Below are 57,671 nucleotides of genomic sequence, written 5' to 3' on the forward strand. Positions count from 1 at the left end.
TTTGTACTAATGCAATTGTTTTTCCTTTATGCAACTTTATGATTGTATTATATGCTCCTACATCGAAAAAGTAAACGAATTTCCTGCTAAACGCAAAAAAAACCTGAATACGAAAGATGCGGTTAGTGCATCTCTCATATCCAGGTATTTGAACTCGAAACCCGTCGGCTAAACGCCGATTTCCTCTTTTCATGTATGTAAATACATTGAATTTAAAAAGGTAAATCATCGCCTGCACGGCAACATGATTACAGAAAATGAGCGAATCATTTGTAGTTCATTTTATATAAATGCGGCATCCATCACATGAATATCTTTTTCCTGCATTTGCTTCCGTCTGCAGTTCCCATTGCGCCGATGCCAAACGGAATACGGGCAGTGCGCCGGATAAGACGCTGATCTCATCCACGCCCATTGCATATATTGCAGACAGATCCGCAGCATTTTGCAAACCCGATGCACGCAGAGGGATATGCCTGCTTGCGTTACGAATACATCCCGCCAGCGCTTCCATACGTCGGAGATTCGCCCGTGTCCAGGGATGCTCCGGATGGCTCATGCCGCTACAGTTCAGCACGAGCAACTTCGCGCACCGCGCCAGATCCGCAGCGAGCTCCAAATCGACATCCATACCGATCAAAGCCCCGATACTGTAGGCAACCGCACGTCGCTGGTGGCATAATGTTTCTTCAGCAACCCTCTCGATCAGCTCATGTAAATAAGTCCATTCTTCCATATCGGCAGGGTTGGAAACGAGAATTTCCAGCCTGTGCTCCATCCCCTGACGGTAACAGGCAAGCGAAGCACGAAATAAGGCTTCCAGTTGAATATCCCTCAGATCGGCAAGATACGCTGCATTCTCTGGATATTTCCCCCTTATATCCGCCCCGGACACCAACGCAACACTCAGAACCCCTTCATCAAGATGATGAAGCATCCTTTCCATATGCCCTTTCCACCGGTATAACAGCCGCTCCCTCAGTACAATGCTTGGATGATGCGCTTCATGGCGATCAGCAGCGTACTGCATAGCCCATTCTTCAAAAATCTCTTTCAAGTGGCCGCTACCAAGCCAAGAATCTTCCCGCAGGAGCATCAGGCCGGACAATCCGGACATAGGATCTGCCCGTTCCGGAGGATACGCAACATCTTCGGCAAAAATCGTCAGACTGCGTAACCTGTCGCTCCATTCCAACAGAAGTTCAGGCGCATCAGGATCTTTGGAATCATGCGAAAAGGAATCCGATTCCCGTATAATCGCATCGATCGAATACGGATCAACCGCCAGAACGGCTTCCTCTCTCGTCATTGATCCAATCAGGGACAATTCCACCAGTGAGGCAATTTCCGGCAAGGAGCATGCCCGGGCCTGACCTTCATTCTCCGGCGGAATCCTATCATTTTGCTTGTTAGCCTGATAAAGCGTTTCCACAAAAGAAGACATAGAGCAGGAGCCGCTTTGGCAGCAGTTGTTCTGACACCGATCACTCTTCATTTTTGGCTGTCGACCCTCTTTTCCCGGAAAAATGAGCCCGTTTGCAGTGAGCCCTACCCTAAAGAATATTAGCTCTAAGGAGGAAATATACAGCTTTTGCATGCTTCACCGCCGTTTTCTCATGAAATCGGGACAGAATTTTCGAAAACCAAACCTGACAGCCATGTGGAAGATAACCAACTTAAACAGAGCTGCTCGCAACGCATCCTGCCTTCCTTAACAAAAATAAAGAAGCCGCTCCGAAGAGCGGCTTTCCTATATTAGTGCTGGCTGGCCGTAATTGCCTGTTCCAGATCATATAAAATATCGTCGATGGATTCCGTGCCGATGGACAAGCGCAGCATTTCCGGATTCACTCCGGCTGCGATTTGCTCATCTTCGGACAATTGTTGGTGCGTTGTGCTTGCCGGATGAATGATCAACGACTTGGAATCGCCCACGTTCGCGAGATGGGAGAACAGCTTCACATTCTCGATCACCTTGCGTCCGGCTTCCTTTCCGCCCTTAATGCCAAAAGTCAGAATCGCTCCCTGCCCCTTCGGCAAGTACTTCTGTGCCAGCTCATAGGAAGGATGACTTGGAAGTCCGGCATAACTTACCCACTCCACCGCGTCATGGTTCTCAAGGAACTGTGCTACTTTGAGAGCATTCTGGCTGTGACGCTCCATGCGAAGATGCAGGGTTTCAAGGCCTTGCAGCAGCATCCAGGAGTTGAATGGCGAAATCGTCGCACCCATGTCACGGAGAAGCTGCACGCGGGCTTTGATAATATAAGCCAGTGGTCCAACGGCTTCCGTATAGACGACGCCATGGTAACTTGGATCCGGCTGCGTCAGCCCAGGGAATTTGTCGTTGGCTGCCCAGTCGAATTTGCCGCTGTCCACGATAATGCCGCCGATGGATGTACCGTGGCCGCCGATGAATTTGGTTGCCGAGTGTACAACCACATCTGCTCCATGTTCAATTGGGCGAAGCAGATATGGGCTTGGGAATGTGTTGTCCAAGATCAGCGGAATGCCGTTCTCATGGGCAATGTTGGCGACAGCTTCGATATCAAGGACGTCCCCTTTCGGATTGCCGATCGTTTCCGCATAAAGCGCCTTCGTCTTGTCGTTGATGGCAGCGCGGAAGTTCTCCGGATCGCTTGCATCCACGAAATGAACCTTAATGCCGAGTTTAGCCAGTGTCGTCGAGAATAAATTATACGTTCCGCCATACAGTGTGGAGGAAGATACGATCTCATCACCTGCGCCAGCGATATTCAGTACGGAGAAGGTGATTGCTGCCTGTCCGGATGAAGTCGCTAATGCTCCAACCCCGCCTTCCAGTGCAGCCACGCGCTGCTCAAACACATCGGTTGTCGGATTCATCAAGCGTGTGTATATATTGCCGAATTCCTTCAGCGCAAACAAGTTGGCTGCATGATCACTGTCTTTGAAGCCATATGAAGTCGTCTGATACAGCGGTACTGCGCGGGAAAGCGTCGTTGGATCAATTTCCTGGCCTGCATGCACGGCTAAGGTTTCAAATGATAATGGGCGTTCGTTGGACATGGGTAAATCCTCCCTTTTCTCGCATGTAAAAATAGTCGCTAGCGTGCGATTTTTTCATATTTTCTCATACTTCCCAGCGTTTGAAAAGGTAAAAAATGATAATTCCAATTAAATTAATAAGAATTATTGGATTACGGATTCATCAAACCAATATTCCAAGTAGGGCCTTCCTTCCTTATCTAAAAAACGAAAAAAAACAGCCGCATTATAGCGGCTGCCATCAAAATAAGAATCCTGAGAGTATTGAGAGAGTTGCCTATACAGAATTAAGCAAATATTTGCATAATTCTATCGTTTGATTAGTAAGAGCTTATTTTATATAAGCTTACCTTTCATAAGTGCAGAGAACAGCATAGCGCTTTCCAGAACTGCTTGTCAAGTACAGCTCTGACGCGCAAGGAGGTTCAAGTTATTTTCCCCCTACCCGCAACGAATTTGCCCGTTTTTCGTATACTATTATTGACGTTCAATTGTTTACCAACTACGATGACAATATACAAAGTTGATAAGAATTAACGGATTTGCACTTCAGATTAACCATTATTCCGTTATATGCAGGAGGGTGATCTAGCTTGCATTCATCATCTAAAGAATTGGCTAACCGATATTGTGAACTTATGGACAGATTGCCGCGTCTTATTGACTACACAGGCATTGTCCGGCAGATGAAGCTCAGCACCACGGAGGCATTTATTCTGCAATACTTGCAAAATAACGGCAGCCAGCGAGGTACGGATATCGTTAAAGTGACCGGTTTAACGACAAGCGCCATTACCCAAATTTGCGACAAGCTGGTACAAGAAGAGCTGATTGATCGCAACCGTTCTGACAAAGACCGCCGTTACGTGAATATCACAATTACAAACAAGGGTTCAAATGTTCTGAAGCAATTGTCCGATATGAGCTCTGAGCGCATTGTTGAAACGGTAGAGAATTTCACAAAAGAAGAATCGGACGAGCTGCTCGACACGATTCGCCAACTCGGTGAGTTGATCGAATATCAGCGAACTCGCCACAATTAACTACGTCCACACTCATCCGATCTACGGACATAAATCTCCGGATATAGGGCTTCCCGGGCAGCGGGAGCGCCACAGCACGAAAAACACCATTGAAGCGATGATGAATGCGGCTTCGATGGTGTTTTTGTCGTTACAGGATCCGGCTGCCGAACAAGGACCCGATCAGCTCCACAGCCAGCTTCGATGTCTGATTGTTGCGGTCCAGAAGCGGATTCACCTCTACAAAATCGGCGGAAGTAATCAATCCCGATTCACTCATGAGCTCCAAGGAAAGATGAGCCTCCCGATAACTGAGCCCTCCGCGTACGGGCGTTCCCGTTCCCGGAGCCTCTATGGGATCCACGCTGTCGATATCGAAACTCAGATGGACCCCATCGGTGCCGTTGCCTGCGATTTGAAGCGCCTTCTGAACGACCTTCTCAATACCGAGCCGATCAATTTCATGCATTGTGAAGCAGGTCAGTCCGCAGGAGCGGATCAGTGCCTTCTCTTCCCGGTCCAGATCACGCGCTCCAATGATAACGCAGTTCTCCGGCTTCAGGGCTACTGCGCCTTCGGAGATCTGCCTCAGCTTAATATGAGAGAGTCCCAGACCCACCGCAAGCGATATGCCGTGCATATTCCCCGAAGGGCTCGTTGATTCCGTGTTCAGGTCCGAATGCGCGTCAACCCAGATCACGCCCATGTTGCGGTAATGTCCTGTTAATCCGGCCAGCGACCCCATCGCTATGCTGTGATCCCCGCCCAGAACAAGCGGGATATGCCCGGCCGCTACAGCATCCCCCACTGCCTTTCCAAGAAGACCGGACACGGTCAATACTTCCTGGACGTGCTTCATTGTGGACCCTGCCGGTGAGTGTATCCCTTGAGGAAGTCGAATGCACTGGTCCGCCTGCACATCATATCCAAGGCCCTCGAGCTTCTTCACTAGGCCAAATTTCAGCATGCTTTCCGGGCCGTTCTCGCTGCCTGGCCTGCCCGCCCCAAGACCAAAGGGCACTCTGATTATGGAAATTGATTGTTGAACCATCCTTGTTCAAACCCTCCCTTGACCGGCAAACACCTCTTCGATCCGGCTGAGAGCAAAGTCCAGCTCTTCTTCCGTGATGACCAGGGGCGGTGCCAGCCGAATGGTCGTCTCATGCGTTTCCTTGCATAGCAGTCCAATTCGGGCCAGAGCATCACAATAGGGCCTTGCATGGACAGACAGCTGAATTCCGATCAGCAGTCCGCGCCCGCGAATGGAAACGATGTCCGGATGTTTAATGGATGTAAGCTTTTTCATAAAATAGCGTCCAAGCTCCTCGGATCGCTCTGCCAGTTTTTCCTCTTCCAGAACATCCAGTGCCGCCAGCGCTACCGCGCATGCCAGCGGGTTCCCGCCGAAGGTCGAGCCGTGCGAGCCCGGCTCAAACACATTCATGATTTCCTCGTCCGCAGCGACTGCGGATATCGGTATGACACCGCCTCCCAGCGCTTTGCCCAGAATGTACACATCCGGTACGACTGCCTCCCAGTCGCAAGCGAATTTTTGACCCGTTCGTCCGAATCCCGTCTGAATCTCATCGGCTATAAACAGCACGCGCTGCTGGCGGCAGAGCTCAAGGGCTTCGGATAAAAAATGTGCCGGAGGTACGATAATCCCTGCTTCTCCCTGCAAAGGCTCCACAAGAAAAGCAGCCGTATCCGGTGTAATCGCCGCTTTCAGCGCGTCCAGATCGCCATACGGAATCCTCTTGAAGCCCGGCGTAAAAGGCCCGAAATCCTGTTTGTAGGCTTCGTCTGTCGAAAAAGAAGTTATGGTCAGCGTGCGCCCATGAAAATTGCCGTCGCAAACAATGATTTCCGCACGATTGTCCTCTACCCCTTTGACGCGATAAGCCCAGCGCCTAGCCATTTTAAGCGCGGTTTCCACTGCTTCCGCTCCGGTGTTCATCGCGAGGATCTTGTCTTTTCCGGTAAATTCCGCCAGTCTTCGCACGAACTTCGCCAACGCCTCACTATGAAAGGCTCTTGAGACAAGCGTGACTTTATCCGCCTGCTCCTTCAGCGCCTGTATGATTTTAGGGTGGCGGTGACCATGATTAAGCGCGGAATATGCGCTTAGCATATCAAGGTAACGGCGTCCTGCCGCATCCTCCACCCATACTCCCTCCGCCTTTTCAATGACAACCGGCAGCGGAAAATAGTTGCTTGCGCTGTACTGGTCCATCATATGCAGGACCTGCTCTGTTGTGGCCATAGCTGCACATCCCATCATGTAAACTTTTCGCCTATATAAATTGAAATCAGAAATTGTTCCAATTTATATAGCTGCGTTTTCTATCTTATTGGTGCAATTCACATTTCATGATTTGTGAATTATGGTACATACAAAACAGCAAAAAGCACCGTCCCCTCCACTTGCCGCATGAAGGAGATCGGTGCCTTATTTACTTCGGGATATTGCAGATTCCTATTTCTGTCGCTCATGTGAATTCTGCAGTTCAATGCTGCGAACGGGCTTTAACCCGTCACTTCATTATTTTTTGGATTCCAACGTCTCCAGGTACTCAGAAATCTCAGCCGGCGTTTTCGCGAATTTGCTGTGCAAATGGGCCAGCTTCTCACCGTTCTTGTAAACCAGAAGGCTTGGAATTCCGCGTACATCGTTTTTGTTGGTGATCTCCTCGAACTGCTCCACATCCATGGCATAAAACTCCTTATCCGGATGCTTCGTCATCAGATCAGGCAGAAATTTATCCAGCGTCTTACAATCCGGGCACCATGTAGCGTCATATTTAATAACGGTCAGCCCGTCTCGGTTGATCAAATCCTCGTATTGTTTCTCCGTTTGAATACGTTCCATCTCTGCTATCCCCTTTACCGTGTCTTTGGCGGCTTCATCAGAAGCTCGGGGTTTCGGAAACTGCAATGACTTTAATCACACTTTCCGAACCTGATCTTATTTTAGCCGCTTATGACTTGGTTTGCAAAAGGATTACATCGAATGCATGTCATGACCGGAGGATGGCGGTTCCCCTGCAGTAGGCCCGTGTCCTAGCCAGGCGGCAACGCACAAGATGACGACCGGAACTACAATGTAAATCATCCAAAAGGAAGTTTGCGCTGGTGCCGTCGGCAAAAAACTCTGTTTTTCCTTGACCGCGCTCACAGCAGCGACTGCATCCCCTTCCCGGTGCTTGCGATCATGAATCAGGTAGATGACCATAGCAGTCACCGCGATAAACATGGCATCCATGATGAACAGCATGACATCCCATTGCCGCTTCGGGATCATCTCGCCCAGCATGGCTCCGTGCACTCCGCCCATAATGCCTCCGCCAACCCCTTCGACAACAGCCAAGAGGTTGAGAGGCCTGCCGATCAAATAACCGATCAGGAAGCAAAACAGGATCGAAATCCCGGTAGATACAACGAGGTTCTGTGCGAACAGCATGCCCAGAATGACGCCAATCGTCAAATTCGACATGAGTCCCGTCGTCATCACGACCACCATACCCGTCATGTTCGTCAAAATGTGACGGTTCAACTGAACGTACATGATGCATAACACCGTATAAATGAAGACAATCAATATGCTCATATTCAACAGCATGCGCATGTCCCCTTTCCGCCCAGGTGTTGCTGCGTGAACTTTTCAAGAATGCTTCCCGTTTTTATCGTCCGCAGCTGCGGCACCTTTTCTACCGCTCTCTGAAGCTTATTCAGGCAGCATGCTCTTTATGCTGATAACTCGTAGAAGCAAAAAAGGAGAGCACCGCTATCCATAGCAGAAACTCTCCTTTGAAAAATTGCATTTTTCATGGATAAATCTTTTCTCCATTTTCGAGCATGCGGATGAACTCAGCTGTCTTTTTCAGCCGGGTTTCCTCCTTTTTGGCATTTTGAATTCGAAAGTGAATGGCGAATTTGTTCTGGCTATTCAGCGTCTCATAAAACGCCTTGGCGCGTGGATGCGACTCAAAAGCAGCCCGCAGCTCCTCTGGGGGTGCATTCTTGCTTTGCGGTTCGTAAGCCTTTTCCCAGCGTCCGTTCTTCTTGGCGTTATCAACCGCTGCAATTCCTGCGGGGCGCATCCGTCCTTCTTCCGTCAGCCTCTGGACCTTCTCCCGGTTCACCTGCGACCACATGCTGCTTTTCCCTCTCGGTCCAAAACGCTGTATCCAGCTGCTCTCATCCAAGGTTTCCTTCCGGCTGTCAATCCATCCGTAGCATAAAGCGCTATCCAGCGCTTCAGCATAACTCACGGTGGCCAGTCCCGAATTTTTCTTAGCGATCTGCAGACTGACGCCGTTCGACAGATCGTGGTTCTCTTCCAGCCAAGCTTCCCACTCCTGCTGATCCTTACATAAAAGCAGCGGCCATTCAGCTTTGTTCATCTCGCTCGTCCCCTTCCCTGGTTTGCCCGGTAGTATTCTTCGGCTGCTTGATGTTCCTACATTTATTCCCATTTTACCCGCCGAGCTGAACATTCATCAAGGATTTACCTGGACAAAAGAAAAAAAGAGTCCCACCGATAAATCCGGCAAAAAGGACTCTCTTTGACTTGTTTCGATCATGAACATACATACCGTCTATTTTTCAAAAACGACGCTGTAAAAGGCTTCCGTCCACGGCTGACGGCTTAGCACCTTAAAGCCCATCTCCTCTAAAATGCTTGTCATTTCGCCAGAGGAAATACGGTGGTTCTGCGGCGGTCCGCTTTCGGTTTGCATCCGCTCCCATTCAATGCACAGCGCTTTGCCGCCCTTTTTCAGGACACGCTGGATTTCCCTTAGCCCCTGCTCCGGCGGGTCCACTTCATGAAGCACCATGGAGCAAATGACGGCATCCACCTTCCCATCTTCCATCGGGATCTGCTCTGCTTCACCTTGGATGATCTCAATATGGCCCGTCTTCTGCTCCTCCATGCGGCTTTTTAAATATTCCAGCATGGCGGACTGAGCATCCAGCGCATAGACGATGCCGCTGGTTCTCTCCGCAGCCGGAAACGTAAAGTATCCTCCGCCCGCGCCCACATCCAGAATATCCTCGCTGCCTGTTAAACCAAGCAGATCCAGGAGCTGCTCCGGCGGAAGATTCTTTCTGCGCTCAGGGTTGTCCAGCTTGGCAATCCGTGCCGGGTCAAAACGTTTCTCGTTCATCGATTCTTCCTCCCTATCGGTACATACGGTTAGATTCTTTCATTCTAGCATTCCCGATGAAACAGGGGCAAACCGCTGACATAAACATTTTCAACTTAGAAGCGTTCCGCCAGATTGGCTCTATTCCATAGCTTGGGCAAAGCTGCGAGCGCAGCAACGAGAACAATGATGCCTACGGGAAGTGTGATATAGAGAATCGAGTCCATACTGAATTTGACCACGCTGTAACCCAGCCCTCCCATAGAGCCAAGCATAATCGGCATCATGCAAAGTGCCCCGTACTGCTGGGCGTTGCGGATTTCACGCACTTTGACGGCAACCATAAACCCGATGGAAACCACGAGAAAGTAGTACGCGATACTGGCGGTAAGGAGTACAGCGTAAAATGTCCAGGAGGCCCCGCCGTGAATATCCTGCACCTCGTAGGTCCCGATGTAAAACACGGCCTGCGATAACAAGACAACTACAAAAGCAGGCAGCAAAATGGAAAGCATTTTCCCGGCAAACAAAGAACGGTTGGATACCGGCGTAGCTAGCAGCGGCACGAGTGTCCTCATTTCGAACTCGCCGGCAAGATTGATTGCTGACAGTGCAGCCGGTACAAAGGAGGGCATAAAACACATCACGACCGCGACCACTCGCCACATGTACACCTGCTCGCTCAGTGTTGCATCCGACGATACGGAGCTTCCCAGATACCACGATGCCGCAATCGGCAAAAAAATCCCGAATACGACCATCATGGCAGCCATAGCGCGCTGGGTCCCTAGTCCGGAAAGTTCTCTTTTCAGGATCGTTCCCATCATTGGTGCACAACCTCCTTCACAGCCGACATGTAACGCTCATTCAGGCTGGTACGGCTTTGTTTGGAAAAATCAATCACCTGGATGCCCTCGTCCGACATGGCGCTCAGCACAACCCGCAGTTCATCCGGATTTTCCGCTTCATAGCGAATGAGATACGATTTCGGTTCTCCGGCGGCTTCGCAGGCAACCTTTCGGCCCAATCGTTCCTTCAGCCGTTGAACCGCTTGGGATTCAGCCTGCACCTGGATAACATAACATTCCGCAGCATTCGTCTCCTCGATGCGGATCGAATCAATCAGTTTGCCGAATTTAAGAATGAATACTTGATCGGCTACCTGCTCGACTTCATGCAGATTATGGCTGCACATGATGACTGTTTTTCCTTCTTTTCGAAATTGCCTGATCTGATTCAGTACCGATTCGCGCACCTCTGGGTCGAGGTTGTCCGTCGCTTCGTCCAAAAACAGAATATCCGGTTCATGCACAAGCGCTCTGGCGATATTCACTTTCTGCTTGTTCCCCTTGGAGAGCTTCGCGATTTCGACATTCATATATTTCGTCAGGTCCAATGCTTCGACGACTTTCATAACCTGCGGCGAAAGTTGCGCAAATCCATATAATTTGGAGAAAAAAAGCAGATAGTTGCGCACCTTCATATGCCCGTATGCGCCTTGATCCTCGACAACGATTCCGATTTTTTTGCGTGCTTCCAGAGAATTAGCGTTTATCTCCTTTCCTCCGACCATGACGCTTCCGCTCGTGGCATCAATCAGCCCGAGCATAATTTTGAGTAAAGTCGTTTTGCCTGAGCCGTTCGGCCCGACAATACCTGCGACCTGCCCTCGATGAATCGTAAGCGATATCCGGTCCAAAGCGGTAAGCGTCCCGTATTGTTTGATCACATGCTTGACCTGAATTAGGTTCTCCATCGTCTACCTCCATCCCTTTTATTTACTGATTCCGCCGCACAGCCCAGCCATCTCGGCGGATTTTACGCACAATGACGATGAATAGAACCAGTGCTGCAGCCATGTCGACCCCAATAACGACCTCCTGGCTGACAAGGAAAATCACACTTAGCTTCATCGAAAGCACGGCTACAACCGTGAGAAGGGCCGCAATGGCTACGTATAATGCTTTTCTTCGAATCATGATAACCACATATCTCCTTTCCGTGTCACGAATTTGACCGCAAACACGACAGCATTGCTGAGGAAAAAGAGCAGCGATATCGCCACGCTGATCTCAAGTATGGTCAGGCTAACATTCTGGATGATGGCAAACACGAAGCTTAGTCCCCTGCCCGCTGCATTAAAGAACGCGTTCATATTGATGAACAGATTCGTGACCAAACTGATTGCGCAGTAGATCGAGCTGACAATAAATATCTCCTTTCTCAGCTCGGCCGGCTGATCCTCAAACCATGAATCGATGAAAAGAAATGAAAGCAAGAGTACCATAAGCGCCAACAGGCCCACATAAATATCACCGGCCAGAAATCTCAGTACGGATGCCAGAACGAATATCCCCGTCATCCCCACGCGGTAGGACCAAACGCGCTGCTTATTTACCGGCTCCTCCGCCGGCACCTCATGCGGATTATGGCCGCAAACCCGGCATCGCTCGGCAGCCCGGAGATTAAGCGTGTCCCAGGAATCCGTTTTGGTATTGAATAGATGAAGTTTGTTCTTCAGCTCATCCGTTTTCTTGATCAGGATTTTAAAAGCAAACATGGATACTGTGGATGCGACCATCATCGTGAGGGGACCAAACGTTGGGCCTGTCCCGTGAATGCGCTTGGCGTTCCCAAACCCGAGGCAAGCTGCGCATAAGGACTCGCCCGGAAGATAGATAGGCCCGACCACGCCGATATGATCCAAAAACCCCCCATTGATTAGCGGCACCTGGTGCTTTACGCAAACCTCATTAGCCCACTCCGTGGCTTCCTCCGGCGTATCAATAGCCTTGACGACAAGTGTTTTGCCATCCATATAACGCTCGATATCCGCCGGGGACTCCACCTTCATCCGAACGGGGATGAGTTCCATATCCGGGTTAAAGGCCTTTATTTTACTGCAAAGAACTTCTACCTTGGGCAGGCCAATATCATCCGGCACGTACATCAACTGGCGATTCAAATTGCTTTCTTCAATGACATCAAAATCAATGACCGTGACCTGTCCGACGCCCATAGCCGCCAGATTCCAAAGCACATGGGTGCCGATCGCCCCCGCACCGAGCAACAGTACCCGCGATGACCGGAGGTCCTCCTGATACTGCGTGAAGTCGCTGCCGAGCAGCGTGAAAAATCCCATTTGCCTGGAATATCTGCCTTCGGTGGAGACACCTTCGCCCGGCAGGAAAATCCGCCTAGAGATGTATTCCTCCAGCTCACGCTCATTAAGAAAGCCCTTCACTTCGTCCAGATGAAAATGCGGATGCGTACGGATAAACTGTATGAAGTCCGCCCGCTCTTTTCCCAAAGAAACCTGCATATCATCGGTATTGTAGATCAAATAGCCGGAGTCGATCTCCGCGATAAAAGCAAATGGATTCATCGTATATAGATGATTCATGCCGGCCTCCGATTCTGCATCACCATGACGAGCACGTATGCGACAGGGATCAAAGCGATGCTTACATAATCAACAATGCTGGAATTAAGCAAAGTGGAAACATACGTCCTGAGAACCAAAATAGCCGAAAACAACAACGAAGCAATAAACAAATTGGATAGAATGCCAAAGATCAAATGCTCCGTTTTAGCGCCGCGGGGTCTCATCAGGCTTTGTCTGGATTTCATTTTAAAAGCGGGGTCGTTCACCAAATTCAAGAACAGGTAATACCCGTCATATTCCACAAACGGTACAAGATTGATGAACATAATCGTGACATTGATCATGATGAAATAAATGACGTACAACATGGAGGATTGGCCGAAAAAGAGGTAGAAAAACGGAATGCTCAGAGACACCAACATGCAATTGGACATCACGCCAGCCAATAAAATATTGATGCGCTGCCTTTTGCTTTTCAATAGGTTCAATCCGCTGACATCCGCGAAAAAAGCCGGGTGGAAATAGAACAGCATGAGTCCGATCGAAGGAACATGAATTCCGTAAGACTTGGCAACGATGGAATGAGAGAGCTCGTGAATGAGGCCAATGACCAGGATCGATACGAGGTAAAATAAAACAACGGGCACATTGAGTGTAAAGTTGAGCAAAGAAGCGGCCATGAACTGCCAGTGCATAGTAAGCCACACAATATTGAAGATCAGGGACACAACAAACATAAAATTAAGGGATTTGCGATACAAACGGTTAAAGTTCGGCATAGCCTCCAGCAGACGATTGGGATTGATCAACCTGAATTTTAGTTTAAGTGGATTGATGCGGCGGCGCCTCTGTGACGTGATCACGAGCTGCATGCGTTCAGCCTGCATCAAAAACGTGTCCAGGAACTCCTCAGGTATATGCTGCCCGAGCTCATCCCTTGTTCGGTTGCCATCAAGCAGCTTCAACCATTGCACCTCTCGCGGCCCGATTTTAAAATGTCTCATCGTCCCGGGATCATATACATGAAACAGTCCGCCGTCGACCGGGTAAAACTGGATTTCCTTTTTTAACTGCAAGCTCATGAACGGCACCTCCAATCATGAATATCTACTTCACAACAAGAGAATTTTTATGTCCAGGTGCATAGTATGTATCTGTGAATCTGCTTTAAGGATAAAGCCCTGCCTGATCAGATCAAGCAAGGCTTCATCTGAATATTTCAAGCCGCAGATAACGTAAACCATAAGTTCACACCTGATGTCTATGTTTTCGTTCTAACCATGGAAATGCTGCAAAAAAGAGTATTAAGAACAGAACAGCAGGCCGACTCCAACTACGGCCACCGTTCCGATGGCGGCGCCGCCCCAAAATGTCGCGTCCGAAGGCGCGTCTACTCTTTCAAGTTCTTCCATCAACATTGTCTTCCCCTCCTTTATGGCTATTATTGGAACTGAATCGGTCCTATCAAAACCCCATACCAATTCGCTTTAAGATATTACTGAATTAAATGATTAAAGTCCGAAATTACGAGCAAAACAACAATCCGACTCCAACGACCGCAACGGTTCCGATCGCAGCTCCACCCCAGAATGTTGCATCCGAAGGCGCGTCCACTCTTTCGAGTTCTTCCATCAGCATAGTATTCACCTCCCCGTCATAAGATTTAAAACAGGATTAACAGCCCATCAATCCAAGAATAGCAAGTCCAATGCCGATGCCTGTTGCCAGCCCCGCAGAAAAATCACTGACTGGTGCATCCACCAATTCAAGTTCTTCCATGACCATAAGAGCAGCCTCCTTTTCCTCATTCTCTTCACAAAGGAACTAGCAGCCTACCAGTGCCAAAATGCCGAGTCCAAAACCGATTCCTACAGCCAGTCCCGCAGAAAAGTCACTAACTGGCGCATCCACCAATTCCAACTCTTCCATCAGCATCACGATCACCTCCTTTTACCCATGAAAACAACGAGAATAATAAGTCACCATGTACATATGGGTCGAATTCACTTTGAATATAATTTAATTCCCGTTTTTTTACAATACTTTTTTTATTTTACAATTTTCACTCCTTATTTATTATTTCCACGAAATATTATAGGTCTATGAATCTACATTTTCACGTATAAATCAGTAGATTTTACGTGCTTCTCCTATGAAAGGGTATAGTAAACTAAAACAAAAAATGGTATAATATGGTTATCTAAAATCCATTAAAACTAAAGGATGAAGGTGACTTATGACTAATAATCAACTCGTCCCTATTATTGTCGTTTTTTGTGCCGCAATTTGCTGCTGGGCAGTTATGTTGAAAAAGAGAAAAAAATGAGAAAATGTGCAAATTACGACATTCTCCGAGTAAAAAACGCAGTAAAAAAACCCTTGTCCGTGACAAAGGTTTTTTTACTTGCCTATTTTTCCAAGAGTTCCTGATACATCCTTGTGGTCTGAGATTCCGGGTTGGTGTCGAGTTCATTGCTGATCAGGGAAGCAAAGTCCCGGTAATATTGTACTGCTGCCGGCGTATTTCCGAGTGCCACATAAGCCTTCATTACACTTCGGCATATTTCATCCGAGTAAGGTTCTTTTGTCTTTATGGAGAGCAGCCGCTGCAAGGCTTGATGTTCTCTTCCCGCCTTCAATTCGTAGGCAGCTGCCGCCAGGGAGCCCTGAATATACCTGCGCCGCAATTCTTCCCGGACAGGCTTCGCCCAAAAATAGTCATGCTCCTCCAGATAATCTCCTTGGTAAAGATTCAGTTTCTGTTCCAGCTGCTCCCACTCCTGCTGCGTCGTTACTTCCGCCATCAGGCTGCCGCGCATGAAGAGATCCACATCGGTCAAATATCCATTCCGCATCAAACGATAGCTGTCATGCGAATACTCTATGAAAGCCTGGATACCCCATTGCTTCAGCATTTTTCGGACCTGATACACGGAAGTATGCAGCTGGGTTGTCGCCTTATCCACCTGAAGCTGCGGCCAAAGCGTCTCCAGTATTACGTCCTTGGCTACCCACTGGCCCTGCTCATGAAGCAAAAAGGTGAATAACTCCTGTGCCTTTTGTGTCCTCCATTTCAGCAGACCTCCTGCAGCAGAGCCATCTTCAATCGAAAGCCGCTTGAAGCAAACAATCATGGATGCTGCGGGGGCAGGCTGTTCAGGCACATTCCGGTTCATTCTCAGCCGTGATTCGATTCGGCTCACCGTCTTGGCGAATCGCGTCGGTTCAACCGGCTTGAGCAAATAATCCAGCGCATTCAGTTCAAAAGCCTCTATGGCATAGTGATGATATGCCGTAACAAACACGATCTGAATATCCGGCCTGATCGCAAGCAACTGTTCCCCCGCCTCCAAGCCGTTCGTTCCCGGCATCTCAATGTCCAGGAACACGACATCTACGGGGTTTGCTGCCACATACTCGAGCCCCAGGCTGACCCGGGTAAATTTACCGCCGACCGATAGCCGCCCATCACCGAGGATAAGCCTTTCCAGCTGAAGTAATGCCGGATTCTCATCATCAATCAACACTGCCTTCAATCTTCTTGTTCCCCCTTTCTTGCTGCTTCAAGCTCCCCTTCGGTACTTCAAAGATGACTGTCGTCCCATGGCCAGGAGCGCTCTCGATCTTCAAACCTTTGCCATACTGCGTCAGCAGTCTGGTGTTTATATTACGCAATCCGACGCCGCTATCCGGCGAATCTGCTGTGAGCAGCCGTTCGGCGTATTCTTGTTGCATGCCTACGCCATTATCCGTCACGGAAATGCATAATTTATCGGCATCTTCCCGAACGGATATCCCGACCTTGCCTCCCGCTTCCTGTCGCATAATGCCGTGCCGTACCGCATTCTCCACAATCGGCTGTATGCTCAGCGGAGGAATGAAGCCGGTCGGTTCTGCATCGATGTCATACACAATTTCCAGCCGCTCTTCAAAACGCGCCTTCTCAAGGATCAAGTAAGAGTGAACCAAAGCAAGCTCCTTAGATAAGGTCGTCAACTGTTCCCGGTTCTGGAAGTCAAAGCTGCCCCGCAAATAATGACTGAGTTCCATAAGCAGACCTGTCGTTTTCTCTTGATCGTCCGGAAGCAGGGATATGATCGTATTCAAAGCGTTAAACAAAAAATGCGGTTTGATCTGAGCCTGTAAAAATGCCATTTCGGTCGAAATGGTCCGGCGCACGGATTTCCGAAGCTCAATCAGATTCCGTACTCGGGCCCTTAGTTCGTCAGCATCCACGGGCTTGCGCAGAAAGTCATTGGCCCCCGCCTCAAGACCGATCCTTACATCCTCCGGCAATCCACGCGCCGTAAGCATCAGAACCGGCATCTCAAACGGCGAAAACTGCTGCCTGACGGCTCTGCACAGTTCGATGCCCGACATATCAGGCATCATCCAGTCAGTAATAACCAGATCAATAGACTGGCCGGTACGGATTTGCTCCAGCGCGTCAGCGCCATTGTCCACTAAGATCAGTCTGCAATTTTCTGCCGCCAAAAGCCCCCTCAGTGCCTGGAGATTGACGGGATCATCATCCACCAACAGCAGGGTTGATCTGGTTTCGGTTACCATCGCATCTGTCATTGCATCTTCTTCGTACATGTCATAATCAGATGTTCTCTTTCGAACGCCAACTCTCGAATCCTCTTTGACGGCTTCAGACGACTCAACCGCAGGGAGCGTAAAGTGAAACGATGAGCCTAAACCCGGATCGGATTCCGCCCAGATCTCCCCTCCTCCAAGCTCCACCAGCTTTTTGGATATGCTGAGGCCAAGCCCTGTCCCGTTGGATTCCGCTTCCCCCGTCGCTCCTACCTGCTCGTAGGATTTGAATATATCCTGCAACCGATCATGGGCTATGCCAATACCGGTATCCGACACCGTAAACTGAACCATGTTACCGGTCTCCAGTGTTTTGGCCTCCATACGAATGACGCCTTCGGAAGTAAACTTGACCGCATTGCCCAACAGATTGTACAAAATTTGCCGGAGACGTTCCTCGTCCATGACTAATAAAGGAAGGTGCTCCGGCCAATGCTCCTCGAACCGGATTGGTTTATTTTCGGAAACATGCAGCGTGATTTCCATGACCGAACGGGTAATTGCCCTTAAATCAACCTGCTGGCGGTTTAGCACGATCTCACCGTTTTTCAATTTGCTGAAGTCCAAAATATCATTGATGAGAACAGACAGTCGTTTGCCTGTCGACACAATCATGGACAAGTCCCGCGCCTGCTTCATGTTCAACTTACCGGAGGCGCCTTCGACCAAGGATTGGGCAATATTCACGATTCCATGCAGAGGTGTGCGAAGCTCATGCGAGGTGTTGGCCATGAATTCGTCTTTCAGACCATCCAATGTTTGGAGCTTGAGCGACAATTGTTCCACCTCTGCAAAAGCCCTGGCGAATCGGTGCGAGAGCAGCTGCGCCTGCGTAATGACAAATAGCAGCATTTCGTAGGGAACCAGCTTCAGACTGTTGTAGACACCCATCAGAGTAAGCACATTCGCCACGATAATAATCAAAATACTAAGCATCCCGATGAGCAGCAGCCCAGCATCCTCGGACTGGCGGCGCATCCCCCGGAACATCGCAAAAGCAATGTAGCTCACGGCCGTAAACGAATAGGCAAGCAGGAGCGGCTCCATTTTGGAAAACACGACCGTCGGAAGCATCAGAGCCATCAACACGACAACCACCGTTGCCCCGTCACACAATCTCAGCACAACGCGCGGTATGGATCTTGGAACCACCATGCCAACGTATCTCAGCAAAAAGAAGTAGATCAGGGCGGACGAGAACAACTGAAGCTTGATGAACCATTCATAGTCCATGCCCGGCCATAGATTGCCCAGCAATTTTTCTCCGTGCAGCAGAACATAGATAAGGGATGATAAGCAGAAAAGTCCGAGGTACAGCAGTGAAGGTTCCTTCTTGCGCAATCTATACAGCACCAGAATATACAATGCCGGAATCAGAAACCCTGCCGCAGACATGAAATCGATAAACATGTCCAGTTCCCTGCTCCGCAGGATTGACGTTTTATCCCCAAACAGGATTGGGGAGAATATTCCTCCGGAAGCATATGCATAATTGGATGTTTGGACAATAATCTCCGCTTCATGGCCGGTTATGCTCGCGAATCCGACGTATGGAATATTATCGGGCTGTTCTTCTTCGGCCGATGTTCCAGGTGTCCCGCTTGCCCCCGCCTCCTGCCCATTCACGAATATCCGGTTGGCCGTCCGGATATTTCCCGACCGGATGCCATATATCGCTTCTTCCGTATTCTGCAGATGAACGCGCAGACGGAATGTGGCATATCCTTCGGCCGTCGGCTGATGATCTCCGCCAATGTAGTCATTCCATTTCCCCGGCAGCTTCACCATGCCCGTCAGCTTCGGCTGTTGCCTTCCGGCGGCGCCGGGGGATTGAAAGTCATCCGGAGTCAACAACTGGCTTCTGTAAAATTCCCATTCCCCCGTCAATTGGATCGTTCCATTCCGTGCAAAGTCCCAACTGCTAAGGTCCAATCTTCCTTGGCTTGCGTCCGGTCCATCGTCAGACGAAATGATCAAGCTGGCAATCAGAAAGATCGGCAGAATGACGATCAGGACGATTCCCGCCATAATGATCAGACCTTGTTTTTTCATAAATAAACCCCTTTAATTAAATCTTTTATTACATAAATGGTTAGTGGTATGAATGAGTAAGCAATAGCTGTTATATAATGGAACCGTTTGCTTGTCAATACAAAATCCAGTAATGATTCCGGATTGCTTCAATTCTTCACATAGACTTGATCACCCTGTGGCGGCATCATCCAAAAAAGGCAGCCCCCCGGGCCGCCTTTCCGCCATTCATAATAGATGTTTGTAAAAAAACGTTGAGCCTGCCTCTTCCCCGGCTTATGGCTCTGGATTCTCACGCTGCTCCTGGCATTCAAAGCACTCCAGTGTCTGATCCTCCTGCACCGTACCGTTCAGAAATCCGTTTTCGCAATAGATTGCTTTGCCGCAACTGCGGCAGCGGCCGATAAATTCCTGCAAAGCACTCGCCTCCGTTCATTTAAGAGCTAAACGAATCGTAATGATTTTAGTTATAGGGTATCACGTTGATAGGGAAGCACAAGTAAAAAACGGGCAGCCTCCCAACGTGGGAAACCACCCGTTTTTTTCAGTTCTGTTTTCCGTATGCCTGAGGACTATCGTCTTCTGACACGTCCGAAAATAAGCGATACGATGAACAAAATCAAGAAGATGAAGAACAGCACTTTCGCGATGCCAACCGCAGCGGAGACGATTCCGAAGAATCCGAAAATCCCTGCCACCACAGCAATAATCAGAAATAATATAGCCCAACCTAACATATAAATCACCCTTTTCTTAACGTCGTATTGTTTGATACTTACTTGTAACCGATCTGCCACCGCTTGAACCGGAATTGAAAAAATTGTAAAAAGTTAGCTGGAATGCAGTAAGAACACAACACTGCTCCATATTACATGTTGTAAATTTCTCCCTATCGCCTTATTGTGAACATAAGGAGGGATGCTGCATGAATGAAAGTGCCGGACCTGTCGTCCAAACGGATGAAAGGCTGTATTCTGCCGCGAAGATGGAACATACGGAACTGATGCCGAATTATCGCGTGGATCTCCGCTCACACATTTCCCCGGAATACCAGAAGTTTATATGCTTCAATCCTGTTAATGACTGGTCCCTGTTATCCTGGAAGGATGTCGGTAAGCCTTACGAAGTCAAAAGCGTGGCCCGTGACCGTAAATTATGGGAGCAGGAGCATGGCACCAGCATGGATGCACATACGGCTTGGACCCACTTTAATCAATCATTCCACCAGTGGTTCATCAAGGACGTACCCGCCGAGATTACCAAAGAAAAGGCCGCGTTCTTCAAAGGATTGAAAGCGTTTAACTTTCATCAGGTTCGCGAAGGGATCGGAGACGTGCTCCGCATTCACCTGTGGAATTACGTGCATCGCATTCAGGACGGCGTCTGGGACCCGAGAGGAAAACGAGCTTTATTCGAAGGTCTGGATGTGCAGAAGCCGCGGATTTTGTTTCTTGGCGCAGCAGAAGGCTATGAGGCGATGCAGCTTGCGGCGATGTACCCCGGAGCGGAAGTGGTTATGGTGGATTATGACGAATACTGCCGAAGCACCCGCTTCGCGGAATTCCCGGAATCCTACCCCTTCCTCGGGGATAATCCTCAGACCGGCAGCCCGCAGATATACTACAAAAATGATTTCAACATCGAGTATGTGGTCGATGACATACGTAAGCTGCCCTTTGGCAAGGAATTCGATATGGTTCTGTCTGTCGGGCTGCTGGAGCATTTTCCCGATGAGATCAAACCGGAGGTTGTCGACTGGCATCGGCGTTTTCTGAAGCCCGGAGGTTATGCCATCATGACGACGCCAAGAAATCAGCTCAGATCCCGCCTGTTCTATCAGATCATGGCCGATGTGATGAACCATACGTACCGCGAATTGATGACAGTTCAGCAAATGGGACTGTACATTTACGAGAATGGCTTTGATATTTGCAGACATGGATACATCAAGGTGCATAATGGCGTCGTGGCTCGGGTGCGGTAAGGGTTTGTGGTTAAAAATAAGCCCTGTGAGCAAGTTGTTCATCCCGCTATGTACTAAAAAAAGACCGCATCTGCGGCCTTACATGGATTGTCCGGCATCCACCGTAATAATCTGCCCTGTGAGAGCTTCCTGTTCCAGCACGGCACAGATCATATGGGCGATATCCGCCGGCAATGCGGTTTCACCCAGTAAAAGGCTGCCCGCAAGCTGCTCCATCTGCTTCTCCCGTCCCTCCCACCACCGGGTAAGCACCGCTCCGGGAGCAACGCAATTGACCCGGATATGCGGTGCGAGCGATCTCGCCAAAGAACGGGTAAGCCCGTGGACGGCCGCCTTGGAGACCGCATACGGCAGCGATGAGCCTGATCCCGTGATTCCGGCAATGCTGCCGACGTTGACGATCGCCCCCTTCTTTTGCTTCAGCATATAAGGCGCGACGGCTCTGGCACAATAAAACATGCCCTTCACGTTAATTTGGAATAACTCGTCCCAAGCGTCATCCGTCACCGCATGAAGGTCATTCATCGGAATATGACGGGTTACGCTGGCATTGTTGACCAGCAAGTCGATGCTTCCCCATTCGCGTGCAAGGGTATCTACCATGGCCAGCACCTCCTGCTCGCGCGAGACGTCCGCCTGTACGGCATGCGCATGTCCGCCTTGGCTTTTAATCAGCCGAACCGTTTCCTCAGCTTCTCCCACAGATCTTGAATAGTTCACAGCCACTGCGGCCCCGCGCTCTGCCAGCGCCAGCGATACCGCTCTGCCTATCCCTGTACCTCCGCCCGTGACCAGTACTTTTTTATCAAGCAATTCCATTCGCAATCCTCTCCTTATCTATTATGAATTGGCAAAAGCCTGCGGGTGACCGACGTCATGCCCATGCAAGCAGGCTCATGCATCAGTAGCAAGCTGAGCGATCCCGTTGCCAAACGACCAGTTATCCTGCGTATTTTCCGTTAAAATAATCATGATATCCTGGGGCCGGATACCGGCATTCTTTTCAAGCTGCTCCGCAATCCGGGCGTATAGCGCCCGCTTTTTCCGGGTTGCGCGTCCTTCCTTCATGGTGATCTGAATAAAGATTTGCTGATCCGATCTTGCGATGTTCAAATAGGCTCTATCGTATAAAAGTTCTCCCTGCGCATGCGTCGAGATCACCTGGAAATAATCATCCTCGGGCACATCGATCGTATCCACCATGGACTGGTGAACGGCACGACTGATAACGGACAGCTCTTCCTTCGACTTTCCTGCGTGCAAGTCTATACGTACAAATGGCATAAGTTATACACCTCCTTGTTTTCTTTTGCCGGCAAAGTCATTGTATCTGAATTGAATCTATCTGTATAATTGAACTATATGAACTGTTAATTCATAATTATTGAATCAATAGGAGGAGACATGGATCTTAAAGCGGTCAAAACTTTTCACCGCATCGTTGCCCTTGGGGGCTTCAACCGCGCAGCGGAAGAGCTGAATTATGCGCAGTCTACCGTTACTATGCAGATACAGAAGCTTGAATCCGAGCTCGGTATGCGTCTCATTCAACGGGGTAAATCCTTTGAGCTGACGGAAGCCGGTCGTCTTTTCCTTGAACAAAGCGCACATATCGTCAGGGATATCGAGCAGCTGCAGGACACGATGACGGAGCTTGTAGCCGGCGAAGCCGGACATGTGCGGTTCGGCGTTGTGGAACCGATCGCAAGCTATCGGCTGCCGCATGTACTCGCCGGATTTCTACGGGAATACCCCCATATTCGGGTGTCGATTTCTATCGCCAGTTCCCCGGTTTTAAGCCAACAGCTGCAGCATGGTGAACTTGATCTGGCCATATGCTCTCCGCCGTTGCTGGGAACGGAGTTGTACTTCGAACCACTGCTTACAGAGCATTTCGTTGTTTTGCTGCCCGAACAGCATCCATTGAATAACAAGGAAATAATCACCATGCAGGATTTGCGGGATCACCGGCTGCTCATCACCTCGGCCGACTGTCCGTACCGGCGCAAACTGGAAATGATCTTGCAGGAGCCAGGCGGGCCCCCGCTGAATACGCTGGAGATCGGCAGCATGTCTGCTTTGAAATTCTATGTCCAGAGCGGTATCGGCGCTGCTCTCGTGCCATTGTCGGTGCTTCATCCCGAACCTGCCGGAACGGTGATCCGGCCGCTGCAAGGGAACGAGGTGGATATGACCTGCGGCCTGCTGTGCAAATCGGCTGATTATCCCCCTCGACTGGCCGCCGGCAGGCTGTATGATACGTTAAAAAGAAATCTGCCTCGCAGCAATTCTGGTCCCGCAGGCGGTGTGCAGTACACGCAAACAGCCTTGAGCTAAAAGCCCAAGGCTGTTTTTCATAGAACGTTACATCCTGCTGCTAATTTATGCTTACCTCCACCGTGTCGGAGTTCATGCGGCTGCCAACCGCCCGGATGACGAATTGGTATTTTTCCGAAGCATTGATGTTGTTCACTGTAAAGCTGTAGTCTGTCTTGCCGGATTCAGCAGCTACGTACACATTCCAATACGTTTTGATCTTGCCGTTTTTCTCGTATATCCGGAAGCCTCGAACGGGCTCGCTGCTCGAGGATGGCGTCTTCCAGGATATCACGGCTTTGCCGCTGCTGACCTGAACTTTGGCGTTTTCGACTTTGGCCGGCTTGGTATCCGTCCGCTTGATGCCATATTGATCGTATAGCTTGACGCCGTTATCGCCGGATTTTTCATCCTTTTTGGCGGCGGTGTATGCTTTGATTTGCAGCACATCGCTCGAAACGGAGACGTCTGTAAACATCTTTTTGTTAGGCTGAGTGTCGATCGCTGCGAAATAATCATTGTAACCCGGATATTTGTTGTAGAATTTATCTCCAAACGCGTTCGACATCAGATAAATCGTACCCTTCGGATTAACGGCGTTGCCCTGTCCATCCACTGTAATCTGGCTGGTTGGAATCACCTTGTCGTTCAGCATTTGATAAGATCTCATGTACATATGGTCATGGGCTTCGAAGACCATGTCGATACCCATCTCGTCAAATGCGGGAACGAGTACCTTTTTATAGAATTGAACGCGGTCATCCTCCCATTCGCCCGCATTATCCCCGGCGGAATAAGGCCCTTTGTGGAAAGTGACGAATTTCCATTTGGCATTGCTTTTGGCGACCACGTACTTCATCCACTCCACTTGATCCGCAAATTGCTGATCCTGCTTCTTGATGTCCTTTCCATTGCTGGCGAGTTCCCCCGCATATTGCGAATTGAAAACCAGGAACAGTGCATCTCCATACTCAAAGGAATACACGGAACCGTCATGCGTGCTGGCCACAACTTGCTTCGGCAGATTGAAATGATAGTAGAAATTGGAATTCGGCGTCGTTTCGTCGCCATCGTAATCCTGAACCTCATGTCCGCCGACGACTGGCACGATTGGGACATTCAGCAGCTGATCCTGAGGAAGTCCAAGCAACCACTGCCACTGCTCTTCCAGATCGCCGTTATCGACCAAATCCCCTGCATTGATCAGAAACTTCGGATCGCCGATCGTCTGAATGGCCTTCTTGAACGTATCTGCCCATGGCTCGAAATCCGACTTGCTGGAAGCCTGCGAATCCGATCCCGCGATAAAATGGAACGGCTGGCTGCCCGGCACATCGGTTGTGAAGCTTCCTACCGCGCTCCAGCTGTCCGAGGCTCCGCTGCCGACACGGTATTTGTATGTTGTTCCCGGTGATAACCCGGATGCTGCCGCTTTATGGCTGTAGAATTTCTTCTTCTTCTTGGCTGTCCGGTCTGCTTTGGTCACATAGGTCTGAATTTCTTCCGTTGTTCCTTGGAAGGTCAACGCTTCGCTGTCAGGGAAAGCATTTCCCGTCGCCTTCGACGCTTCCACCACCTGCACGATGGATGCCGCCGTCACATCGGTGTACCACGCGAAGGAACGGGTTGTTTTGGTGTCCCCATTCAGCGTCATATTGATCAGCTTCGGTACGGATGGTGTCCCCTGCGTGTTCTGAATCGTAAAGCTCCAGGAGATGTCCTTGGTCAGCTGGATCTGGTCGTCTCTGCCCTTGATCAGCTCTTTCGGAACCCTGACGGTATAGGACTGCCCATTTACAAAAGAAGGATGCTTGATATTCAGCGTGTTGTTATTGATGATTTCTGCCGTTACAGAACCGAGTGCCGCATTGTTTTTGTCTAGGACGCTGACACTGTAGCCCGCATTCAAAGATACCGGCTTATTGAAAGTTACTGTCACCGGTGCGGATGGCAGCACGCTGCTGTCGCCGGAATTCGGCAATTTCGACAGCTCCGTCGTTGGCGTATCGACCGGTCCTCCTCCCCCTTGCTGAAGAGTACCCGATATGCGAATATCCTTGATCAGACTGGACCCAGTGCTGCCAATCCCTTGTGTCCCCTTCGTGTTGGTATTCGAGCTCACCATCCAGCGGATATACAGCGTATTCTGATTGTTCGCGCTTGCCGGAAGGGAAACGTCTGCCAATTTGCATGTATTGCCCGTGCAGTTAAAGCTGGAGAGTGCCATCTTTAGCGTCGCGCCAGGCACATCGGTCCAGTTCTGGTTGTCGCTGCTGATCTGTACTTTAAAGTCGCGCGGTCCCGTTCCGGATGAGGTCTGCTGGGAAGACAGCGTAATATTTTCATAACCTAGGGTGGTTACGCTGGCTAGCCAGTACTTCTTGCCGCTCCCGTTGTCCCAGCCTTGGTAGCTGATGGAATGCTGACTGCTGTCATAATCCTCGAAATAGCCGCCTACATTCCGGAAGCTGGATGAAGACGGGTTTATACCGTTCGTGGCTGGAAAAACACCGCCGCTGCCCGAGTTTGCAAAAATCCATTCCGCGAGCAAAGCCTTTTCCTGAAGTACATTCGCGCCCAAGGTGGTCGCTTCCACCGTGGCGCCAGGAGCCGATTCATTACCGGCGGCGTCCGATGCCGTCACCGCATACCGGTAAACCGTGTTTGCTGCCAACCCTGAATCCGTATAGGATAAAGCGCTCGTACCGCCGATCTTGGCACCGTCACGGTAAATGTTGTAGCCTGTTACAGCGGTGTTATCCGTTGAAGCGGCCCATGCCAGTTGAACTGCATTCGAAGTAATACCGGTTGCCGTGACAACGCCTGGGATCGCTGGTGCTTCCGTATCGGAAGCCGAAGGTGCCGTTTCTTGGAGCTCCCCCTTCACCGTAATGCTGATCAGCTGGCTTGATCCCCGGTCTCCGATCGCTGAATTACTGGTGCTCTTGTCTGAAATCACAGTCCAGCGGATATATAGCTGCGCCTGGTCGTTGGCCAATGGAGGCAGCGGAACTTGATTCAGAACGGATGACGTATCCGGGTTCAAGACAAGATCAGCCACCGCCGTCCCCTCACCGGTAACGTTCGTCCAGTTCTGCTGATCCGTGCTTACCTGAACCCTGAAATCACGCGGACCTGTGGTTCCCTTTCCCTGCTGTGCCGACGTAAGTGTGATGTTTTGATAATTTTTGGTCGATAGATTCACGAGCCAATATTTTTCTTTGCCAGCTTCTTGTTGCCACTCCTGATAGCGTATCGCTTTATTGTCATTGTTCCAGTCAAAGTACTGCCGCTGCGGTACCGGCTGAAGATTCGAACTGTTCTTATAAACCCCGTCCGTCGCCGGGAATACACCTAAATCTGTAGGGTTAGCGTTGAATTTCCATTCTGCCAACGTTACTGCGGATGCCGTTCCTTCCGCGAAATTCTTGCTCTGAAAAGGGAACAAAAGCACCATGAACGCAAGCAGCAGCGATATCAGCCGCTTACCGGTTTTACCTGAAAATGTACCCATGCACATCTCCTTCCGCTTTCACATAAATTAAAACGCTTTAACTTTTGGGCATTATTCAAATGGACGACAGCCGGCCTGCCATACCCTGTTAAATATACGGAAGCGAATGTGCAAACAGAACTCCAAAAATGGAATGAGCTGGAAAACTTTTAAAGCCCCGGCACGTGACCGGGGCTTTGTCTTTTTTTCGATGGAGACGTAGCAGCCGAGCATGACGACTTCCCGCTTACAGCAGCTCTCCTCTTTTTTTCATAAATCCATACAGCAGCAGGCTCATCAAAGCACAGATGATTGCGCAGAGTCCGATAAAAACATACCCTGCCTGAAGTCCGCGCACCAATCCCAGCTGCGAGTTTGCCTCATAAAATCCCTTGGTACCGTCGATAATTGCACCAATCAAATAATTTCCGATGACACTGCCTATTCCCATCATCGTCACGATAAACGTGATCGCCGTATCACTCTCATTCGGATACCGTTTAGCGATCACAGCCATCACCGTCGGATAAATCGGTGCGATACCAATGCCTGCCAGCGCAAAGAAAATCGCTCCCTGTTCTCCCGATAGAATAGCGGTAAATGTACAGAGTCCCGAAAATCCCGACAAAATGATCAGCGACAGCGTAAAGCCGATTTTATCCGTAACAGGCCCCAGGAGCAGCCTCGCAAGCGAAAAACACAAAAAGAAAATGGACAGCATCCCGGAAGCTGACGCGGTGTTCCAGTGATAGGCCTTTTCCAGAAAGTTAACCAGCCAGCCTCCGACGGACATCTCAGATACGACGCCAAAGGACAAGATCAGCACAATCAGCCATAGACCGCGGTCCCGCATCAGGGAAGTCAGGGGCACGCGATGCTCAGGAGGCGTCTCATCCCCCGCAAAACGGCTGAAAAAGGCCGGAACCATCGGTATGATCGACAATGCCAGCATGATCAGATACATTTCTCGCCAGTCCACGGTATTCCCGAATATCGTCAGACTCATCAGCCCTGAAGCAATGATCGGCGCCACGGTCGAGCTGAGTCCGTAGAAGAAGTGCGCAAGGTTCATCATCGTCCCCGTGTTTCTCACAAAGATCCGCGCCCCCAGAATGGCCAGCGCAATCTCCAGCATTCCATTTCCGATATACATCAAAAAGTAGGAAGATGAGAACAGCGGATAACTCTTAGACAAAAAAATCAGCACGCCGGAGGCCGCCATGCCGCCAAAAGCCGTCAAGCTTACGAACTTAATGCCGAGCTTTCGAGTCAAAAAGGCAGTGAATGAGCAGGCGAGCAGATAACCCAAGGAGTTCAGGGAGAGCAGCGTCCCAAGCTGCATCTCGTCAATGCCAAAATCCGACTGAATTCGCGGAATGGCCGGTCCTTTGATATTTTCAGAGAAGCCGAAGATGATGAATCCGACGAACACCGTCGCCATTTGTAGAGCGTAATTACGATTGAATCTTTTGGACTTCACTTGAGGGTCCATGAGGCAAGCTCCTTATTATGTAAAATATACGGGAAAATAGGTCCCGAGTTGGGGAAGCATGAAGATTCAGTGTTGATCCGAAAAGAAACCCTATGAACGAGAATATGCCGAAGAAGTTGTATAATTCCATCACCTTATAAATGATTTGAGACGGACTATAGTCCGTCTCATGATTAACTGAGCTACTCTCCCCAATCGCTCCGCAAGGTGAACAGATCCTTCAGAGCTTCCGTCGACAGTTCCGTAATCCAGCTCTCCGTGCTGGATATGACATTATCGCTCAGCTGCTGCTTGCTTTCCAGCATTTCGTCAATGCGCTCCTCAAGCGTGCCAAGGGAGATGAATTTATGCACCTGCACGTCCTTGGTCTGACCCATCCGGTAAGCGCGGTCCGTCGCCTGGTTCTCCACGGCCGGGTTCCACCAGCGGTCGAAGTGGAACACATGGTTGGCCGCGGTCAGATTCAAGCCTACACCCCCTGCCTTAATGGACAGGATGAATACGTTAGGCTGTTCGTCGTGCGGCAGGGTCCTGGATTGGAACTGATCGATCATCCGGTCGCGCGCGGATTTGGAGGTGCTTCCGTTCAGGTAGAGTACAGGCTCCTGAAGCTCCTGTTGAAGCACCCGCCGCAGCATATCGCCCATCCCGATGTATTGCGTGAAAATAAGGCAGCGCTCCCCTTCTTCCCGAAGCTCCCGCACCATGTCCAGCAGTCGTTCAAGCTTGGAGGAACGGCTGATCAGCATTGCCGTATCCGTCATTTCATCCCAATCCGGGGATGGTTCAGAACCTTCTCCCGTCAGCAGGATCGGATGGTCGCATAACTGCTTGAGATGGGTCAGTGCAGCCAGAATCGCTCCTTTGCGCTCAATGCCTTCCAGCTTTTGCACCCGATTCATCAGATCACTCACGGTCTGATCGTAAAGAGCCCCCTGCTCGGCTGTCAGGTGAATATATGTTTTCATCTCGTTCTTGTCCGGCAGGTCCAGCTGAATGGCAGGGTCTTTCTTCTTCCGGCGGAGCATAAACGGTTTGACCAACTTCTGCAGCTGCTTCGTGCGCTCTTCATCCTGCTCTTTTTCGATCGGCTGGATAAAGCGAACGTTGAAGGCCCGCAAGCTCCCCAAAAAGCCCGGGTTCATGAAGTCATACAACGACCATAGCTCCGACAACCGGTTTTCGATCGGCGTACCGGTCAGCGCGATCCGGTGTCTTGCCGGAAAACCGCGAACGGCAGCCGATTGCTTCGTCTGGGCATTTTTAATGTTTTGGGCTTCATCCAAACACAGCGATTCCCATGTGAATTCTTTCAACATATCCTGATCCAGCGTCGCTGTTGCGTACGAAGTCAAGACGATATCTGCCTGCCGGATACTCTTGTGGAACGTTTCCCCCCCAGACCGCCTGCTGCCATAATGCAGCATGACGTTCAGAGATGGCGCAAATCGGTTAAGCTCCTTCTGCCAATTGCCCAGCACAGAGGTCGGGCAAATCAGCAGCGAAGGCTGCAGCACATCCGAATCCGCTGCAGTTTCTTTCAGATGCAATAAATACGTAATGAACTGCACGGTCTTCCCGAGCCCCATGTCGTCCGCCAGACAGGCACCAAGCCCGAACTTGCGCAGAAAAGCAAGCCAGGAATAACCATCGTATTGATAGGAACGCAGCTCGGCCTTCAGCCCTGCAGGAACAGGCAGCTTTGGCCATTCCGACTGCGACCCGAGCTGCCCGATCAGCCTCTCGAGATGCGCGTTCAGCTCAACTTCAAGCTCCACCCGCTGCGGAGCTTCCTGCAACTCATCCTCATCTTCCTGCGTTCCCCTGCCAGGCTTCCCTTCGCTGCGCTGAAGATGGAGATGCAGCACATCCTGGAAGGACAGGCCCCGAGAGCTGTCCACTCCGTCCATCATCTGCCCGATTTGTTTCAGCAGTACGGGATCAAGCGTAATCCATTCGCCCCGGAACTTGACCAAGCGCTCATTGCGGGCAACCAGCTCGTTAAACTCATGTTCGGTGAGCTGGGTCTCTCCGATCGCCACGCGCCAGTCGAACTGGATGATGGAATCCAGGCCGAACAATGAACTTCCGCTGCCTTTGGCATTCTCTTCTCCTTCGCCGGAGCGGACCTTGGCTCGAAGCTTCGGTTTTCTGCGGCTTGCTGCCTCCCACCAGGCGGGCAAAAGCACCTGCCATCCCGCTTCAAGCAAACGGCGGCTATCCGTCGTCAGAAACTGCCAGGCCGCCGCGTCGGATAAAGGCTTGCTGAAGATATCATCGCTCTGCCCTGATCGAACCGTTCCCGGAAGGCTCGCGCGAAGATGCTCCATCCAACCGACAGAACGCTCGCGCACATGGGTTGTCCAAGCATCCGGCCAGACGCCGGACGCATATCCGTCCTCCCCAAGCCGGACCTGAGAAAGCACCGAAGGATCCAGCTTGTCCTGAAGCACCAGCTTCAGGCGCCAGACGGGCTCCTGATCATCCGGCTCCAATAATTGCAGGAGCGGCCGAAACGGTGCCGCATCCGCCTTCCATCCGATCGAAATCAACCAGGCCTGTTCATTTATTCCGGCCACCGCGCCGTCCTTGGTGAAGAGCATCGGATATTCCCGCCTTAAATCAGAAGATGCCGTTTCGGTTCCGTAGCATCTGCTGAATACCAAGGACGAAAAGGCAGCCCGCAGCCCTTCTCTAAACTCCGGGCTGCTTCGGACAATCTCCTTCCTCGTTTGAGCATCGAGAGCCGTTTCATCCCAGGTCCAGCGCAATTTCCCTGCCTGAAAGTTTGCGAGGCTTGGAATGAAACGTCTTTCATCGATGCAAGCTTGGAGTGCAGGAGCAAGCCTGATAAGCTCTTGAGCTTCTTCTTCCCAGTTCCAAGTGATATGTTCCAGGAGCCTCCTCTCAGCAAAGAACGGCAGGACCTGTTCTGCAGGCAGCACCACCAGCTCAAGTTCCTGAACCTGCTGAACCTCCAGCTCCGTCCCATAGAAGGAAGCTTCATGCCAAGCGAACAACCGCTGCTTCATGTCTACTCCCGGCACATACCGGTGTCCCTCGGTTGATCCGTATATAAGCGCATCCCCATAAGCACTCAAACGGACATGAACGGTAATGTAATCCGTATATAGGCTCATGATATCAGTTTTCCTTTCCGAAGCTCCTCCTGCAAGGCGCGCAGCCGGCTGTGTCGGTTGGCGAATGCGGTGATAAAATGCTCCCACCGCTCCTGCTGCTTCATTTTTGCGTACAGCTTGGATAGCCGCTTAAGAAGCTTCACGGCCGCTTTATAGCTCGATCTGTTCTTGAGCAGGATATACCGTTCTACAGCTTGATGATAGAAAGGCAGCAGCAGCTCAGGTGCATTCTTCTCCATCGGCTGCAGGACGCTGACGCGAAACTCCAAAGGTTCCTTTCCCGTGCTGAGCTGTATATCCATCCATCGCTGCCATTTTCCATAACTCAGCAACGTTTCTTCATAAATCTCCTTGGAATGCGGCAGCATGTCTGTAAGCGTCTCCCACATCCGCGTCTCGGACTCGGGGTAATGTTGGATGGTCTTAGTCCAATACTCCATATAATCATCCCAGTGTCCCTTGCGGTGACTGCTTAACATCGGGCTGATATGGACAAGCCACTCTTGCAGCCTGGGCCATTCCTCCGCTGCAGCCAGAGCGTTCAAGAATGAAATCAGATACCCCTGCGGGATGATCGCCGCTTTGTCTGCAGCTTGCAGCCATCCCCATGCCTGCTTGTCTTCACCCATGAAAAAGCAGATCCGGCTCTGGGCCAGCATCCATGGAAGCCGGGAAAGGCTATCGCCCAGCTCTTCCTCAGCCGACTGCAGCTTCTGCAGCTCTTCGGAATACATTTCCGTCTCCTCCAGATTCGGGTGAAGCCAGTGCAACCAGAGCTGATCATAGGCTTCGAATAAATAACTGAAGCTTTTGGGTTCCGTCAGCATCTGCCTGCGCAAATACGTCAGCGTCTTTGTGATCCGCGGCCACAGCTCCGGTTCGGTGCTTATATCAAGCCCATCTTCGAATATCCGTTTCATGTCACTCTGCAGTTCATCTGCGGCAACCTGCGTGTGATAACCAATATACGAATGGCTCGAACGTAGAGACTGCTGCGCCGGTTTCACCAGCTTGATGAGCATGAATAAATGGGCATGAAGATCATATAGCCGTTCCATGACAGGTGTAAGATCCGGCTTCATAGCGTATATGGAAGTCATAGCATTCTTGGCATATTCGGCATTAGGACTCCTGAACTCCAGCGGAGTGATGCACAGCTTGAACAAGCCATGCCATTCCGCAATGCTCATTGCCGGAATCTGCGCGGCTTTCTCCTGTAGGGCAGTAACGGCTTTTTCCCTTTGTTCAGCCATCGGAGCCCCAGAGTTCGGCGTCTTCTCCGCCTGTTTAAGCATTAGGGTAGAATGGGCGTTCACTATGGCGTGCACGAATCTCCCCTGCCTGCTGACATAATCCAGAAGGACTGCAATGATATGCTTGCAGTGGCTTGGCACGGGACAGGAGCATCGGCTTGCTGATAATGTATTCAGATCAAGCTCAACCCGATAAACATCACTTCCCTCTACCATCGCCACAATATGACCGGTATCCTTTGCCTTGCCCGGATGTACAAACCCCTGCTTAAAATATTGAAATCCCCGTTTAATCGTCAGATCGCTAAACTGCTCTCCAACGGCTTGGATGAGCATCTGCCACTCTATATCATTAATCGTATCATTTGGATTCATTATTTGATCGTCTCCTAGTGGAGTGTAGTCGGGTATGCATCTAACATCTAATCTATCATATTATAATTTTACGGATAAATCAGAAGAACAACAACATTTTGGGATATCCCTCTCTTCGGCCGTTCAACTTCAGTCATTTTCTGCTCGCTTATGGGCTGCGGATTCAGTCAAAAAAACCGGAAAACCATCAGGAATATCCTGAAGTTCTCCGGCCCTTATGAATCTGAAACGAACAATACTTTTTCTATCATCACAGTCATTTTCCCGCGGACTTTACATCGTACCATGCAGTCTTCGGCCTCGTCTCCGGATACCCGTGCTCCTTGCGATACTCTTTTCGGGCATCGGTAAAATCAAACCAGCATTTCTCGCTGCCTGGATGATTGGCATGATGCACCATGCACCATAGGGCATCCTCCAGGCAGGGGTCTTCCCAGAATCCGAAATGGTTCTCCAACTGCTCAAGCAGATCCGGTCCGTTCAAGGTCTTGAGTTCCTCCAGCGAACCGTAGCCTAAAGCGGCCATCCGCTCCGCAATTCTCGGTCCAATGGAAGGGATTGCTTGAAATTCGGCCAAAGCACGCAAGTACCCCGCCCGTTCCGGCGATGAACCCAATATTACGGCCAAGTCAGAGACATTCATATCCGCAATCGCATTAAGCCTGATTTTGCAAGATCGCATGTTCGTTTTCTCTTCAGAGGTCAGCGGTAACTTAGGTGTCTGGCGTTTATTCATCGTGAATCCCTCCAGCAATTTAATCCTCGACTCTCAGATTTTTATAATACTTGTCTTTATCCTCATCCGTGATGGCCCTCAATACGCGGCATGGGTTGCCGACCGCTACAACATTGGCAGGGATATCCTTCGTGACCACGCTGCCTGATCCAATGACCGTGTTGTCTCCAATCGTCACTCCCGGATTCACCACCGTATTGCCGCCGATCCAGACATTATCACCAATCGTAATCGGAAAGGCATATTCAAGCTCTGCATTCCGCAAGTCGTGATGCAAGGGGTGTCCTGCCGCGAAGAGGCTAACGTTCGGTCCGAACAAAACGTTGCTGCCAATACTCACCCGATTGCAATCCACGATGACGCAGTTATAGTTGGAATAAAAATTCTCGCCGATTTCAATATTGTAGCCGTAATCACAGCGAAAGGGCGGCTCAACGAAAAAATGCTTTCCCGTCTTGCCAAGCAATTGTCTGATGATGTCATTGCGTTTGTCGATTTCACTTGGTCGAAGCTCGTTAAAATCGTATACCAGTTCCTTCGCATGCTGGCGATCGCCTAACAATTCTTCGCCAAAAGCTTTATAAGGTTTGCCTTGAAGCATTTTTTCTTTTTCTGTTAACGGCTTTGTCATGATGTCTTTTCTCCCATTTCATACGTCTTCTTTTTTGAGGATTACAATACTCCCCGTCGGATTGCATGTCAATGTGCAGCCTATCATGTTAACGGAAAAAGCCGGAGAAAAGCACCATGTAACCATGATGTCTATCCTCCAGCTTGACCATACACTCACGTTACATTTATATCTGTTCTGGAACAGAACAGATTACAGCGAGTGCTCCAGCAACCAGTCATACACTTTCTGATTATCGTACGTCTCCGTCCATGAATTATGGTCGGCTTCCGGGTAAATCGTCAGTTTCACGTCGCCCCCGACCGCCTGTACAGCCTGGGTCATCACTTCCGATTCAGACAATGGCACAACATCATCCTTCGCCCCATGAAAAGCCCAGATCGGGGTCTCTTTAAGCGTATCGGCACGGCTTGGGTTTCCGCCCCCGCACACAGGTACTGCTGCCGCAAATCGGCCCGGATGCTCGGCAGCCAGCTGCCAGGTGCCATATCCCCCCATACTTAATCCTGTTAAATATACACGCGTCGGATCGGCTTGATACGTATGCATCACCTCATCCAGCGCTGCCATCACAGCCTCTTTCTCGGCGTTCCAATCCGAGTGGTCCGGACACTGCGGAGAAATGACGATGAACGGAAATGCGGGATCCTGATCCACAATATGCGGAACTCCATGGGCTTTTACCAGTTCTACATTGCTGCCTCGTTCCCCTGATCCGTGAAGAAACAGGATGACAGGCCATGTCTGATCGCCATCCCGATCATATCCTTCCGGTAAATGAAGCAGATAATCCATCGATACCTTTTTCGTGATTTCTTTCTCCAACCTGTAGGCTTGTTGACTCATCGAAACTCCCCGCTTTCTTATTTCGATAAAATAGATAGCTTGCCGTATGCTTTGTTCATACGAACCTCTTCCAACAGATATGTACGCCAATCCATGTCCCATATCCTTCTTGGCGGCCGTTTTTTATTGAGCCAAGCTTAGCAAAGAACAAGCCACCCGTCGATTGGATGGCTTGTTTTACATTCCGTTTATGCTTTCAATTTAAATACGCGTACTTCCTTCTCCAGGTCATCGGCCATCCCTTGGAGCATAGTAGCGGAGCTGGCGATTTCTTGCATGGAAGCCATCTGCTCCTCGGAGGATGCAGCAACGCTCTGCGAATGTCCTGATGCGCTTCGGCCGATCCGAGCGAGCTCATCAAGCGAAGCGGCAACCTGTTCGCTTCCGGCAGACATTTGCTCGGCTGATGCGGATACTTCATGCACCTGCTCATTCACGCTTTGCAGGGAAGTCACGATTTCGTCAAATGCCTCTCCGGCTTTTTGCACCGATTCGGAACCATTCACAACCTGGTTCATGCTCGCATTCATGGCGGTAGAGGCTCTGCTTACGTACGAGGCGATCTCGTTCAGCATGCTGGAGATTCGTTCGGAGGAATCGCCCGACAGCTCGGCAAGTTTCCGTACTTCCTGCGCAACGACTGCAAATCCCTTGCCGTGCTCCCCTACTCTTGCCGCTTCGATGGAAGCATTAAGCGCCAACAGGTTCGTCTGACCTGCAATATTTGAAATAATCGCTACGATCTTCTCGATTTCGTGGGAACGCATTTCGAGTTCCTTCAAAATATCTACGGTTTCGGATACCGTTGCATGGATGCCTTTCATCTCATCTACGGAATGCTGCACAACCTGATTGCCTGTTTCCGCCTTCCGGGCGACTTCCTGGGCATGTTCGGACAGAAGGGAAGAATACTCCGCGATCCGCTGAATGCCGACAGCCATTTCCTCCATCGCCACCTGGCTTTCAATAGCAGACTGCATCTGTGTCTCAGAGCCTCCTGCAACCTCCTGAATGGAACGGGTAATTTCTTCCGTCGCTCTTGAGGTCTGATCTGCGCTCGCTGCCAGTGCCTTGGAAGACTGGGTCACTTTCTCAGAAGTCTGCTGAACGTTCTCGATCAAATGTCGGATATTCCCGATCATCGTATTGAAATTAGCCGACAGAACCCCAACCTCATCCTTGTTTTTAACGGGAGCCTGTACGGACAGGTCTCCGTCCGCAACGCGGATACTGAGTTTAGACAACTCAGAAATCGGACGCAGCGTAATTCTGACCATAAAGATCACGAGCAGAATAAACACGAGTGCGACTACCGAGCCAATGATACTGGTCTTAATCGTGTATGCACTCTGCTGATCCGAGATGATGGAGAAGTTGAAATCGACGCCGAAGATGGCGACTCTTTTGCCGCTGCTGTCCTCCACCGTGTTGACAACGCTGACCCATTTCCCATAATCATCAGAATAGACCTTGGATGTAGCATAGCCGACCTTATCCATTTCTTTTAAAGCATCCTCTAATGCACCCTCGGCTTCATACACATTTCCGGGCTTTAGACCCGAATCATAAAGCTCCTGATTACCGAGAATGAGCTTAAGTTTCGTGGTGTCCCCACTCCCTTCGATGTCCGGCATGTAGATGTAGCTGTTGGAAATCATTTTATGCTTCTTCATGCTGTCCAGTCGTCTCTGTACCTGCTGAATTTGCTCGTCTTTCATCAATGCATCCGAGCCAAGCAGCGTTTTTGCCTTTTCGATATACGGGATATCCTCCGCTATGATGTTATACAGCGCCCATTCCAAATTGGAGAGTTCCGTGAACTGCTGAGTCTTCATCTGCGATTGGGCCAGCATCGTCAATATACTTTCCAGCAAAAAGAACAATACCGACAAGACAATGATCGATTTGAAGACCAGACTGCTTTTTCTTTTCATGATAACCACCTTATATTCTTTGAAGTTCATTGCCGTTAATCCACCAGCGTTTTGCCATTCACAGATTATTACGTTGACAAAAGACTCAAAAACTGGACAACAACATTGTGATGAATTTTATATCGACATTTTAGTCCGTTGTTATGAAGGATTTTTTTGCATAACACATCAAAAAAGCCGAACTTGATGTGCTAGATCACATACAAGTTCAGCTTTTTTGTACAATCATTCCATGTATCGTCCGTTCTCAAAACGAAATACCCTATTCATGCCGGCATGCACAGTACTCTATCATTACGCTTCGGCTAGCTTCCGATACCAAGGCAGCCTGCTGAGCGGCGCATCAACTTCCAGTGTACACGGCCCTTGAACTACGCTGTCATCGTCGCCCTTCCAGGTACCCGGCGGAATTGTGACTTCGCGGCTTACCGATCCTTTAAGCAGAACAGGAGCAACCAGAATATGCTCACCCAGCATGAATTGATCCTTGATCTCCTCATAACCCATGCCCGGATAGGAATATGCCAGATGCCGCATCATCGGCTCTCCATCCTTGGCCGCCTGCTTCGCGAGGTTCAAGATTTCTCCGCCCAAACGGCTGTGCAAACGGGCAGCCTCCACGCAGTAACCCAGATGCTCTGCATCCAGCACACGCCAAGGTGCGGCCGAGAACTGCATCATCGGAAATAATGCCGCACACTGCGCGGAACGGACGAACAGCTCCTGGTCCAGGGAATCGGAATGCCGCTGAAAATGTTCGTACTCCCCGCCCCCGATCATGTCAGGGCATACAAAGGGATGACCAAGCAAGCCTTGCGCAAGGGCATCCGGAATCAGCGCAGACAGGCCATTGCTGTCCCATGCATGCAGCTTGTCCCTGAGCCGCTGCGCCAGCGGCTGCCCGCCCAGCTTCCAGCAGGCCCGGTACTCGTTCAATGCATACCGGAGGCCGATGCGCGCCCATGCCTCGCACTGGTCATGAGGACTGGCGGATGGAGAAGCAGTCTGGTCGCCGTTTTCATAGAATTCAATATCCCCGGCATCCAGCTTGAACCCATCGACGCCATATTCGGTACGTAAGATATCGAGCTGTTGATGAAACCAGAAAACGGCTCCTTCATGAGTACAATCCAGCACTGCGCTGTATCCGTTCCACCAGTGCCGGATCGCCGTATGACCAAGCGAGTCCTTAAGAAGGTATCCCTTGGTTTCCAATTCACGGAAAGTCCTCGAATCCGGGCTGATGAAGGGACATACCCAGAGCATAACCTTGAAGCCCATCTCATGCAGCTGTTCGACCATTCGTTTCGGATCGGGAAACCGTCCGGAATGAAAGCGCCATGTCCCATAAGGCTCATGCCAATTATCATCAATCATGATCACGCCTGGCGGCATGCCCTGATCCAGAACCGCCTTGGCATAGGCGAGCACCTTCTCCTGAGTAGGTTCATACAAGAGCTCAATCCATAAGTTATATTGAGGTGCTGTGAACAGCAGTTCATCCGGGTATGAACCCGCTGCGGGAAAGTGCTTCCCGGCAGCCCCGGCAAAAGCCCCCCTGAGGTCCTCTAATCCTTCCGCCATCGTCATTTCCGATTTGCCCCTGAAAATATGTAATTCTCCCCCAGTGAACGAAAAGGCAAAGGGCTCGTCCGACCATACGTATCTTCCGCAACTGGAAACCAGCAGCGGCGCCGCCTGATTCATGCCCAGAGTCTTTGTCAAATCTCCTTCGAAAAGGGCAGCTCCGTACGGCATGCTCATGCCATCCGAGGCTCGTCCTCCCCACCAACGCTCACCTGGCAGCAGCGGGATCACGGTGTTGTTATTCATGGTTCACTCTCCTTCATCGTCTTAAGCACACCTTATCCTTTGACAGATCCAGCCGCAATACCTTTAATAATATATTTCTGCATGATGATATAGAAAATCAGCAAAGGCGCAACACCCAGCACCATCATCGGAAAAAAGGCTGTCCAGTTCGTGGAAAATTGCCCGATATTCCGGTATACCTCCTGCAAAATAACGGCCTTATCCCTGGTCTGCAAAAACAACAGCGGTCCCATAAAATCGTTCCAAAAAGTCAGCGAATTGAGGATCGCCGCTGAAGCAACAACAGGCTGCATCAGTGGAAGCACGATTCGAAAGAAAGTACCAATGACACCCGAGCCGTCAATGGATGCCGATTCCTCTACCTCCAGCGGCAGCGATTTGACGAAATTAATAAACAGAAAGACGTTAAAGGGAATCGTGACAGATATATTCACAATGATGACCGCCCACAAGGTATTCATCAGATGCAATGTGCTGATAAGTTTGTATAAAGGTATGAGTGCAATCTGAAATGGAACAACCAGACCGGCAATGACCGCCACAAATAAAAGCTTGCCGATTAGGCTCCGGGAACGGGCGAAACCATACGCTGCCATGCAGGGCAGAAGAGTGCATCCGATCAGGGAAAAGAAAGTGATTATAAAATTATTTGTAAATACCCTCGGATAACGCATCATATTCCATGCCTCGGCGTAATTGCCAAACGTCCAGTGATGAGGAAGTCCCAGCGGACTGGCTGCCGCTTCCTCCGGAGTTTTCAGCGTAGTCACCAGCAAGTAATATATGGGCAGCGCCACAATAACAGCCAAAATAATTAGGCTCAGCTCCAGCAAGTAAGGCCTTTGGGCTTTTTTCATACTCACCTTATGACACCTCCCATCGCTTCATCAGCCGCAGTTGCAAAAGCGTCACCACCATGACAAACAGGGAGAACAACACGCCCAGCGCTGATGCATATCCGAGCTGGCTATCCGTAAAAGCCCGCTGAAGCAGTACGGTCACTATGCTTTCCGTTGCATGTCCCGGTCCCCCGGAAGTCATGGAGAAGATAATATCAAATACCTTCAAACCGCCGATCATACTAAGTACCGTATTAATGGTGATAGACGGGACGAGCAAGGGCAGGGTAATATTCCAGAATGTTTTCCAACCATTCGCGCCATCGATATGGGCCGCCTCGAACAGTTCTTTGGAAATACCCTGCAAATTCGCAAGATAAATCACCATAGCCCATCCGGTCCACTGCCATACCTGCGTCAAAATCACGGAGTAAAGCGCAAGCTTCGGCTCTCCAAGCCAGTTAACTGAACCAAGGCCCAAATGGGACAGCATCTGGTTAAGCGGGCCGTAGTCCAGCGAGGACATAATATAGGACCACAAGAATCCAACCACCAGAGGACTAAGAACAGCCGGAGCAAAAAAGACCATCCGCAGCACATTTTTCGACCTCAGGTTTTTATCGAGCGCCACAGCCAGCGGCACGGCCAGTGCATTCTGCACAATCGTCATAATCACCGCATAAACAATGGAATTTTTAATCCCGGTAAGCACCACATCATCATTGAAAAGCTGTCTGTAATTATCCAACCCTATAAAGTGGATACTTCTCTGAAGCAGCGACCAGTCCGTAAAACTGTGTGCGAAGGTGGATATCACCGGATATAGGTAGAAAATAAAGTAAAACAGTAGTGCAGGCACAATCAAAAGCAAAAAGGCAAATTCCCGTTTTCGTGTCATGTTGTTCTCATTCCTTTCTTGGCTAAGAAAAAATCAGGGATATCCGGGGCCGGTTCCCGAGATATCCCCCTACATCGATTTAGTTGCCCTTCAATGACTTTCGTTGCTGCTCTGCTTTGTTATCCAGCACCTGCAGTGCTTCATCCACTTTCTTCGCTCCGGTGAGCACTTCCTGGAGTGCCTTGCCGTAATCCTCTGCAATCGCCCCAAACGGCCAAGTAATCCACGGTGCATAGACATGACCTTCTTTGAAGGCTGCAGCTGAATCCGCATATTCCGAGGGCAGCTCAACCTCAACGCCCTTGAGGAAGGAACTGCCGAAATTGTCCTTAATCAAGGCCTGCTGTGCTTCCTGCGTCGCTGTCAGCTCCATAATCTGCATCGCCACATCCTTGTGCTTGGACTGCTTGTTGACCGCAAAGGCACTTCCCGGCCCGCCGATCAGCCAGCCCGTTCCCGCCGTGAGGCCCGGAATCGGGAACATTCCCATGTTCAGATTCGGGTTCTTCTGCTTCAGCGCTTCCGCCGCCCATGGTCCGGATTCCCACATCGCCGCTTTACCGGTTGCAAATTCATCCTGTGCCTGATCATAATCGACTCCAAGCATATCCTTCGTAATGTTGCCCTTCTGAATGGTCTCCGTCCACTTGGTGACCGCATCGTTCCATTGTCCGCTCACTGCCTTCGTACCATCTGAGAAAGCAGTGTCAAAATCCTTGTTTTCCGGTTTCGAGTAAAATTCGTTCAGCAGCATTCCCATTGACTGCTTCATCATTGGCTCCCAGGATTTCGCACCCATCGCCTGCGGCTTGATACCTTCCTGACGGAGCTTATCGTGAATGTCCATCCACTCATCCCAGGTCTTCGGAGGTGTCAGTCCATATTTTTCGAAAATATCCTTGTTGTACCAGATGCCCTCGAACCAGGATTGAAGCGGAATCGTATATACTTTACTTTGATAGCGCATCAGACCTGTATCATTATATTTACTGGTGAAGGAAGCATCCGTCAGATCTTCGACATAACCCGCATTTGCGTAAACCGCACCGCTTCCGCTCGTTTCAAAAATATCCGGTCCTTCCCCTGCAGCCAACTGCGTACGGAGCATGTTCTCGAAGGACTTCAAATCCACGAACTGGAATTCGATATCCACATTAGGAAGCTTCTCTTTCAGGTAATCCAGATAAGACCTCCGCGTCTCCTCTTTGTTGTAACCCATGATGCGGATTTTGACCTTTTTCTCTGACTGAGACCCGCCCTCTGAATTTTTGTTGGAGCCTGTATCGTCCGATTTCCCGCATCCCGACAGTACCAGAGATGAGAGCATCAGCAAGCTTAAGAACACGGTTACTATTTTTTTCATGATACCCCTCCTACAATCAAGCTATGGTTGTTTACGATATCGCTTACATTACTATCGTACTCCGGCGCAGCCCTCTGCCTGAAGTCTTGAAACTACGGTTTCTGCAACAATACTACGCTTACAAGATGAAAGAAACGATATGTCTATTAAGATCTCCATCGTTTCTAGCCGATCAAGAAAAAAGACCGCGTCGCTCGCGGCCCGTTCCTAACCTATATCGACTTTCAAATCACGGTATTCCTGTGGCATGATCCCTGTCGTTTTTTTGAACACCTTCGTAAAATAGCTTGGATTCTCGTATCCAACTTCAAAGGCGATTTCATAATTTCTCATCGCTGTCGTCCTGAGCAGGCGTTTCGCCTTTTCCATGCGGATATGCGTCACATAATCCCAGATATTTACGCCCGTTTCTTTTTTGAACAAATTCGACAGGTAGTTCTTGCTAATGCATATCTCGGTGCAAATCTCCTCCATTGTCAAATTGCGATTATAATGCATTTCTATGAAATGCTTCACCTTCTGCACATGATAATTCTCCGATCCCTCCAGAGCATATTTACGGTTCACAGCAAAATCAGGGTCTTGGGCTTGCTCCTTCCGGATCTGTTCTGCCGCGCGCCCGACCAACGTCCGCAGCTTCTCGTCATCCAACGGCTTCAGCAAGTAGCCGAACACGCCGCATTCAATGGCCCGCTGGGCATATTCAAATTCACCGTGTGCGCTGAGCAAGATGATCTTCATTCCAGGTATTTCAGTCCGAACTTTCTCAATTAGCTCTAAGCCATCCAGCTCCGGCATGCAAATATCCGTAATCAAAAGCTGCGGTCGCCGCTCCAGAATGAGTTCAAGCGCCTGTTGACCATCGGTCGCCGTTCCCGCAATCGCAATGCCGAACTCCTCCCAATTCAGGATTTTTTCCAGCATGAGCAGTGACAGTATTTCGTCATCTGCCATCACAAGCTCAAGCATGTTCCTCCCCCATCTCTGGTAAATATAATGTAACTTTGGTGCCCAGCCGTTCTTCGGATTCAATGATCAGTCCATAAGCGTCCCCATATTTGTACTTAATACGGTCGTGCACATTTTTAATCCCGATATGTTCCGTCCCAGGCGGTTCCTCCTGATGAAGCAACCCGCGCAGTTCCGTTAGCCGCTCGGTGCTCATCCCCCAGCCAGTGTCTTCGATAACGATTTCCACTCCCCCGGGGAGCCGATGAGCCGTTATCCGAATCGTTCCCTTGCGACTACCACTGAATCCGTGGAGGATTGCATTCTCTACAATAGGCTGAAGGAGCAGCTTGGGCGTCTTCATATGTAAAACCCGCTCGTCTGCGGCAAACTCATATTGAACTTTATCCGGGTAACGGTAATTCTGGATTTGCAGATACGCCTTGACATGATCAAGCTCCCTATACAGCACGACCAGTTCATTGGGCTGGTAAATGGAGTAACGCATCACATCGCCTAACAGCGTGACCATAAGACTGACATCTTCACTGCGGTCACAGATCGCGAGCGACTTGATGGATTGCAGTGTATTATACAGAAAATGCGGATTGATTTGGGATTGCAACGCCGAAATCTCGGCCTCTTTGGTTTTGATGGCATAGGAAAAGACATCATGATTCAGCTGGTTAATCCGTTTGATCATCCGCATAATCCGCGTCGTGAGCTTCTGCATCTCCACCGAACTGTCGTCGTACAGATTTAGATCAAAGTTTCCTTGCTGCACAGCACTCATCTTTCGCATCAAACCAGTAATGGGACGGGTAATCCGGGACGACACGAACACCGATATCATAATAACGCTTAAAATAGTAGCTGCAAGTAGTGCCCATATTAGCTTTTTGACGTTATCGTTATGAGCCAGAATCTCTTGCATCGGAATCATCGCTATAATTTTCCACCCGTTCACCTTGGAGGTTGTATAAACGCCCAGAAATGTGTGCTGGCCGCTCCCCACGTTAAATCTTCCCTCTCCTTTTCCCACATGGGTAGCGATTTCCAATTGCAGCTCTGCACTAATGCTATTCTCCGAAGGCTTGAATACGAATTCATTTGCATCGTCCATGATGAGAAAGAAACCGTTTTGCTCCAGCTTGCTCTCCTTCGTCAATTCCTGAATCTCCTGCAGCTTGAGGTTGAACATGACACTCGTGCCGTCCTTTCTGGACGGGTTCCAAAAGTCGAACACCGGCGCCACAGCCGAAATTACCTTTTCCGATGAATCTGGCGGATTAAAATAGTAATCCTGAGGGTGTATGCCGATAAAATGAACTTTGAAAAAGTACTCATTCTGAAACGTTGGAAACCAGCTTTGGCTATAAAAAGAATAGTCACTCCTTACCGTGCTTCCGGAATATTCATACACAATGCCGGATGGCTTGATTACAGCCACGTCTTTAATGCTTGGATTGTAGCGTAAAATATCTTTCATACGATCCTCAACCAAGCGACGTCGAATCAGCCTTTGCTGATCATCGTCACCATCGTAACCGCTTACAGCATCCTGTATCACAGACTGTCCCGCAGCAATTTGCACAAGCGTCTTGATCTGGTTAAAATAGGAATCCACGTTCAACCTTGCCTCCGTTACGATTTTGGACGTATAGCTGATCACTTCGGAGGTAAGCGTCGTACTGAACATATGATAGGTAATGTAACCCAACATGCCGATGAGAAGGATAAAAATGAGAGAGAAGTAAGTCGTGATTTTTCTTCGGATGGATGTGGGTCTGAATAATATATTGAATCTCATGATAAGGTTCCACTCCTGATTGCCTATTGCTCCTTGCAATTCCTGCCATCTATTGTAACGGGAAAGTGCGGCTAAACCAATCGATTTTATATCGATACCGTAGTATTGGATCAAATATCGTAGTATACTTTCTTTCCTCCAAATTGGAAGCGCTTTATATTGAGATCAGATAAAAATCTTAATTCATTTTGAGGAGGAACATAATGAACTGCAAATGGATCAAACCACTTCTGGGAACGATATGTGCCGCAGGTATGATGTTGGCCATCGAGGCCATGGTCGCTCCTTCCGCAAGCGCTGCTGACTTTCCTGCCAACCCTGTCGGCAAGCCCGGATGGATACTTACCGCAAGCGACGAGTTTAACGGAACCGAATTGAATCAGCAGCTTTGGTTCCCCTACTATCTTCCGCATTGGTCCACCCGCGAACTCACCAAGGCAAATTACGAATTTCAAAATGGCAATCTTGTGCTTAAAATTACCCCAGAAATGCAGCCATGGGACCCGGTAAAAGATGCTGGTACCGTCATATCAGGTATTCAAACCGGTGAAAAGGACTGGCTCCACCGCTGGACCAACTACAGTGCCAATAACCATCATGAGCCCACCGTCCAGAACTTCCTGCAAAAATACGGATATTTCGAAATACGAGCCAAAGTGCAAAAAGGCTCCGGTATTCATTCCGCCTGGTGGATGATTGGTTTCCAGCAGGATCAGGATAACGCGACCGGCAATACCAAAATGAATGCAGAAATAGACATCTTTGAGATCCTGGGAAGAAATCCTTCTTCTGATTTAATCAATCTGCATCCTTGGAGTGACTCCACCCTCTCTTCTTCAAGCAATACGGTTTCCGCGGGGGCAGACTTGTCCCAGGAATATCATGTCTACGGATTCGAATGGGATGAGACGAACATGAAATTTTATCTAGATAATCAGCTGGTGAAGATCATGAATCAAAGTCCCAATTATCCGATGATGACCTTGCTTGGCCTCTATGAAAAACGTAATGGCGGCTGGACAGGCGCTTTGGACCCAAGTGTTCCCTACCCCAAGAAATTTGAGATTGATTATTTCAGAGCTTATCAAAAAGCACCTGACTATCCATTATTCTCAGTCTATCGGGAAGGTGAGGATGCTTATTTATACAGAAACGCCAAGGTTAACGAAACAAATGCTGCCTCAGGCAAACGTGTAGCCGGATATATTGGAAATGGTCCTGAGAATTACGCTGAATTCAAGGATATTTATGCGCCTTCTGCAGGAAACTACCCAATCCAAATTGGCTATATTTCCGGGGAGAATCGGGATTTATTCGTACAAGTTAATAACGGTATACCCATTCAGTTATCCGCTCTGAACAGTGGCTCTTGGAGCAGTAAAGCTTCAGTCTCAGCTTCAGTGAACTTGAATTCCGGTCTTAACACGATCCGCTTCTTTAACGACAGCGCCTCTGCACCTGATATCGACTCATTTACGATCGGTGCAGTCAATAAAGCTTTGACGGCCACCTTGACTGCTTCATCCCAAAACGGCATCTATCCGGTAGCTAATCTGGCTGATGCGAATATGCGGACAACCTATCAAAGCACGAATAACCCTACATTCCCGCAAAGTATAACCCTGAATTGGAGTACACCCCAAGCATTCAGCCAGGTTGCGCTCAACTCCACATTTGGTCAAGGGCAAGGGATCACCGACTTTGAAGTTCAGACCTCCGATGACGGCATAACGGGTTGGACCACGACAGCCACATCCGGCACACTTTTCTGGTCCTCCAATAATGATACAACCGAAAAGAAACGATTGAGCTTCTCTGAAGTGAATGGAAAAAAAGGACTCCGTATTCTTGTAAAGCAGGCTAATTTGCAGTGGAAACATTTTGCAATCAATGAGCTTGAGGTTTACTAATGTTAAAACCAAAAGCCGCCCCATCTGTGGAGGCGGCTTTTCATCCTTGCCCTAAGTGCATTTTCAGCTATCTATTGATCCGGCAGATCATCCGACATGCGTGGAGTCCGCCGTTTCATTATGTAAGTGTGTGTTGGTAACACTTAATAAGTAACACCTGGTCCCGGAGGAAGGGGGGATCTTAAAGGTCGTACTCCGTTTTGCTGGAATAACCCCAAACAATCCACAAAATTGTATATACCGGGGGCAAGAAGATGGAGAATAAAACGTAAGCTCCCGTTTTCCCGAAAGCATTCAACAGCTTAACCTGCCAAATAATCGCAAACACGATATTTACAATTGGAACCAAATAGATCAGAACCCACCATGCACTGATATTAATCAGTTTCAATTGCAAAATATAATTCAGAATCGGAACGAACGCAAACCAGGCAATGTCATTCCTGTCCGCTTTTTTCGCAAGTTGAAAGTAAGCTCCGCAAACCACAAAATACACCACGATGTAAAGTACAATCAAAAATCCTGTCATTGAATCCCCTCCCTTAACATGGAATTAAAGTTAAAAATCCACTTTTCATGATTCGCTATCATTCGAGGAAACCCTTCTTTATTCTTCCTCCTTTCGACCTCAATCTACGTCATGATACCTATGATTGTTATAAGGAGTCCTTTATACCATATTTTCAGGAGTGCTTTTTATGACTAAAAACCGTCCAACGACAGCAAAAAACCCGGCAGCAAAAGCCACCGGGTCCTAAAAGAGCTTCTTTATTTCAAAATAGAAGCCTGCTGGTTGTACCATTTCACGAAATTGTTGATGACAGAATCCAGGAAAAGCACTGTTGCTTCATCTTTGATATCGCCGTTCTCATCCATTTTCTCGTGAACGATGCCTACGTACACTTCGTTGCCCGGAAGCAGCGGAGAATTGACGCCTGGCGAGAACAAGATGTCACGTAGATGCTCTTGAGCGCGTACCGAACCCATAAGCCCCATGGAAGCCCCCATAATGAAAGAAGGCTTGCCAACCATGACGCGGTCGCCGCGGGACAGCCAATCGATGACATTCTTCAGAACGCCTGGAATCGAATAGTTATACTCAGGAGTTACCCATAAAACGGCATCTGCTGCAGCTACTTTTTCACGCAGCTCTCTAACAGGTGCAGGCGGGTCGTTCTCAATGTCCTGATCGTAAAAAGGAACCTCGCGGATGTTCAAAATCTCCACTTCCATCTGTTCCTTGTATTTATTCTTTACATACTCGGCAAGCTTCACGTTGTAAGAATCTTTGCGGATACTCCCTACCAATGCTACAACTTTCATTCTGTCATTCCTCCAATATGTGTTTGTTTAGTATGCTTCCAAAGCCCAAGGTTATACCTGCTGCGCATTATCGCGCACTTTCCCAAGCAGCCTTCTCAGCTCTGAGGTTTCTTCTTCCGTCAACCCTTTGTTTAACAGCTCACGGGTGGCTGTGTTGATGGTATTCACTACTTCTCTAAGCTCTCTGCCCTTATTGGTCAGGTACACTTCCACAGAGCGGCGATCATTCGGACATCCTACCCGCCGGATATATCCTTTGCCTTCAAGGCTAAAAATCATCCGGGTAATGCTGGATTTATCTTTCCCGAGCTTCGCAGCAATGCAGTTCTGCGACATGCCTTCCCCTTCCATAAGGAGAGCCAGAATCAGATGCTGCTCCGGGGCTAATTGATAGGGAGCCAGCTGCTTTTTCAAATATTGCGTGATCTCCAAATCAACGGTATGAATCAAGACCCCTATATTGTCAAATACTCTAGATCCCACCGTATCACCCCGTTAGTTGATATAACAACCGTTGACTAGTCAATTATCTTATGCCAGGACGATTATGTCAAACGCAGTTCATTCCATTCATGAACCAATCCTTCAGTTGCTATCATAAATTGCTGTTGTACAGCAGTATTTTCCCGTGTTCGAAAGCATTTGACTTGGGGAAGCTCAGGAACTTTAAACGTATTTACTCCATCGCCCCCATAAGCTGCACCTATCACGGCATACAAGCTTTGATATTGTTCCACCGAAAGCTCCTGCCCATTACAAAATACCCATCCGGCCGGAGCCGATTCTCCGGTAAACTTTCTGATCTCTCCTAAGTATGGCTTGTTCATCCAACGGCTCCTCTCATTTTCCGAGACATGTATGAAATGATTCATCCCGTGAGTACGATACTCCTATTGTACATACCCGTTCTGAACATTTTCTGAACATCCCCTCATAGTAAGAATGACGAATGAACATTGCACAAAAAAGCCGCCTGGAATCTTTGCCAGCGACTTATTTTGTATCCACATTCTTTTTAATTAACTCCACCATGATGAATGACCCGGAATATGCTCGGGCATCGTTCCAATATGCTTGGCTGAGCGTTCCACGTAAAGGAACTTTTGCGTTCTATTTCATTTGGCCAATGGACAGACTCACCTTATAATTCCCGTAATTTAAAATATCGTCCAGTAGCTCGTTCAGCTCCTGAGGCGAGCCCACCCGGACCCGCATCCAGTAACAGCCGCCTTCTCCGCTAACCCGATGCATTTCGACCACCTCTTGATGTTCCTGTACAAAGGATAGGAAGAGCTGATGGGCGCTGTTCGATTTGAGGAATACGGTAACAAAGGCATGCACCGCCAACCCGATTTTATTCGGATTCCAACGCAGCGTGTAGCCTTCGATCACGCCGGCATCCTGCAGCTTGCGCACGCGCGCCCCGACCGCCTGCCCCGTTAAATGAACGAGCTCGCCAATATCCTTGTAAGAACGGGTTGAATCTTCAATTAAAAGATCCAGAATCCGCAAATCCACTTCATCCAATGCGAAATGATTCACCGTCTCAAATTCCTTTCACCGTGAAAAGCTGGCTCAAACCGGATGCAGTCCTGTTAACACATTTACACCCCGATCATTGGGACCAGGCGGCGGTAGAGGCTTTGGACAAATCACTGCTGATCCTGTGCCAGCCGGGCGAAGAGGCGGCGGTTCGCAAGGTCGGTTTTACTGACGTAACAGAAGTACATGAAAGCTTAACTTACAAGGGAACAATGATTTTCCGCACGACCGGACAACATGGCACAGGCAAAATCGGCCGGCTCATGGGCCAGGTATCCGGCTATGTTTTCAAGGCTGAAGGCGAGCCCGCTCTCTATATCGCCGGGGACACGATCTGGTGCGAAGATGTGAAGCGGGTCCTGGATGAGCATCATCCGGAGTATACATTGGTTAATGCCGGCGGCGCCAAATTCATCGAAGGCGGAACGATCATTATGAATGAGGACGATGTGGTCAGCTTATGCCGGTACGCTCCCTATACGAAAATCGCTGCCATTCACATGGAAGCTATCAATCACTGCTTCACCACGAGAGCAGACCTGAAAGGACGGATCGATGCCGAGCACTTGACTGATCAGGTCCGGATTCCTCTGGATGGTGAATGGTTCTAAACATCAGCATTTTCATACTGATGGTGCTCCAAGCGGCCGACATAACGGGATTATGATTTCCACAAAAAAAAGCTTGCCTCAATGACCTGAGACAAGCTCTTTTTCAATTCTCCGAACTCTTAAACCATATATGGGAAGTACGTAATCGTCGGGTCAAAATCATCGTTGTCGTACTCTTTGCCGCCCCAGGCGATGACAACGATTCGGTCACGGTCCATATCTTCTTCCAGACGTTCCGCATCAGTATCGGAGATCCCCATGGATCTCATCTTCGCGCGAAGTTCATCCCCGCGGGATCGGAAGATGTTGGCGATTGCCGTACCCATGCCTTCTTCGTCCATGCCAATTTGCTCAGTGCCGGTTTGGTCCGCTACGCGGTCCGTTCTATCCTTGTCATGAGCCAGAACATAAATGCGGTCCGTACTGTATCCCTCAGCCACGAATTTATCCACCTGCGCCCGGACTTCCCCTGCCGTACTTACGGTTTGAACCTTTGTCATCATTACATTGGTTTCCATGATTGGTTCCTCCTCTATTTTATCTTTTCTGCAGCGTCTGCTACAACGTTTATAACCGCAAAGCGAGAGGATGAACCTTGGAAATATTTTTATGAAGCCGTATGAGCTTCGATGGCCTGGATGATCGTATCCCAGTCATCAGCGTGAAGTTCATGGCCCGTTCCGTGCAGCGTCAGAAGCTTCGCATCCGGGATGACAGCGGCAAGATGAACCCCGTGCTCATAGGGAATAATCGGATCCTCCGTCCCGTGGACGATAAGCGCGGGCACATCAATTTCATTCGTTCTCACCAGATCGGTTTCACCACCGGATACGAGCGCATGATTCATCATGCTAGCCGGATGGGCGGAGCGTCTGAACTCCTTTTTCGCCAAAAGGGCTATCTTGTCCTTATCAAACGAATGCTTTGAGCCTCTTAGAACCCTCCATTTTGCTGTTGTAAACTCGACAATCGATGCCTCGTTCGTCCAGTCCACTTCCCCCGCATTTTCAAAAAAACGGTCGACCTTCTCTTCCGAGGGCGGAAGTTCCGGGGCAAAATTGGATGTCGCTAGTAGTGTCACGCTTAGAACCCGCTTCGGATGTCTCAAAGCGACCATTTGCGTAAGCATACCGCCCATCGACATCCCCACCACATGAGCTTTCTCAATACCATACTCATCCAAGATATGAATCGCGTCATCCGCCATATCATCAAACGTGTATTCCGGCTGGCCTGCCGCGTATGTCATGGACCGTCCCGTATCGCGGTTATCATAACGAATGACGAATCTTCCTCTCCCCGCTAGCCGCCTGCAAAAATCATCCTCCCACCATATCATGGATGCTGTTGCACCCATAATCAGCAGAATAGCCGGATCCTTCGGATCTCCGAAGCCTTCCGTGCATAGGTCAATTCCATTTACTTTCAATAACCGTTCGTTCATGTTCTATTCCTCCCATAATCCGCAAGATTAGAATACAAAAAAGCACAGGCTTTCTCGCCTGCGCTTTCTATACGTCGTAATCGGAAATGGAAAAGAAAGAGGACATGATCCTCCAATGGTGACATTCCGTCAAAACAACTCACAAATTATCCATCAATTAGAGATGACTAAAGTGAGTTTTCGGCTGCCATATGTTGACCCTTTCCGATTACTGCGCAAAAAAGCACAGACTTCAAGCATGAAATCATTCGCTTAAAGAGAAACCGGAAAAAAAATCAACATACGTAACCCTCCGTTCATAATGAATTGCCTTTATCCTAACATAACAATTTTCCTATTTCAAACATTTTCCATCCGTTCTCATCATCAGCTGTTAACTGCCGATCAAGACCTCCACATCCAGTCTGTTCAGCGCATCAATCCATTGCTGGGAACAACCGGGGTCCGTTACGATCATGGATATATGTTCGATTGGGGCGATTTGCGCAAACGTAGTGACCCCGAATTTGGAATGATCCGCAACCAAAATGGATTCTTCGGTACGCTGCATCATTCTACGCGACAGCAAAGCTTCTTCCAGGTTGTACTCTGTAATGCCATCCGCAAGGGAAATTCCCCCTGCCGAAATGAACGCCTTATTCACTTTAAACTGATCCAGCAGCTGATGAGCAATCGCCCCTGTCGCCGCTTGGTAGCTCATATTTACCTCGCCGCCCGCAAAGATCACTTTTCCCTGAAATCCTTCCATCGCGCTTGCCAAAATAGGTACGGAGCTAGTGATCACTGTGACATCCGCCCGATCCTTCAACTCCCGCATAATTTGAAGCGTTGTCGTTCCATTGTCCAGCAGAATGGTTTCCCCTTCTCCGATCAGCGCGGCGGCCGCTTTACCGATCGCCTGCTTTTCGCTCTGGTGCATTTGGGATCTCTTGATAAAAGTCGGCTCAATCCGCTCCGAACGGGTTTGTACCGCTCCTCCGTATACCTTTCGCAGCCTGCCTTCCTTTTCCAACCGGTCCAAGTCACGACGAATCGTCTCCGTGGAGACATGAAACAGTCCAGCCAAGGCGTGCACCTGCACCTTCCCTTCCGTGCTTAACTGGGCGAGAATGGTTTGCCGGCGCTCCTCATAGGTTAGGGACATATGAATATTCCTCCTTACTTGACCATTCCTATTGCATGTTGTGTTTTGTTGTTGTTTTCCCTCAGTGTATAAGCTCATCATGAATCTTGTCAAACTTCGAATATCTTCAATATGAAATGCTATAGATCTCGTTTTAACGTAGATTTAACAATATTTCAAAAAAGAATTGACAACATGTAATACAAGGCATACAATCAACACGAAAACAACATGAATTAACATAAAACAACATAATTGCAACGATTAATTTTACAAGGGGGAAACAAAATTGAGCAGAAAATTAACTTTCCGCGAGGACGGAACTTTTACTATAGTACAATTTACCGATCTTCATTGGAAAAATGGCGAACCCGAAGATGATCGTACCCGCGCGCTGATGGAACGAACGCTGGATGCAGAGAAACCGGATATGGTCGTCTTTACAGGGGATGTCATCTATACCGGGGAAGTATCACCCGGTTATAGCGAATGCGAGAATCCGGTTCAAGCTTTCAAGGACGCCGTTGCAACAGTAGAAAACCGCGGGATTCCTTGGGCTGTCGTCTTCGGCAACCATGACACGGAAAACCGTATCACGCGGGAAGAACTCATGCAGGTTGCTTTATCGCTCCCGCATACCGTGGCGGAGTCCGGTCCAAAGGAGATTACCGGCGAAGGTAACTTCACGGTCGAGCTGGTGGATGCAGAAGGAAATCCTGCCGCCAATCTGTACTTCTTGGACTCTGGCAATCTCTCGCCTCTAGAGCATGTACCCTACTACAACTGGGTAAGACGCAATCAGATCGACTGGCTGGTGAGCGAATCTGCACGTCTGAATCCGGCGAAGCAGGCCGGCAAGCTGCCTGCACTTACCTTCTTCCATATTCCAGTCCCTGAGTATCAGGAAGTATGGGATACGCAAACCTGCTACGGAAACAAGTATGAGCCTGTATGCTGTGCTCCCGTAAATTCGGGACTGTTCACGGCACTGCTCGAAATGGGCGATGTCGTCGGCACGTTTTGCGGGCATGATCACGTTAACGATTATTATGGCGAACTGCACGGTATCCGTCTTTGCTATGGCCGGGCAACCGGTTATAACACCTATGGCAGAGAAGGCTTCATGCGCGGAGCTCGCATCATTCGCCTGAAGGCCGGAGAAGCCGATTTTACGACCTGGCTTCGTCTTGAAGACGGCTCAGTGGTTACCGAGCAGCCTGTTCACCATCCCGGCGACGACGAAAATTAACTTCTAAGGAGCCTTGCATTCATGCTTTTACCTATACTACTCGTACTCGCTTCCGGTATGGCACATGCCGTCTGGAGCATGTTTACCAAACGGAGTTTGAACAAAGGCGTTTTTCTGTGGTCGATCATGATGATTCCAGCCGTGATCCTGCTTCCCGTCTTGATTATGGAGCTGTGGAAGCATCCTCTATCCTGGAGTGCGTACGGATTGCTGCTGTTGTCCGTTGCTCTACAGGCTTTGTACTCTTGGTTATTATCCAAAACTTATGAACTCGGCGATCTATCGCAAATCTATCCGATCATGCGGGGAACCAGCACGCTGCTGGTCCCGATCATCGGGGTTCTTTTCCTGAAAGAGTCGCTGTCCCTTTTCGGATGGGCCGGCATTATCCTTATGCTCGGCGGCTTCTTCCTTCTCAGCGGAATAGGCCCGCGCCGCAAGAATGCAAATACGCAGCCGCAAAGTTTGAAACCTTTTGCTTTAGCGCTATGCGTGGGGTTATGTACGACCGGCTATGTATTCGTGGATAAACTGAATTTGGAGCACGTCTCTCCCGTTGCACTGCTCGAAGTGACCAACATCGGTTTCGTCTTGGGCCTGACTCCTCTGGTCCTGGCTTCCGGCAGCCTGCGGCAGGAGTGGCGCAAGAACCGGTCCACCATTTTTTTGGGAGCGATTCTCAACCCAGGTTCTTATCTGCTCTTCCTCTTCGCGATGCAGCAAGCGCCAATGGCTCACATCAGTCCTTTGCGTGAAATCGGTACTGTATTTGCGACGTTCCTGGGAGTGCTTCTCCTGAAGGAGCAGCAGGGATTGAAGCGGATCACGACCTCCATTGTGGTGTTCTGCGGGATCTTATTGATTGGGATGTTGGGTTAATTGAAAACAATAAAAGAGCCGCCTCAAAGGTCAATGAACCTTAAGGCGGCTCTTTTGCATTCCTGCTTTATCCGTAAGGAAGATTTGCTGGCAGAACATTTGGACCGTACCTATTGTTCGCTATATTCCAGCTGATGAAATAGAGACGGAAATGAATCAATATATATCGTGAATCGTGATTCGAAAGTTTTTCGTCAGGTCCGATCCCGCTACTGTTAACACCTCGAATAATACGGATTGGAATGTGGGGATAATGTTTACATACTGTTAGAGTCAGCTCTAAAGGAGAGATAACGATGGATTTTAAACAGGTTACCGTTGCGGGAAGCGGCGTATTAGGCAGTCAAATTGCTTTTCAAACTGCTTTTCATGAATACCAGGTTAGCGTCTACGACATCAATGATCAAGCACTTGAAAAAGCAAAGGAACGCCTTGCCGGTCTTCAAAAGGTATATGCGGATTACTTCAAAGATGAAGCGAAAGCCAAGGCTGCATTCCAGCGCCTAACGTTCAGCTCGAATTTGGGTGAAGCGGTTAAGGATGCGGATTTAATCATTGAGGCTATTCCGGAGGTCGTGGACATCAAGACGAGCTTTTATAAGCAACTGGCTCTGCTGGCTCCCGAAAAAACAATTTTCGTCACCAACTCCTCCACCATGGTTCCAAGCCAGTTTGCGGAGTTCACGGGAAGACCGGAGAAATTCCTTGCGCTGCATTTTGCCAATGAGGTATGGAAGAACAACACGGCCGAAATCATGGGACATCCGGGTACGGACCGGAACATCGAACAGGAAATCATCGATTTTGCAGCCTCCATCGGCATGGTTCCCCTGCACATCAAAAAAGAACAGCCTGGCTATATCCTGAACTCCCTGCTGGTTCCATTTCTGGACGCGGCCGAGATGTTATGGATCAATGACATTGCAGATCCCGAAACCATCGATAAAACATGGATGATTGCAACCGGCGCACCAATGGGTCCTTTCGCTATTCTGGATGTCGTCGGCATACAAACGGCCTACAATATTGCCCTTGGCAAAGCCCAGGCAGATGCCTCACCGGATAATAAATTCCGGAAAATGGCCGATATCCTGAAAGCCGAGTTCCTCGACAAAGGCAAGACGGGCCAAGGCTCCGGCGAAGGTTTTTACAAATATCCGAACCCTGCGTATGCAGATGCGAATTTCTTAAAGGCTTAAAGATACAAAAGGAGGCATCTCATGGAGGTGTCTCCTTTTTGCTAATGCCCGCTCCATCGCAGCATCGATTCTCTCATTATAGTAATTAGATGCATTTATTCTAATACATGAGCTGGGTTTGGATTTTGGATTTTCATCAGTAAATCTTATTTATTGTTTTTCTTTTGCTCTAGTTTTTCTCTATGTTTTGCTCCCCAATTCCCCATACTTGTGAGGATCGGGAGGAATTCTTGTCCTTCTTTTGTTAATGAATATTCAACCTTGGGTGGGACTTCTTTATAGACCTCTCTATGAACTAACCCGTCATCTTCCATTTCCCTCAGTTGCCGGGTAAGAATTCCTTTGGATACACCAGGTAAAAGCTTTTGAAGTTCGTTGAAACGTCTGGTTTCCTGGCTCAAATGCCACATAATGACTAATTTCCATCTTCCGGCAATTAATCGCTGTGTATACGAGACGGAGCATTTATTTTCAGGTAAATTCGAATTTATTTTTTTATTTAGACTCATGAAAAATGCCTCCCTTATACAATAGTCCTTTTTTTGTGACTATGTTATAAAAATGTTACTACTTTTATTAATGATTCCTTTCCTATAGTATATGACTAGGCCTTAATATATACCAGCTGGTAAATGAAATAGGGAGTTGAGCTACGATGTCTTCATCGGTAATGAATGCCATTAGAGTACATCAATATGGAAATACGGATGTTCTGAAACATGAACGTATCGAGCTCCCAGAACCAAAAGACAATGAGATTCTAATCAAAGTCCGATACGCAACCGTAACTCCTTTTGACTGGAAAATGCGTAAAGGGCTCTTACATCGTGTGTTTCCCAAATCCTTCCCTTATATTCCTGGAGGATCCTTTTCAGGCGTCGTTGAAAAAGTGGGAGCACAGGTCACGAATTTTGAAGTTGGTCAAGCTGTATTCGGTTCTTCTATGTATGGTGGTTATGCGGAATATACGCTCTCCACTGAAGAACATCTATTGCCTATGCCAAACGGATTGACTTATGAAAGTGCGGCTACGATAACAGCAGGTGCTGCTCCTGCATGGAAAGCATTATTTAGTGAAGGGAACTTACAACCGAATCAAAAAGTACTGATTCATGCTGCTGCTGGAGGCGTAGGACAATTCGCTGTGCAGCTCGCCAAATGGCGCGGGGCAAAGGTTGTGGGTACAGCTTCAACCCATAACGTCGAATTCGTGAAGTCTTTAGGTGCAGATGAGGTCATTGATTATAACAAAACAGCATTCGAAGATGTTGTAGATGAATTCGATTTAG

At 49.2% G+C, this 57,671-nt stretch carries 54 protein-coding genes (1 of these 54 only partly in view); 9 read left to right on the forward strand and 45 right to left on the reverse strand.

Annotated elements, in window-relative coordinates:
* Window positions 1–277 precede the first annotated feature (277 nt).
* Window positions 278–1,444 (reverse strand): hypothetical protein, encoded by a 1,167-nt coding sequence (locus tag GRF59_RS27555; RefSeq protein WP_160500941.1) that lies wholly within the window; start codon window positions 1,442–1,444, stop codon window positions 278–280.
* Window positions 1,445–1,755: 311 nt separating this feature from the next.
* Window positions 1,756–3,048: a homocysteine synthase gene (locus GRF59_RS27560; protein ID WP_160500942.1), complete on the reverse strand. Its 1,293-nt coding sequence runs from the start codon at window positions 3,046–3,048 to the stop codon at window positions 1,756–1,758.
* A gap of 572 nt (window positions 3,049–3,620) precedes the next feature.
* Here GRF59_RS27560 and GRF59_RS27565 point away from each other — a divergent pair.
* Window positions 3,621–4,070: a MarR family winged helix-turn-helix transcriptional regulator gene (locus tag GRF59_RS27565; RefSeq protein ID WP_160500943.1), complete on the forward strand. Its 450-nt coding sequence runs from the start codon at window positions 3,621–3,623 to the stop codon at window positions 4,068–4,070.
* Window positions 4,071–4,200: 130 nt separating this feature from the next.
* Here the strand turns inward: GRF59_RS27565 and rocF are convergent, their stop codons facing one another.
* The 18 genes from rocF to GRF59_RS27635 all read right to left on the reverse strand — a co-directional run bounded on the left by rocF (window position 4,201) and on the right by GRF59_RS27635 (window position 19,948).
* Window positions 4,201–5,100 carry an arginase gene (rocF, locus tag GRF59_RS27570; protein WP_160500944.1) on the reverse strand — a complete coding sequence of 300 codons (900 nt, stop codon included), beginning with the start codon at window positions 5,098–5,100 and terminating at the stop codon, window positions 4,201–4,203.
* A gap of 6 nt (window positions 5,101–5,106) precedes the next feature.
* Window positions 5,107–6,312, reverse strand: a complete 1,206-nt coding sequence (locus GRF59_RS27575; RefSeq protein ID WP_160500945.1) for an ornithine--oxo-acid transaminase — start codon at window positions 6,310–6,312, stop codon at window positions 5,107–5,109.
* A gap of 279 nt (window positions 6,313–6,591) precedes the next feature.
* Complete coding sequence (locus GRF59_RS27580) at window positions 6,592–6,918, reverse strand: thioredoxin family protein (protein ID WP_160500946.1); 327 nt, start codon at window positions 6,916–6,918, stop codon at window positions 6,592–6,594.
* Between the two features lie 132 nt (window positions 6,919–7,050).
* Entirely contained in the window at window positions 7,051–7,656 is a 606-nt protein-coding gene (locus GRF59_RS27585) for a hypothetical protein (RefSeq protein ID WP_237392099.1), read from the reverse strand.
* Between the two features lie 217 nt (window positions 7,657–7,873).
* Window positions 7,874–8,452, reverse strand: a complete 579-nt coding sequence (locus GRF59_RS27590; protein WP_160500948.1) for a YdeI/OmpD-associated family protein — start codon at window positions 8,450–8,452, stop codon at window positions 7,874–7,876.
* Between the two features lie 195 nt (window positions 8,453–8,647).
* Window positions 8,648–9,217 carry a class I SAM-dependent methyltransferase gene (locus GRF59_RS27595; protein WP_160500949.1) on the reverse strand — a complete coding sequence of 190 codons (570 nt, stop codon included), beginning with the start codon at window positions 9,215–9,217 and terminating at the stop codon, window positions 8,648–8,650.
* A 95-nt stretch (window positions 9,218–9,312) separates the two neighbouring features.
* Window positions 9,313–10,023, reverse strand: a complete 711-nt coding sequence (locus GRF59_RS27600; protein ID WP_160500950.1) for an ABC transporter permease — start codon at window positions 10,021–10,023, stop codon at window positions 9,313–9,315.
* Window positions 10,020–10,952 carry an ABC transporter ATP-binding protein gene (locus GRF59_RS27605; RefSeq protein WP_160500951.1) on the reverse strand — a complete coding sequence of 311 codons (933 nt, stop codon included), beginning with the start codon at window positions 10,950–10,952 and terminating at the stop codon, window positions 10,020–10,022. The genes GRF59_RS27600 and GRF59_RS27605 overlap by 4 nt, the downstream gene beginning before the upstream one ends.
* Window positions 10,953–10,974: 22 nt before the next feature.
* Entirely contained in the window at window positions 10,975–11,175 is a 201-nt protein-coding gene (locus GRF59_RS27610; RefSeq protein WP_160500952.1) for a hypothetical protein, read from the reverse strand.
* The gene (locus GRF59_RS27615) at window positions 11,172–12,599 is read right to left on the reverse strand and encodes a HesA/MoeB/ThiF family protein (RefSeq protein WP_160500953.1); all 1,428 of its coding nucleotides are present in this window, start codon (window positions 12,597–12,599) and stop codon (window positions 11,172–11,174) included. Before GRF59_RS27615 ends, GRF59_RS27610 begins: the two co-directional genes overlap by 4 nt.
* Window positions 12,596–13,663: a zinc metalloprotease gene (locus GRF59_RS27620; RefSeq protein ID WP_160500954.1), complete on the reverse strand. Its 1,068-nt coding sequence runs from the start codon at window positions 13,661–13,663 to the stop codon at window positions 12,596–12,598. The genes GRF59_RS27615 and GRF59_RS27620 overlap by 4 nt, the downstream gene beginning before the upstream one ends.
* Window positions 13,664–13,885: 222 nt before the next feature.
* A complete protein-coding gene (locus GRF59_RS30185) occupies window positions 13,886–13,999 on the reverse strand; it encodes a daptide-type RiPP (RefSeq protein ID WP_328276766.1) in 114 nt (37 codons plus the stop codon).
* A 106-nt stretch (window positions 14,000–14,105) separates the two neighbouring features.
* Window positions 14,106–14,219, reverse strand: a complete 114-nt coding sequence (locus tag GRF59_RS30190; RefSeq protein WP_328276766.1) for a daptide-type RiPP — start codon at window positions 14,217–14,219, stop codon at window positions 14,106–14,108.
* A gap of 186 nt (window positions 14,220–14,405) precedes the next feature.
* Window positions 14,406–14,516 carry a daptide-type RiPP gene (locus GRF59_RS30195; protein WP_341480149.1) on the reverse strand — a complete coding sequence of 37 codons (111 nt, stop codon included), beginning with the start codon at window positions 14,514–14,516 and terminating at the stop codon, window positions 14,406–14,408.
* 473 nt (window positions 14,517–14,989) lie between these two features.
* Window positions 14,990–16,108 (reverse strand): BTAD domain-containing putative transcriptional regulator, encoded by a 1,119-nt coding sequence (locus GRF59_RS27625; RefSeq protein WP_341480151.1) that lies wholly within the window; start codon window positions 16,106–16,108, stop codon window positions 14,990–14,992.
* Window positions 16,098–19,232 carry an ATP-binding protein gene (locus tag GRF59_RS27630; protein ID WP_160500956.1) on the reverse strand — a complete coding sequence of 1,045 codons (3,135 nt, stop codon included), beginning with the start codon at window positions 19,230–19,232 and terminating at the stop codon, window positions 16,098–16,100. The genes GRF59_RS27625 and GRF59_RS27630 overlap by 11 nt, the downstream gene beginning before the upstream one ends.
* 255 nt (window positions 19,233–19,487) lie before the next feature.
* Window positions 19,488–19,628, reverse strand: a complete 141-nt coding sequence (locus tag GRF59_RS29545) for a hypothetical protein (protein ID WP_202128914.1) — start codon at window positions 19,626–19,628, stop codon at window positions 19,488–19,490.
* Between the two features lie 155 nt (window positions 19,629–19,783).
* Complete coding sequence (locus tag GRF59_RS27635; RefSeq protein WP_136609071.1) at window positions 19,784–19,948, reverse strand: DUF1328 domain-containing protein; 165 nt, start codon at window positions 19,946–19,948, stop codon at window positions 19,784–19,786.
* Between the two features lie 188 nt (window positions 19,949–20,136).
* On the opposite strand from GRF59_RS27635, the gene GRF59_RS27640 reads away from it, so the two are divergent.
* Window positions 20,137–21,195 (forward strand): class I SAM-dependent methyltransferase, encoded by a 1,059-nt coding sequence (locus tag GRF59_RS27640; RefSeq protein WP_237392100.1) that lies wholly within the window; start codon window positions 20,137–20,139, stop codon window positions 21,193–21,195.
* Window positions 21,196–21,273: 78 nt separating this feature from the next.
* Here the strand turns inward: GRF59_RS27640 and GRF59_RS27645 are convergent, their stop codons facing one another.
* Together GRF59_RS27645 and GRF59_RS27650 are read right to left on the reverse strand one after the other, a co-directional pair.
* The gene (locus GRF59_RS27645) at window positions 21,274–22,014 is read right to left on the reverse strand and encodes an SDR family NAD(P)-dependent oxidoreductase (protein ID WP_160500957.1); all 741 of its coding nucleotides are present in this window, start codon (window positions 22,012–22,014) and stop codon (window positions 21,274–21,276) included.
* A 75-nt stretch (window positions 22,015–22,089) separates the two neighbouring features.
* Window positions 22,090–22,479 carry a tautomerase family protein gene (locus GRF59_RS27650; RefSeq protein WP_160500958.1) on the reverse strand — a complete coding sequence of 130 codons (390 nt, stop codon included), beginning with the start codon at window positions 22,477–22,479 and terminating at the stop codon, window positions 22,090–22,092.
* A gap of 120 nt (window positions 22,480–22,599) precedes the next feature.
* Between GRF59_RS27650 and GRF59_RS27655 the strand changes: the two genes are divergently transcribed.
* On the forward strand, window positions 22,600–23,532 hold the full coding sequence (locus GRF59_RS27655) for a LysR family transcriptional regulator (RefSeq protein WP_160500959.1): 933 nt from the start codon (window positions 22,600–22,602) through the stop codon (window positions 23,530–23,532).
* A 40-nt stretch (window positions 23,533–23,572) separates the two neighbouring features.
* On the opposite strand, the gene GRF59_RS27660 is transcribed toward GRF59_RS27655, so the two are convergent.
* The 14 genes from GRF59_RS27660 to GRF59_RS27725 all read right to left on the reverse strand — a co-directional run bounded on the left by GRF59_RS27660 (window position 23,573) and on the right by GRF59_RS27725 (window position 45,102).
* Complete coding sequence (locus tag GRF59_RS27660; RefSeq protein WP_160500960.1) at window positions 23,573–27,025, reverse strand: fibronectin type III domain-containing protein; 3,453 nt, start codon at window positions 27,023–27,025, stop codon at window positions 23,573–23,575.
* Between the two features lie 226 nt (window positions 27,026–27,251).
* Window positions 27,252–28,496, reverse strand: a complete 1,245-nt coding sequence (locus tag GRF59_RS27665; RefSeq protein ID WP_160500961.1) for an MFS transporter — start codon at window positions 28,494–28,496, stop codon at window positions 27,252–27,254.
* A gap of 182 nt (window positions 28,497–28,678) precedes the next feature.
* The gene (locus GRF59_RS27670) at window positions 28,679–31,636 is read right to left on the reverse strand and encodes a DEAD/DEAH box helicase (protein ID WP_160500962.1); all 2,958 of its coding nucleotides are present in this window, start codon (window positions 31,634–31,636) and stop codon (window positions 28,679–28,681) included.
* Complete coding sequence (locus GRF59_RS27675) at window positions 31,633–33,264, reverse strand: SWIM zinc finger family protein (protein ID WP_160500963.1); 1,632 nt, start codon at window positions 33,262–33,264, stop codon at window positions 31,633–31,635. The genes GRF59_RS27670 and GRF59_RS27675 overlap by 4 nt, the downstream gene beginning before the upstream one ends.
* Before the next feature lie 256 nt (window positions 33,265–33,520).
* Window positions 33,521–34,000, reverse strand: a complete 480-nt coding sequence (locus GRF59_RS27680) for a helix-hairpin-helix domain-containing protein (RefSeq protein ID WP_160500964.1) — start codon at window positions 33,998–34,000, stop codon at window positions 33,521–33,523.
* 19 nt (window positions 34,001–34,019) lie between these two features.
* Window positions 34,020–34,631, reverse strand: a complete 612-nt coding sequence (locus GRF59_RS27685) for a sugar O-acetyltransferase (protein WP_160500965.1) — start codon at window positions 34,629–34,631, stop codon at window positions 34,020–34,022.
* Between the two features lie 192 nt (window positions 34,632–34,823).
* The gene (locus tag GRF59_RS27690; protein WP_160500966.1) at window positions 34,824–35,477 is read right to left on the reverse strand and encodes a carboxylesterase family protein; all 654 of its coding nucleotides are present in this window, start codon (window positions 35,475–35,477) and stop codon (window positions 34,824–34,826) included.
* Window positions 35,478–35,665: 188 nt separating this feature from the next.
* Window positions 35,666–37,411 (reverse strand): methyl-accepting chemotaxis protein, encoded by a 1,746-nt coding sequence (locus GRF59_RS27695; protein WP_160500967.1) that lies wholly within the window; start codon window positions 37,409–37,411, stop codon window positions 35,666–35,668.
* A gap of 294 nt (window positions 37,412–37,705) precedes the next feature.
* Window positions 37,706–39,244 (reverse strand): glycoside hydrolase family 31 protein, encoded by a 1,539-nt coding sequence (locus GRF59_RS27700; RefSeq protein ID WP_160500968.1) that lies wholly within the window; start codon window positions 39,242–39,244, stop codon window positions 37,706–37,708.
* Window positions 39,245–39,276: 32 nt separating this feature from the next.
* On the reverse strand, window positions 39,277–40,101 hold the full coding sequence (locus GRF59_RS27705) for a carbohydrate ABC transporter permease (protein ID WP_160501006.1): 825 nt from the start codon (window positions 40,099–40,101) through the stop codon (window positions 39,277–39,279).
* 7 nt (window positions 40,102–40,108) lie between these two features.
* A complete protein-coding gene (locus GRF59_RS27710; protein WP_160500969.1) occupies window positions 40,109–40,981 on the reverse strand; it encodes a carbohydrate ABC transporter permease in 873 nt (290 codons plus the stop codon).
* 79 nt (window positions 40,982–41,060) lie between these two features.
* Window positions 41,061–42,344 carry an ABC transporter substrate-binding protein gene (locus GRF59_RS27715; protein WP_160500970.1) on the reverse strand — a complete coding sequence of 428 codons (1,284 nt, stop codon included), beginning with the start codon at window positions 42,342–42,344 and terminating at the stop codon, window positions 41,061–41,063.
* A 207-nt stretch (window positions 42,345–42,551) separates the two neighbouring features.
* Window positions 42,552–43,313, reverse strand: coding sequence for a response regulator transcription factor (locus tag GRF59_RS27720; RefSeq protein WP_160500971.1), 762 nt, complete (start codon window positions 43,311–43,313; stop codon window positions 42,552–42,554).
* On the reverse strand, window positions 43,306–45,102 hold the full coding sequence (locus tag GRF59_RS27725) for a cache domain-containing sensor histidine kinase (protein ID WP_160500972.1): 1,797 nt from the start codon (window positions 45,100–45,102) through the stop codon (window positions 43,306–43,308). Before GRF59_RS27725 ends, GRF59_RS27720 begins: the two co-directional genes overlap by 8 nt.
* A gap of 203 nt (window positions 45,103–45,305) precedes the next feature.
* Between GRF59_RS27725 and GRF59_RS27730 the strand changes: the two genes are divergently transcribed.
* The gene (locus GRF59_RS27730; protein ID WP_160500973.1) at window positions 45,306–47,012 is read left to right on the forward strand and encodes a family 16 glycosylhydrolase; all 1,707 of its coding nucleotides are present in this window, start codon (window positions 45,306–45,308) and stop codon (window positions 47,010–47,012) included.
* Window positions 47,013–47,193: 181 nt separating this feature from the next.
* On the opposite strand, the gene GRF59_RS27735 is transcribed toward GRF59_RS27730, so the two are convergent.
* From GRF59_RS27735 to GRF59_RS27755, 5 genes are all read right to left on the reverse strand, one after another.
* Window positions 47,194–47,541 (reverse strand): DUF5684 domain-containing protein, encoded by a 348-nt coding sequence (locus tag GRF59_RS27735; RefSeq protein WP_160500974.1) that lies wholly within the window; start codon window positions 47,539–47,541, stop codon window positions 47,194–47,196.
* A gap of 239 nt (window positions 47,542–47,780) precedes the next feature.
* Window positions 47,781–48,335, reverse strand: a complete 555-nt coding sequence (locus GRF59_RS27740; RefSeq protein ID WP_160500975.1) for an NADPH-dependent FMN reductase — start codon at window positions 48,333–48,335, stop codon at window positions 47,781–47,783.
* 51 nt (window positions 48,336–48,386) lie between these two features.
* Window positions 48,387–48,818 carry a MarR family transcriptional regulator gene (locus tag GRF59_RS27745; protein WP_160500976.1) on the reverse strand — a complete coding sequence of 144 codons (432 nt, stop codon included), beginning with the start codon at window positions 48,816–48,818 and terminating at the stop codon, window positions 48,387–48,389.
* A 62-nt stretch (window positions 48,819–48,880) separates the two neighbouring features.
* The gene (locus tag GRF59_RS27750; protein ID WP_160500977.1) at window positions 48,881–49,162 is read right to left on the reverse strand and encodes a phage tail protein; all 282 of its coding nucleotides are present in this window, start codon (window positions 49,160–49,162) and stop codon (window positions 48,881–48,883) included.
* 283 nt (window positions 49,163–49,445) lie between these two features.
* Complete coding sequence (locus GRF59_RS27755) at window positions 49,446–49,877, reverse strand: AsnC family transcriptional regulator (protein WP_160500978.1); 432 nt, start codon at window positions 49,875–49,877, stop codon at window positions 49,446–49,448.
* Between the two features lie 20 nt (window positions 49,878–49,897).
* Here GRF59_RS27755 and GRF59_RS27760 point away from each other — a divergent pair, with 20 nt between their 5' ends.
* Window positions 49,898–50,488: an MBL fold metallo-hydrolase gene (locus GRF59_RS27760; RefSeq protein WP_341480150.1), complete on the forward strand. Its 591-nt coding sequence runs from the start codon at window positions 49,898–49,900 to the stop codon at window positions 50,486–50,488.
* 119 nt (window positions 50,489–50,607) lie between these two features.
* Here the strand turns inward: GRF59_RS27760 and GRF59_RS27765 are convergent, their stop codons facing one another.
* The 3 genes from GRF59_RS27765 to GRF59_RS27775 all read right to left on the reverse strand — a co-directional run bounded on the left by GRF59_RS27765 (window position 50,608) and on the right by GRF59_RS27775 (window position 53,076).
* Window positions 50,608–51,006 carry a YflT domain-containing protein gene (locus GRF59_RS27765; protein ID WP_160500980.1) on the reverse strand — a complete coding sequence of 133 codons (399 nt, stop codon included), beginning with the start codon at window positions 51,004–51,006 and terminating at the stop codon, window positions 50,608–50,610.
* A gap of 89 nt (window positions 51,007–51,095) precedes the next feature.
* Window positions 51,096–51,932, reverse strand: coding sequence for an alpha/beta fold macrolide esterase (gene mle, locus GRF59_RS27770; protein WP_160500981.1), 837 nt, complete (start codon window positions 51,930–51,932; stop codon window positions 51,096–51,098).
* Window positions 51,933–52,305: 373 nt separating this feature from the next.
* Window positions 52,306–53,076 (reverse strand): DeoR/GlpR family DNA-binding transcription regulator, encoded by a 771-nt coding sequence (locus GRF59_RS27775; RefSeq protein ID WP_160500982.1) that lies wholly within the window; start codon window positions 53,074–53,076, stop codon window positions 52,306–52,308.
* A gap of 268 nt (window positions 53,077–53,344) precedes the next feature.
* Here GRF59_RS27775 and GRF59_RS27780 point away from each other — a divergent pair, with 268 nt between their 5' ends.
* From GRF59_RS27780 to GRF59_RS27790, 3 genes are all read left to right on the forward strand, one after another.
* Window positions 53,345–54,304: a metallophosphoesterase family protein gene (locus GRF59_RS27780; protein ID WP_160500983.1), complete on the forward strand. Its 960-nt coding sequence runs from the start codon at window positions 53,345–53,347 to the stop codon at window positions 54,302–54,304.
* A 21-nt stretch (window positions 54,305–54,325) separates the two neighbouring features.
* Window positions 54,326–55,183, forward strand: a complete 858-nt coding sequence (locus GRF59_RS27785) for a DMT family transporter (RefSeq protein WP_160500984.1) — start codon at window positions 54,326–54,328, stop codon at window positions 55,181–55,183.
* Between the two features lie 296 nt (window positions 55,184–55,479).
* On the forward strand, window positions 55,480–56,382 hold the full coding sequence (locus GRF59_RS27790; protein WP_160500985.1) for a 3-hydroxyacyl-CoA dehydrogenase: 903 nt from the start codon (window positions 55,480–55,482) through the stop codon (window positions 56,380–56,382).
* Between the two features lie 146 nt (window positions 56,383–56,528).
* Here GRF59_RS27790 and GRF59_RS27795 read toward each other — a convergent pair whose 3' ends face one another.
* The gene (locus GRF59_RS27795; RefSeq protein WP_160500986.1) at window positions 56,529–56,891 is read right to left on the reverse strand and encodes a winged helix-turn-helix transcriptional regulator; all 363 of its coding nucleotides are present in this window, start codon (window positions 56,889–56,891) and stop codon (window positions 56,529–56,531) included.
* A 146-nt stretch (window positions 56,892–57,037) separates the two neighbouring features.
* Here GRF59_RS27795 and GRF59_RS27800 point away from each other — a divergent pair, with 146 nt between their 5' ends.
* A protein-coding gene (locus tag GRF59_RS27800) for an NADP-dependent oxidoreductase (RefSeq protein WP_160500987.1) crosses the window boundary here: on the forward strand, window positions 57,038–57,671 show its 5' portion. 308 nt of this gene lie beyond the right edge of the window; 634 of the gene's 942 nt are visible here — the first part of the coding sequence; it begins with the start codon at window positions 57,038–57,040; its stop codon lies beyond the right edge, outside the window.

The sequence above is a fragment of the Paenibacillus dendrobii genome (assembly GCF_009807035.1).
Lineage (GTDB): Bacteria > Bacillota > Bacilli > Paenibacillales > Paenibacillaceae > Paenibacillus_AQ > Paenibacillus_AQ dendrobii.

What these genes read in the sequence shown, in the direction of transcription:
- GRF59_RS27555 (WP_160500941.1), bottom strand. Translation starts at nt 1,444, where the DNA reads ATGTCTTCTTTTGTGGAAACGCTTTATCAGGCTAACAAGCAAAATGAT.
- GRF59_RS27560 (WP_160500942.1), bottom strand. Translation starts at nt 3,048, where the DNA reads ATGTCCAACGAACGCCCATTATCATTTGAAACCTTAGCCGTGCATGCA.
- rocF (WP_160500944.1), bottom strand. Translation starts at nt 5,100, where the DNA reads ATGGTTCAACAATCAATTTCCATAATCAGAGTGCCCTTTGGTCTTGGG.
- GRF59_RS27575 (WP_160500945.1), bottom strand. Translation starts at nt 6,312, where the DNA reads ATGGCCACAACAGAGCAGGTCCTGCATATGATGGACCAGTACAGCGCA.
- GRF59_RS27580 (WP_160500946.1), bottom strand. Translation starts at nt 6,918, where the DNA reads ATGGAACGTATTCAAACGGAGAAACAATACGAGGATTTGATCAACCGA.
- GRF59_RS27585 (WP_237392099.1), bottom strand. Translation starts at nt 7,656, where the DNA reads ATGAGCATATTGATTGTCTTCATTTATACGGTGTTATGCATCATGTAC.
- GRF59_RS27590 (WP_160500948.1), bottom strand. Translation starts at nt 8,452, where the DNA reads ATGAACAAAGCTGAATGGCCGCTGCTTTTATGTAAGGATCAGCAGGAG.
- GRF59_RS27595 (WP_160500949.1), bottom strand. Translation starts at nt 9,217, where the DNA reads ATGAACGAGAAACGTTTTGACCCGGCACGGATTGCCAAGCTGGACAAC.
- GRF59_RS27600 (WP_160500950.1), bottom strand. Translation starts at nt 10,023, where the DNA reads ATGATGGGAACGATCCTGAAAAGAGAACTTTCCGGACTAGGGACCCAG.
- GRF59_RS27605 (WP_160500951.1), bottom strand. Translation starts at nt 10,952, where the DNA reads ATGGAGAACCTAATTCAGGTCAAGCATGTGATCAAACAATACGGGACG.
- GRF59_RS27610 (WP_160500952.1), bottom strand. Translation starts at nt 11,175, where the DNA reads ATGATTCGAAGAAAAGCATTATACGTAGCCATTGCGGCCCTTCTCACG.
- GRF59_RS27615 (WP_160500953.1), bottom strand. Translation starts at nt 12,599, where the DNA reads ATGAATCATCTATATACGATGAATCCATTTGCTTTTATCGCGGAGATC.
- GRF59_RS27620 (WP_160500954.1), bottom strand. Translation starts at nt 13,663, where the DNA reads ATGAGCTTGCAGTTAAAAAAGGAAATCCAGTTTTACCCGGTCGACGGC.
- GRF59_RS30185 (WP_328276766.1), bottom strand. Translation starts at nt 13,999, where the DNA reads ATGTTGATGGAAGAACTTGAAAGAGTAGACGCGCCTTCGGACGCGACA.
- GRF59_RS30190 (WP_328276766.1), bottom strand. Translation starts at nt 14,219, where the DNA reads ATGCTGATGGAAGAACTCGAAAGAGTGGACGCGCCTTCGGATGCAACA.
- GRF59_RS30195 (WP_341480149.1), bottom strand. Translation starts at nt 14,516, where the DNA reads ATGCTGATGGAAGAGTTGGAATTGGTGGATGCGCCAGTTAGTGACTTT.
- GRF59_RS27630 (WP_160500956.1), bottom strand. Translation starts at nt 19,232, where the DNA reads ATGAAAAAACAAGGTCTGATCATTATGGCGGGAATCGTCCTGATCGTC.
- GRF59_RS27635 (WP_136609071.1), bottom strand. Translation starts at nt 19,948, where the DNA reads ATGTTAGGTTGGGCTATATTATTTCTGATTATTGCTGTGGTGGCAGGG.
- GRF59_RS27640 (WP_237392100.1), top strand. Translation starts at nt 20,137, where the DNA reads ATGAATGAAAGTGCCGGACCTGTCGTCCAAACGGATGAAAGGCTGTAT.
- GRF59_RS27645 (WP_160500957.1), bottom strand. Translation starts at nt 22,014, where the DNA reads ATGGAATTGCTTGATAAAAAAGTACTGGTCACGGGCGGAGGTACAGGG.
- GRF59_RS27650 (WP_160500958.1), bottom strand. Translation starts at nt 22,479, where the DNA reads ATGCCATTTGTACGTATAGACTTGCACGCAGGAAAGTCGAAGGAAGAG.
- GRF59_RS27655 (WP_160500959.1), top strand. Translation starts at nt 22,600, where the DNA reads ATGGATCTTAAAGCGGTCAAAACTTTTCACCGCATCGTTGCCCTTGGG.
- GRF59_RS27660 (WP_160500960.1), bottom strand. Translation starts at nt 27,025, where the DNA reads ATGGGTACATTTTCAGGTAAAACCGGTAAGCGGCTGATATCGCTGCTG.
- GRF59_RS27665 (WP_160500961.1), bottom strand. Translation starts at nt 28,496, where the DNA reads ATGGACCCTCAAGTGAAGTCCAAAAGATTCAATCGTAATTACGCTCTA.
- GRF59_RS27670 (WP_160500962.1), bottom strand. Translation starts at nt 31,636, where the DNA reads ATGAGCCTATATACGGATTACATTACCGTTCATGTCCGTTTGAGTGCT.
- GRF59_RS27675 (WP_160500963.1), bottom strand. Translation starts at nt 33,264, where the DNA reads ATGAATCCAAATGATACGATTAATGATATAGAGTGGCAGATGCTCATC.
- GRF59_RS27680 (WP_160500964.1), bottom strand. Translation starts at nt 34,000, where the DNA reads ATGAATAAACGCCAGACACCTAAGTTACCGCTGACCTCTGAAGAGAAA.
- GRF59_RS27685 (WP_160500965.1), bottom strand. Translation starts at nt 34,631, where the DNA reads ATGACAAAGCCGTTAACAGAAAAAGAAAAAATGCTTCAAGGCAAACCT.
- GRF59_RS27690 (WP_160500966.1), bottom strand. Translation starts at nt 35,477, where the DNA reads ATGAGTCAACAAGCCTACAGGTTGGAGAAAGAAATCACGAAAAAGGTA.
- GRF59_RS27695 (WP_160500967.1), bottom strand. Translation starts at nt 37,411, where the DNA reads ATGAAAAGAAAAAGCAGTCTGGTCTTCAAATCGATCATTGTCTTGTCG.
- GRF59_RS27700 (WP_160500968.1), bottom strand. Translation starts at nt 39,244, where the DNA reads ATGAATAACAACACCGTGATCCCGCTGCTGCCAGGTGAGCGTTGGTGG.
- GRF59_RS27705 (WP_160501006.1), bottom strand. Translation starts at nt 40,101, where the DNA reads ATGAAAAAAGCCCAAAGGCCTTACTTGCTGGAGCTGAGCCTAATTATT.
- GRF59_RS27710 (WP_160500969.1), bottom strand. Translation starts at nt 40,981, where the DNA reads ATGACACGAAAACGGGAATTTGCCTTTTTGCTTTTGATTGTGCCTGCA.
- GRF59_RS27715 (WP_160500970.1), bottom strand. Translation starts at nt 42,344, where the DNA reads ATGAAAAAAATAGTAACCGTGTTCTTAAGCTTGCTGATGCTCTCATCT.
- GRF59_RS27720 (WP_160500971.1), bottom strand. Translation starts at nt 43,313, where the DNA reads ATGCTTGAGCTTGTGATGGCAGATGACGAAATACTGTCACTGCTCATG.
- GRF59_RS27725 (WP_160500972.1), bottom strand. Translation starts at nt 45,102, where the DNA reads ATGAGATTCAATATATTATTCAGACCCACATCCATCCGAAGAAAAATC.
- GRF59_RS27730 (WP_160500973.1), top strand. Translation starts at nt 45,306, where the DNA reads ATGAACTGCAAATGGATCAAACCACTTCTGGGAACGATATGTGCCGCA.
- GRF59_RS27735 (WP_160500974.1), bottom strand. Translation starts at nt 47,541, where the DNA reads ATGACAGGATTTTTGATTGTACTTTACATCGTGGTGTATTTTGTGGTT.
- GRF59_RS27740 (WP_160500975.1), bottom strand. Translation starts at nt 48,335, where the DNA reads ATGAAAGTTGTAGCATTGGTAGGGAGTATCCGCAAAGATTCTTACAAC.
- GRF59_RS27750 (WP_160500977.1), bottom strand. Translation starts at nt 49,162, where the DNA reads ATGAACAAGCCATACTTAGGAGAGATCAGAAAGTTTACCGGAGAATCG.
- GRF59_RS27765 (WP_160500980.1), bottom strand. Translation starts at nt 51,006, where the DNA reads ATGGAAACCAATGTAATGATGACAAAGGTTCAAACCGTAAGTACGGCA.
- mle (WP_160500981.1), bottom strand. Translation starts at nt 51,932, where the DNA reads ATGAACGAACGGTTATTGAAAGTAAATGGAATTGACCTATGCACGGAA.
- GRF59_RS27775 (WP_160500982.1), bottom strand. Translation starts at nt 53,076, where the DNA reads ATGTCCCTAACCTATGAGGAGCGCCGGCAAACCATTCTCGCCCAGTTA.
- GRF59_RS27785 (WP_160500984.1), top strand. Translation starts at nt 54,326, where the DNA reads ATGCTTTTACCTATACTACTCGTACTCGCTTCCGGTATGGCACATGCC.
- GRF59_RS27790 (WP_160500985.1), top strand. Translation starts at nt 55,480, where the DNA reads ATGGATTTTAAACAGGTTACCGTTGCGGGAAGCGGCGTATTAGGCAGT.
- GRF59_RS27795 (WP_160500986.1), bottom strand. Translation starts at nt 56,891, where the DNA reads ATGAGTCTAAATAAAAAAATAAATTCGAATTTACCTGAAAATAAATGC.